The sequence below is a fragment of the Ruminiclostridium cellobioparum subsp. termitidis CT1112 genome, assembly GCF_000350485.1.
GTDB lineage: Bacteria > Bacillota > Clostridia > Acetivibrionales > DSM-1351 > Ruminiclostridium > Ruminiclostridium termitidis.
In genome coordinates this window covers 57,672-115,342 of the sequence record NZ_AORV01000066.1, presented here as the reverse complement: position 1 = coordinate 115,342, position 57,671 = coordinate 57,672, and the positions used below count along the sequence as shown (strand labels likewise).

The window sequence follows — 57,671 nt, the reverse complement described above, 5'->3', positions numbered from 1 at the left end:
CGAGCGGTATTCCTCGGCAATGGTAGGTAAAAAACGGAACATGACCGAAAGTGGAATGGTAAGCTTCTGTGTCAAATGTATCCGTTCCATAGCCGCCAGAAATTCGCCGACCCGTGTGGTGCTCAGCATATAATAGCCTAACGTCATGCCGGGTACAAAGCGCAGCATCAGTTCAATAAGCATGCGGATTATAATATCGGCGACACCGGTGGTTTGATTATATAGAAAGATCCTCCCGCATTGGGCGGCAAGATAAAAAATTGCAAAGCATACAGCTCCGTTTCTTCTTCGGCTCGTAAGCAGCAGAAGAAACGGGATAACGGCAAGCAGGGCTTTAATGTAAGCGGATGTGCCCACGGTATTGCTGTTTAGCATAATGACATTGACTGCCAGCAGCAAATAGAGTTTTGTGCGCGGATCGAGCCTTATTTGTGTATGTACCGAGGCGGATTGAAAAAGTTGTGCCTTCATTATACGATGCCCGCCCTTTTAAAGTGCTTTTTAAGGATGCCCCTTCCAAGGAATGCGCCGGCAACCGCACAAAGCACAGTCAGGACAATGATGCCTAAAAGCACCCGACTGTTGATATACGCCAGCAAGGCGTCAGTAAATTCAGCACCCTGGCCAGCCCGAACTCCGGCAAAAAATGCATCCTTCATAACCCACATCGGGAGCATGGAGCCGATTACCCACAGGCTGAATATGCAATAGCTGGATAGGATATGTTTCCAGCTCGCATACTTACCGGCTTTATATATCCAATCGGCAAACAGTCCGCAAACAAAACCTGTGATAATTGCGATCCAGCTCTGTCCCATAAGGAACGTTAGGATTCCCATCAAAATACCCATGATGGTGATCATGCCGAATTTCCTTGTTTTTGTCAAAAACAGCATAAAGGGAATCCCTCCCAGAATGGACAGAATAGCGGGAAATATCACCGCAAAAATCGGAACGAAGCCGGTCATTCCACTGATAAAAAACATTACGAAGTAGATTGCAGAAAAAATACCAACATTAATCAGGTCCTTGACATTGAGTTTATTATTCATATTAAAATCCTCCGCTTCCTTAGTTAGTGGTCGCTAACTATATGGTATAAATGATTTGTTGCCTTTTATACTTTTTGTGCTTTCAGCTTCCAGCCGATTGCCTTCCGGCGCACACCGATAAAATCCGAATAAATGCCGCGCTGCCGTATCAAGTCATTGTGTGTCCCGCGCTGTACGATCTTCCCGGAGTCGACCACCAGGATCTGGTCGGCGTGACGCACGGTTTTCAGCCGGTGGGCGATCATAACGACGGTCTTGTTTTTGGTAAGCTGGGCCACAGCCTCCTGAAGCTTGCTCTCGTTTTCGGGGTCCACATTTGCGGTTGCCTCGTCCAGAATAACAATGGGTGCGTCCTTGAGCATGGCCCGGGCGATGGAAATGCGCTGCTTTTCACCGCCGGACAGGGTGGCTCCACCCTCGCCGATTACGGTGTCGTAACCGTCGGAGAGGGCCGTAATAAATTCATGACAGCATGCTTTTTTCGCTGCCGCAACGACCTCCTCCATATCAGCATTGGGTTTTCCAAAGCGGATGTTGTTCAAGATGGTATCATTGAACAGGTAGACGTGCTGGAACACCATGCTGATGTTTTCCAGCAGGCTGTCCAGTTTATATTCCCTCACGTCTTTTCCGCCCAGTGTAACGGCGCCTTCGTCCACATCCCAGAATCGTGCCATCAGATTGCACAGTGTTGTCTTGCCTCCTCCCGAGGGGCCTACGATAGCCGTCGTGGTACCCTGTGGGATGGTGAAGCTGACATTGTCGATGATCTTCCGATTTTCATAGGAGAAGCTGACGTTTCGGAAGGCGATATCCAGACTTTGGGGCTGTTGAACGTGGCCGTTGATGTCCATGACGGGTGTTTGATGGATTTCCTCCACGCGGTCAATGGAAGCGTCAATCAGACGGATGAAGGAGGACATGAGTCCTGCAGCCTCCAGTTCGGTATAGACGAAGAAACCGCAGACAATCATCAGCAGGCACATGAACAGCTCCATAGTGCCATTGAGATAGAATGTGACGGAAGCGAGCACCATCGTCACGCTGGTCAGACGCAGCACCAGCTGCTGGAGCGCCACATAGGGAATGAAACCGATCTCCATTCTGAAATTGCGTTTTTCGACCTCCCGGATGGCGGTGTCAATGTTTTTATTGGCTGCTTTATCCAGGTGAAATGTCTTGACCACACTCATGCCCTGTATGTATTCCAATACCGCTTCCACAAGTTTGGCCTGTGCCGACTGACGCATGGGGGAAAGAAGGTGGGATTTGCGCTGCAGCAATGCATTAACCGCAAGGAAAAGCAGTACGCCGGCGAAGGAAATCAGCCCCATGCGCCAGTCAAAAATCGTCAAGCCGACCACCATGATGAAGGTTCGGATCAGGCCGTGGATGGTTCGGACCATTGCGGGCGGCGCAATCTTCTCGATTTCCTCCATGGTGGTGGTGGCCGCGGCAGTGATATTGCCCAGGCTGTGACTATTGAAGTAGCCCATGGGCATGTATTTCATACGGTCGCCGATACCGATGCGTTTTTCCTCACACATGGCATAGCTGCCGGTAATCTCGCTTTTATGGGAGATATGGCGGGTAACAATAGTGCCGGATACACTGAACACCATTATGCCCAGTGTCAGCCATACTGTGCCGGTATCCATGGTGTTTTCAACCATAGCCTTCAAAACCACGGCAATTGCCAGCATTTGGAACGCCTCGCACAGGGAATGCAGAACGGCGAAGATGATGCCTTTTTTCCATTTGTTTTTCTGGTCCCCGGCAAAAACGAAGAATTTGCGAAAGATGCGAAACATTTTAATTCCTCCTCATTGATCATCTCTGGCGTCCATGTGGGCCTGCCACATGCTGCGGTACAGATTGCATTTTTTCAGCAGTTCATCGTGCCCGCCTTCGGCCAGGATACGGCCCCGATCCACAACGACAATATTGTCGGAGTCGGTGATGGTGGAAAGCCTATGGGCAATGACTATGAGCGTCTTTCCATCCACAAGCTTTGCCACGGCCTCCTGAATGACGGCTTCGTTTTCCGGATCGGTGTAAGCCGTGGCTTCGTCCAGAATGACGACGGGAGCATTTTTCAGCATAGCCCGTGCAATGGCGATTCGTTGACGCTCGCCGCCCGACAGGTGCCCGCCTGCGCCTCCTGCCACGGTTTCGTAGCCATGTTCCAGCTTCATGATGAATTCATGGCAGCCGGAGGCTTTCGCTGTGGCCTCCACCTCGGCGTCTGTCGCGTCATGCCTTCCCATGCGGATGTTGTTCCGCACCGTTTCATTAAACAGGTAGTTATCCTGCGACACATAGGCGATGCTGTCCATGAGCTGCTCAGCCGGTATATCCCTGACGTCTGTTCCGCCAAGTGTGATGTTGCCGCCATCCACGTCCCACAGGGAGGCAATCAGTTTGGCAATCGTGGATTTCCCTCCGCCGGACGGCCCGACAATAGCGGTCACACTGGCTGCGTTAATTTTCAGGCTTACGCCTTTAAGTATCTGCTCATCCTTGTAGGCGAAAGTGACGTCTTTGAGCTCAAGGTCCGAACCGTTCAGCAGCTTCTTTTCGACAGGTCTTTTCAGATCCGGCGTATCCAGGATTGCCCCGATATCACCCACAATGGTTCCGATTTTTGCGATATCGTCGGTAAACATCATAGCGGCTATGATGGGACCAACAATACCCAGCGATAAAATGGTAATCGTAATAAAATTTGGTGCAGACAGAGAGCCATTCAGATAAAACAGACATCCGGCAGGAAGGACACCGATGAGCACGGCTGGCCAGATACTTTGAGCCACTGCGGAATATACCTGTGTGGCGTGCATCCACTCAAATACGAGCTGAGTGTTTTTCCTGACGGCATCGGTAAACTTGGCATAAGATTTGGCCGATTGATTGAATGCCTTGATGACTTCAATGCCGTTTATGTATTCCACCACAGTGCCGCTCATGTGCTTTCCGGCATTGGCAACAGCCGTATACTTTACTGCGTAATCCTTCATCATGGCCATATAAGCGAGAAAGCCAATGGGAAGGGTAATCAGGGATACCAGTGACATTCGCCAGTCAAGGGTAAATAAATATATAATAATACCCAGTGGCACCAGCAGATTGGAGGTCATTTCGGGCAGTACGTGTGCCAGCGGCGTTTCAATGCTGTCCGTCCGTTCTACGATGGTAGTTTTGAACTTGCCCGAGGGAGTATCCAGCAGATATCCCATCGGGACTCTTGTCAGCTTGGAGGTCAGGCGTAAACGAACTTCCGAAATGACCGCAAAGGTCGCCTTATGTGAAAAGGTGGTGGAAACGTTCATGCAAAGAAGCTTCAGTGTAAACCCGAATGCCGCGATCCCACACCATATAACATAATAGGACAGTTGTGCACCGCCTTCGATCAGCCGGATGAGCATTTGTGACACGGCGAAGTACGGCACCATTCCTGATGCTACGCCCAGCACCGCCAATATGACGGAGGCAATATACCCTCCTTTGTGCGGCCTTGCGAAATCTACCAGCCGCGTGAAAGGGCTTTGCAGCTGTGAATTTTCCATATAAATCCCTTCTTTCGGTTAGCAAGGGCTAACTCTGTAACAAATTTTTTTGAGATAAAAATCTCATGAATCGTGTTTTTACCATTGTTATGGGTTGAGGATGGTATCCCAACCAGCCTGAAAAAACCGTCTGAGCCGGCTGATATACTGTTCGGCTGCCTGTCTGGTCATATCGTGTACTACGATTTCAAAAACACCGGAGAAGACCGCACTTGAAATGATATGCAGAAACTCAGGAGTGGCCCTGCCCGAGGTCAGCGCGTCGCTTCCGATGGCTTCTATGAATTTTTTTGTATATTCCACGTCAAGCTCTACCAGGCTGTGTACAAAATTGGCAAAAGTTGTTCCCTCAGAACAGGTGATGAGCAATTTTGCCTCGTCAAAATGATGGTAGATATAGGAAATGAAGTCCTGAAATTTGTCAGTGGAATAATCAAATACGGTTTCACGCTGTTCACCGCCCGGAAGCCTGCTGAAATCCACCTGTGCGGACAGGTATATTTCCTTCAATCCTTCTGCGAAGGACGACACCAGCGCTTCGAACAAACCATTTTTGTCTACAAAGCGGGTGTAGATCGATCCGGTGCTGGTACCGGCATTTTGAGCGATGGTGCGCAGGGAAGCGTCTTTGAAGCCTTTCTCCAAAAACTCAATCTTTGCGCATTCAAGGACTTTTTCATATACGCCTTCAATTTGCTTAGCCATTCAACTACACCTTTCCATTAATGTTCTATCCATAACAGTGTTATGAAACACTGTTATGATTATAGCGAAATCAAGGACACTTGTCAATGTCATTCTAAAGAGCCTGTTTAAACAGCTCTTACAATCCGGAAAGCCAAAAAGAGAAAATAATTAAACGAGGAATTACGGCCTATAATAAAAAAAATAATACTAACATTTAAAAAATGCTATATAATAGAGATATGCTTTTTTAGCGTGAGAGAAGCAGATTTTCTTGCGGTATATGTTTTAAAACTATATGGAGGAGCAAATGATTACAAATGAGCAATTGATTGCATATGCCAGAAAGGCTATGGAAAATGCATATGTGCCGTATTCCAAATTCCATGTGGGAGCCGCGCTTCTGACCAAATCAGGCCAGGTTTATACAGGCTGTAATGTAGAGATAGCCTCATTCGGAGCTACCAACTGCGCCGAGAGGACTGCCGTATGGAAGGCTGTCTCAGAGGCTGGCGGGCTTGAAATTGCCAAGATAGCAATAACAAGTGACGAACCGGATTACATATATCCCTGTGGTATATGCAGACAGGTTCTGGCGGAATTCGCCGATGACGAAATGGAAATCATAGTGACAAAGAGGAACGGGGAATATAAGACAGTACGCTTTGGGGATGTACTGCCCAATGCATTCAGACGTTTTTAAACATTAAGTACAATCAAATTAACCAGCACAATGGGTTAAATTATTTATGGAGGATATATGTCGTTTAAATCGGGTTTTGTATCGGTAATCGGAAGGCCAAATGTGGGAAAATCAACATTGTTGAATGCCCTGACAGGACAAAAAATAGCTATAATGTCCGACAAGCCTCAAACCACAAGGAACACCATAAGAGGAGTTATTACAAATGATGAATGCCAGCTTGTATTTATAGATACGCCTGGTATTCACAAACCCAGGACCAAGCTGGGTGAATACATGGTAAATGTAGCGTCGGAAACCATGAAAGAGGTGGATTTGATCCTTTTTCTTACTGAGGCTGCAGCTCTTCCGGGAAACCTGGACATCAGCATAATTGAACAGCTGAAAAAGGTCAACACTCCTGTTTTCCTTATTTTGAACAAGGTTGATATCACCGGAAAGGACAAGCTTTTCTCAGTAATAGACGGTTACAGCAAGTTGATGGATTTTAAGGCGGTTATTCCAATTTCAGCCCTGAAAAATGACGGAACTGATATAATAGTAAGAGAGGCATTAAAATATTTGCCCGAAGGGCCCAGGTTTTTCTCTGAGGATACCCTGACAGACCAGCCTGAAAAGGTTATCGCCGCTGAAATGATAAGGGAAAAGGTGCTTTTGAACCTGGAGGATGAGGTGCCCCACGGTGTGGGTGTGGAGGTTATGTCCTTTAAAGAGAGAGAGGACGGTCTTGTCAATATACAGGCAACAATTTATTGTGAAAAGAGCACCCACAAGGGAATAATAATAGGCAAACAGGGGCAAATGCTCAAAAAGATCGGAAGCGCCGCAAGGTTCGAAATTGAGAGGCTGCTGGATACTAAAATCTTTCTTGAACTCTGGGTAAAGGTCAAGCCCGATTGGCGCAACAACGACAACATGTTGAAAAATCTGGGTTACCAAAATAAAAAGAAATAAGAGTCAAATAGCCTATCCAGGTATACTCTTTGGTCCATTGAGGGAAAATAACAGTTGCAGACCTCCGGCCAAAGGGGAGTTCCCGGTATGGTTTAAAGCTCGGAGGCCGCAAAGGTAAATGGGTTGTGTAAATTATAAGGGAATAGTTATAAAAGAAGTGAATACCGGTGAGGCCGACAAGATAGTAACCGTGTTGACTGCTGAGGAGGGAAAGATTTCAGTTGCCGCAAAAAATGCGCGGAGGACAAAAAATTCTTTAAGCAGCGGCACTCAGCTGCTGTGCTTCAGCGATTACATGCTCTTTAAGGGCAAGGAGCTGTACAATATGTCCTGCTGCGAGGTCATCGAGCCAAACTACGAGATAAGAAACGATATTTACAAGCTCACTTACAGCTCGCATATACTGGATTTGATCTATGACAATGTGCAGGAGGGAGAGCCCTCGGAGAGTATTCTCAGGCTCCTTTTGAACACTCTTTATGTAATTGCCAAGACCGAACGCCCGCTGGAGCTGGTTACAAGGGTTTTCGAACTCCGACTCATGGCGCTGCTGGGCTATGAACCCCAGGTGTCAGGCTGCATCAACTGTAATAAAACAGACGATGAAAATATGTATTTTGATCTGGATAACTCGGGTATTGTCTGCGGGGAATGTGTAAACCCCAAGGGCAGGGTAATACCTCTTCTGCCGGGGACGGTGAAAGCTTTAAAATATATTATGAGAATAAATCCGCAAAAATTATTCAGCTTTTCGCTGTCGGAACAGTCAATAAAAGAGCTGGGAATAATATCAAGGAAATATATAAAGGAGCATCTGGGAAAGGAATATAACAAGCTCGATTACTTGAAACAGTTAATATAAAATAAATCATTAAAAATCCGGAGTGGTATATGAACAATATAGGCTCTACCATCACTATAATAGTTATTGCTATAAATATTGTATTCATTATCACAGCTGTTTTCTTTGAACGTAAAAAACCGGTCCAGGCCTTAAGCTGGGTTATTACCCTGTCTTTGCTGCCTCTGATAGGTTTTTTTCTATATTTGCTTTTAGGGAGAAAATCCTATAAGCAGTACAGTCATAAAGTATTCAAGAATTCAAACAAAATCCCTTATGGCAGGGAGATCAGAGTGCCGGAATATTCCGGTGAGCAGATGAAACAGCTGATGAGACTGAATGCAGCCACTTCACAAAGTCCCTATACGGATAATAATGAAGTGGTGATCTTCACAAGTGCACAGGATAAATACAGTCAACTGTTCAAAGACCTGGAGGAAGCCAGGGAATCCATACATCTGCTGTATTTCATACTCCAGAACGACAATATAGGCAGGAAACTGATTGAGTTGCTTGCCAAAAAGGCAAAGGAAGGGCTTGAGGTCCGGGTGCTGTTTGACCATGGCTCAAACCTGTTAATGCCGTTTAAGGCGTACTCACCCATTGTGGAAAACGGGGGTGAAGTATATACTTATTTCTCTAATACTATCAGCAATTATTTGAAGGTGAATTTCAGAAACCACCGCAAAATTGTGGTAATAGACAGCAGGATCGGCTACACCGGAGGAATAAACATAGGGGACGAATACCTGGGTTATCACAGGAAAATAAAGCCCTGGAGGGATACTCACCTGAAGATGACGGGGAGCAGCGTATTGGATCTACAGCTCAGATTTATCGAAGATTGGCTTTATGCGTCAAAACAGCCTTCCGAAAAGTTTGATACCAGCAGGTACTTTCCGGAAACGGTCAACGAAAAAGGGAAAACCGGAATACAGATAGTTTCCAGCGGACCTGATACGGGGGGAGAAGAAATAAAAAGGGGTCTGCTGAAAATGATCAGTTCTGCAAAGCAGAGCATATTTATACAGACACCTTATTTCGTACCTGATGCAACCTTTCTGGAAGCACTTCAGGATGCGGCCCTGTCAGGTGTGGAAGTGGTAATTCAGATACCCGGAGTTCCCGACAAAAACTATGTTTACAAGGCTACTATGTCATATGTGGCAGATGTTATGGATTATGGGATAAAAGTTTATTTATACCCCGGCTTTTTACATGCAAAAATGATGGTAGTGGATGATTTCTGTTCTGCCATAGGGACGGCAAATATTGATATGAGAAGTTTTTCTCTCAATTTTGAAATTGATGCTTTTATGTACGGCGAAGAAATATCCCGCAGGTGTATAAAGATTTTCAAAGATGATTTAAAGATTTGCAGGCTGCTGACCAAGGAGGAATTCCAGGAAAGAAGTGTTTTCTCAAGAATTCAGGAAAGTGTATTCAGATTGTTTTCACCAATTCTTTAAAATATCCCGATGTTCCTTCCATATTATTTAAAAAAGAATATTTTATAATATTTTTTATAGTTTATTGTTTTACCATCTCTAATAAACTATAATTGATAGAAAATGGAGGTTGGCTTGTGGCCGCTATGCGGCTCAAAGCCATAATATGGCTTGGGAGGTTAATATGACAGAAGAAATTATCAAGGAAATGATATTATATTTCAATAATGATGTAAGACGGATAAATCACGCTCTGAAGGTGTACGCTTTCTGCGCCGCCATTGCAGACCTTGAAAAGCTTGATGATAAAAACAGGCTGATAGTAAAGCTTTCAGGCATACTGCATGATATTGGCATAAAGGAAGCCGAGAGGAAGTACAATTCTTCTGCGGGGCCATACCAGGAAAAGGAAGGTCCGGCTATAGCAAGACAGATCATGGAGAAATACCCAATCAATACTGAAATAATAGAAAGGGTTTGCCATATAGTGGGGCATCATCATAACTACGGTAAAATTGACGGACCTGATTTTCAGATACTGGTGGAAGCGGATTTCCTCGTCAACATCTATGAGGATGAAATGGATGGGCAGGCCGTAGCTTCAATAAGAAGCAAGTATTTTAAGACTAAAGCCGCTGTGGAATTACTGGATACAATGTATCTTTAGTCATATGTATATAAATTTAAGCAATATATGCAGTTAAATCAACACAACAGAAGGAGTTTTAATTTTGTTCAGACTGGTTAAATACTTGAAACCATATATCAAACAGGTCACGCTGGGACCGGCTTTCAAGCTGCTGGAGGCCATCCTGGAACTGTTGATTCCCTTATTAATGGCCAAGCTGATAGATAATGGTGTTAAAGCAAATAATTCTTCATACATTTACATGATGGGCGGTCTAATGCTGCTCACTGCCGTTATCGGGGCAGGATCGGCATTTATTTGCCAGTATTATGCGTCAATAGCTTCACAGGGTTTTGGCACAACAATGAGAAATCTGTTATTCAAAAAAATACAGAGCTTCTCCTTCAATGAAATCGATAAAATAGGGACTCCGTCGCTAATAAACAGAATTACAAGTGATGTGAACCAATTGCAATTTGCTGTTGCAATGCTTATAAGGCTTGTTATCCGGGTACCCTTCCTGTGCATAGGCGGGGTGGTTATGGCAATGATAATCAATGTAAAACTGTCTCTGGTACTGTTGATTGTAATGCCTCTTTTTGCAGCATTTCTCTACATAGTCATGTCCAGAAGTATCCCAATGTACAAATCAGTACAGAAAAAACTGGATACCCTTTCAACGGTTATACGGGAAAACCTGTCGGGGGCAAGGGTGGTCCGAGCTTTTGCCAGATTGGACAAGGAGAGGGAACGTTTTATTAAAAGCAACAAGGAATATGCCGATAATTCCGTCAGGGTAGGACGGATTTCGGCACTGCTCAACCCGGCGACAACAGTCATTATTAACCTTGGAGTTGCTGCAATACTCTGGTTCGGAGGCTATCAGGTCTATGAGGGCAGTATGTCCCAGGGGGAAATAATAGCTTATATAAACTATGTAAACATGATCTTATCGGCGCTTATAGTTCTGGCAAATCTCGTGATCACCTTCACAAAGGCAGCTGCATCGGCAGCCAGGGTCAATGAACTGCTTGATCTGGAACCGTCAATCTCCGATCCCACCGAAGAACAACTAAAATCAATAGACCAACTCACTGATTTATCGGGAGAGAGTAACTCAACTGAAAAAGCAGAGGAACCGGTAATAGAATTCAAAAACGTCAGCTTCTCTTATGACGGGTCGGCGGAAAATGTGCTGCAGGATATTTCCTTTAGGATATACAAAGGTCAGGTTACCGGGATAATCGGTTCCACGGGGGCAGGTAAAACAACTCTTATCAGCCTGATAGCACGTTTTTATGATACCACGGGAGGCGCTGTCTGCATAAACGGAACAGATGTTAAAAAGCTGAAGCAAAATGAGCTAAGAAATAAGATCGGGATGGTTCCCCAGAAGTCTGTACTTTTTTCCGGAACCATGGAGGAAAATCTCAAATGGGGAAAACACGATGCTGCCCCGGACGACATGGTTAAGGCTGCAAAGGTGGCTCAGGCCTATGAATTTATTGAAAAGAAGCCGGAAGGGTTTAGTACCCAAATAGTGCAGGGAGGAAGAAATTTATCCGGAGGTCAGAAGCAGAGGCTCGCCATAGCCAGGGCTTTGATAAAAAAGCCTGAAATATTGATACTTGATGACAGTTCCAGTGCACTTGACTACGCCACAGATGCCTCCTTAAGAAGGGAACTGAAGGAAAACCTGACTGACACGACGGTAATAATAGTGACCCAGCGTGTTGCAGCCATACGCAATGCCGAGCTCATAGTAGTAATGGATGAGGGTGAAATAGTGGGAATGGGGAGAAATGAGGAGCTGCTGGAAAGCTGTGCGGTGTACAGGGAAATTGTGAATTCTCAGGATGAAAGCGGGGTGGCGCCGGATGAAAAGTAATGTTGTAAAGCGTCTGCTGAAATACATTGGAAAACACAGGAGGTTTGTTCTGGGCGCCCTGTTGTGTGCCGTGTTCAGCAATATACTCATGATAGCGGGACCTTTTATAATTGGTAAGGGTGTTGATAATATCGTTGGAAAGGGACGGGTGGATTTCAAGCAAATATTAAATATAGTTGTTATAATAATAATACTTTACCTGGTCAGTGCGGTTTTTCAATGGAGCCTGCAGGTGCTTACCAGCAAGCTGGCCAACAGAACGGTTGAAGGGCTGAGGAACGATGTATTCACACACGTAACCCAAATGCCCCTGGAGTATTATGACAGGAATGCCCACGGTGATATAATGGCCCGGCTTACAAGTGATATGGAATATATATCGGAGGGTATTTTCCAGTCGGTCACCCAATTTGTGACAGGTATTATTTCAATAGTCGGGTCACTTGTTTTTATGTTTATTCTCAATCCTTTTATAACACTGGTTGTTATAGTTATGACTCCGATTACATTCTTTATAGCATCATTTATTACAAAGCGTTCGTCAAGTCTCTTCAAGGAGCAATCCAGGCTCAACGGTGAGCTGAATGGCTTTGTGGAGGAGATGGTGGGCAATCAGAAGGTGGTTAAAGCCTTTAATTACGAAGACCGTGCCCGGGAAAAATTCGAGGAAATCAACGGCAGGCTGTACAAGGCGGGCAGGTGGGCACAGTTTTATTCATCACTTGTAAATCCTTCAACACGTCTCGTGAACAATATAACGTATGTATTGCTGGGACTTACAGGAGGGATAGCAGCTATTGCGGGAAGACTGAGTGTAGGATATATTTCAAGTTTTTTAACCTATTCAACCTACTTCTCCCAGCCGATAAATAATATAACAAGTGTTACAACCCAGCTGCAAACTGCCGCTGCTTCGGCGCAAAGAGTATTTGCAGTGCTGGACAGTGAACCCGAGAAGCCGGAAGCACAGGGGCTTGTTGAATTTACAAGTTCTGAAGGAAAGGTGAGCTTTGACAGAGTGGATTTCTCATATAATCCTGAAACCCGGCTTATAAAAGATTTCAGTCTTAATGTAAAGCCCGGCACCAGAATTGCTATTGTAGGGCCTACAGGAGCGGGCAAAACTACTTTGGTAAATTTATTGATGAGGTTTTACGAGGTAGATAGTGGGAATATATATATAGATGACATTAACAGCAGGGAGATGACAAAGGACAGCCTCAGAAAATCCTTTGGGATGGTATTGCAGGAAACCTGGCTGTTTAGCGGAACCATCAGGGAAAATATTGCATATGGCAAACCGGACGCCACCGATGAAGAAATAATTGCCGCTGCAAAATCGTCAAACGCCCACAGCTTTATAAAAAGGCTTCCGGCGGGCTACAATACCATGGTTGCCGAGGGTGGGGGGAATTTGTCCCAGGGACAGCGGCAGCTATTGACAATTGCACGGGTAATGCTTATAATTCCACCAATGCTGATTCTTGATGAAGCAACCAGCAGTGTGGATACCAGAACTGAAATAAAGATTCAGAATGCCTTTAATAAATTGATGGAGGGCAGGACAAGTTTCATAATAGCACACAGGCTTTCCACCATCAGGGAAGCCGACCTGATACTGGTATTGAATAACGGGCAGATAGTAGAACAGGGAAATCATGAACAGTTATTGGAAAAGGGCGGTTTTTACAGTAAACTGTATTACAGCCAATACGAAAATGAGGATTGACATTTTTATTCAACTGCCCATATAATGACAGGTGTTTTAATTAGTTTTAACTGCTTTATATGCAAATGCCTTATTATTTATACTTTTGTACATGGGGGACAGGACAAATTTCATAACTGTTTTGTGGCTGCTGTGCGGCGCAAAGCCATAATACGGCTTAGGAGGTCAAATATGGAAAACGTATATGAAGATTATAGAGCTCAGAAAAGATTATTGATGGAAGCCCTTGTGGAAAGGGATTATATGGAAATATATGAATCGAATATATTAAAAAATGATTTTATTCTTAAGCTGGGAGAACCCAGATATGAGCTTCACAGGCTTGAGCTTACCATTGCCAGGACCAAGCTGAAGCTTGAAATGATGCAGACCTGCATACATTTTCAGATACCCATCGATCCGGGACACATTGACAGGACCCTTGAAAAGGAATTTGAAAAGCATTTTAACATGCTTAAAATAATGAAGAGAGAAATCGACAACGTCCATAACATGGACGGAGAAAATGAGTCTCTTGCCGCTGCTGCCAGGGAATTGAAGGATTTGTATCTTTCAATAGCAGACAGAGTGCATCCGGAGCTGATTGTTTCTTCGGACAAAAAAACCAACAGGATATGGAAGGCGGCAAAAGCCGCATATGAAAAAAAAGACACGGCTAAACTTAAAAGGCTGCAGAAGAGAGTTTTAACCGAGATTCAAAGTATACCCGAACCTCAGGAGGAGCCGCCCAGGAATATGAAAAAAGTTGTCAGACAGATGAAAACCAGGACAAAGAGCGTACTTGCCGAAATTGACAATCTTAAGAAGCAGTTTCCTTTTAACGAGGCTAAATTGCTTGGGGATGACGATGCGGTGGAGAAGTTCAGAAAAGATATATCCATCGATATACAAATTGCAAAAGAACTTCTGGATAAACTGGAAAAGCAGATACTTGAGAAATTGCCTCCCATAAGTGATTTGTTGAATTAAATATCAGAAATATTATAAACCGGACCCCAAAGAGGTTCGGTTTAAATTTACACCTTATTTGGTCCTGATTTTGCCCGGTGAAATGCCGTACTTCTCTTTAAACAGATGATAGAAATGGCTGAGATTTTCAAAGCCTGATTCCAGAGCTATGTCCAATATGTCAATATTGGTTGTTACAAGCAGATTCTTTGCATGGTTGAGCTTCAGATTATTGATATATGTCGTGGGAGTGGTACCGAGATATTGCTTGAATACGCGATTCAAATGACCTGTACTCCTGCCCGAAATCATATATAGTTTATCCAGTCCGGTGGTAAAATTATCCTTCTTCTGCAGTTGGAAAAGCACAGAGTCCAACCAGTCCGGAATTGATTTTTTATTTTCGTTTTTATAGTTTGCAAAAAGAAATGTGAGTGCGTCAACCAGAAAGCTTTTTGCAAATATCCGGGCTTTGTATTTATCAATTGATGCAAATAAATGTATTTGTTCAGCCTTGCCGACCAGGGAATACATTTCTCCGGAAGGCAGCACTGCACTGGCGGGTAATTGCATTGTTTCCAGCATTGATGAAAAATTACGGTCACCAAAAAAATCAAATGCAGCCTCAATAAATCCGGTATAAAAGTTTATGTTTATAAACTGACAATCCATATTGTTATAAATATCATAGCTGTGCCTGTCCTGTGGCCGCACAAATACAAGCGTTCCTGTGCCCATTACCTGCTCCTGTCCGTTGACCCTGTGAATGCATTTCCCGGAGGTAATGAGAAAAATTTCATAATAATCATGATAGTGTAACGGAGTAGTCTGTGTTATAGAAGCTTCAATATGAAAGTTTGCCTGTATCTGCGGGTCTATGAGAGCTTCTGCCGTAAGCATGGGTACGTGCATTATGCCACCTCGGTTTAAATAAAATGATTCCTTATATATATGTTATTATACCACAATAAAATGCGAGAAGGTTACAAGACAAATTGATTTCAATGGTGGTAATATCTTGTTAAAGCCGATTTCGATACCTTTTTTACGGGTGTTGATATTGTGTAAATAGTACAATGCATATAAACAAGGAGGCATATTATGATTTTAATAGACCTTAATGGAAAATGGCAGATGAAAAGAACGGATGAAGAGCAGTGGATAGACGCTGTAGTCCCCGGCTCGGTGTACAATGATCTGCTCAGGGCGGGAAAAATGAAGGATCCGTTTTTCAGGGATAATGAGTATGAAATCCGTGACCTGTGCAAATTTGACTATGAATATAAAAGGACATTCCAGGTTGAGGCAGAGGACTTGAATAATGACAGGATTGTTTTGCTCTGTGAAGGACTTGATACCTTATGCCAGGTGTTCATAAACGGTAAAAGCGTACTGAAGGCTGAGAACATGCACAGGACATATGAGGTGGATATTAAGAACAGTATTGCAGCCGGAGAAAATGATATCCATGTAGTAATCAGTTCACCTATAGAATATGCTCTTGAGAAGGACAAGGAGCAGTATCTCTGCAGTTGTGCCGACGCGGTGCCAGGAATTTCCCATATCAGAAAGGCTCACTGCATGTTCGGCTGGGATTGGGGCCCGCAGCTGCCTGACATGGGCATATGGAGAAATATATCCATACAGTGCCATAATACTGCCAGGATAGATGATATCTATATCTCGCAGATACTCTCTCAAGACAGAGTGGAGCTTGACATAAGGTTAAGGACCCATAACTGGAGCAATTCCGGAACAGATATATTGATTACAATTGAAGCCCCCGATGGCGAAATAATACAAGAGAAAGCACCTGTTGAAGCAGCTGAACAGCATATAACAATGGGTATCTCCAATCCCAGGCTCTGGTGGCCGAACAACTATGGTGAGCAGCCCCTGTACAGGCTGAAGGTTTCTTTAATGAATTGCGGGGAGATCATTGATGAAAAGCTTATGCGGATTGGTATTAGAACTATTTCATTAAAACGACAGGAGGATAAATGGGGAGAATCCTTTGAGTTCGTTGTAAACGGAAAGAGCATATTCTCCATGGGCGGCGATTATATACCCGAGGATAACCTTCTGGCAAGGTGCAGCCGCGAGAGATCGGAGAAGCTTATTAAAAGCTGTGTTGAGGCTAACTTCAATACAATACGGGTATGGGGCGGCGGGTATTATCCCGATGACTATTTTTATGACCTGTGTGATGAATACGGCATCATAATATGGCAGGATCACCTGTATGCATGCGGGGTATATGATTTCAGTGAGGAATTCAGGGAAAATATAACCCATGAAACCAGAGACAACATGAAAAGACTTCGCCATCATGCCTCCATGGGGCTGTGGTGCGGGAATAACGAGCTGGAGTACGCCTGGGCTTATTGGGGCTGGGGTGAACGGTTCGGACAAAAGCTTCAAAATGACTATTTAAAACAATTTGAGGAATACCTGCCGGAACTGGCAAAGGAGATGGATCCAAACACATCGTATTTGATAGCCTCACCTACCTCCAAAGGCGGTTTCGATGATCCCAACAATGAAAATTTCGGAGATATACACTATTGGGATGTATGGCATGGCAGGAAGCCAATAACCGAATACAGGACTCTTTACCCCAGGTTTATGTCGGAATTCGGACTTCAGTCCTTCCCATGCCTGAAAACAGTAGAAACCTTTACATTACCCGAGGACAGAAATATTTTTTCCTATGTTATGGAATCACACCAGAAGAATGGTACTGGGAATGAAAAGATCCTATATTATATAAGTGAACATTTCAAATATCCAAAAGACTTTGATTCATTGCTTTACACCTCCCAGCTCATACAGGCTGAAGGCCTGCGCTACGGAGTGGAACACTGGAGGAGAAACCGCGGACGGTGCATGGGTGCTATTTACTGGCAGCTTAACGACTGTTGGCCTGTGGCCTCCTGGGCAAGCCTTGACTATTTCGGCAGATGGAAGGCGGCACATTATGCAGCCAGAAGATTTTTCGCTCCCGTAATGGTTTCGGCGCTGGAAGAGGACACAAAGGTTTCACTGCACGTATCCAATGAAACCTTGAATAAATTCGAAGGCAAACTGATTTGGGGACTCAGGGACAAAACCTCGTCGGTCATCAAGCATGGAGAGCTGGCTGTGGAAATGGACGCTCTTTCTACCGGGGAGGTTGTTGACCTGGAATTTGGCGAGGTATTGACTTCTCAGCAAAAGAAAAGGGAAACTTATCTGGAGTTTGGTCTGATTGCCGATGGAAAGGAAATAAGCCGGGGAACGGTACTCTTTGTCAAGTCCAAGCATTTTGCTCTGTTAAAGCCTGAAATTTCAACAGAAGTATATGAAGAAGCCGGTAAATTTATTATAGATGTATCAAGCAAAGCCTTTGCAAGATTCGTGGAACTTGACCTTACAGATGCCGATGGAATTTTCAGCGATAATATATTTGATATATCAGGGACCGACATAAAGAAAGTTGAACTGAATAAGGAAAACCTCTCAAGGGAGCTGACCCTGGAAGAAGTACGGAATAAGCTGCGTGTACGCAGTTTATATGACACCTTTGAGTAAGCAAATAGAGTGAATAACACGGGAACTGTCTTAAAATGAGACAAATGAAAGTAAATGCGTTACCAGCCATAGTGCGCGAGTACAACTTCAAAAAATGAGAGCTCTATAAAAGTACGTGCTTGAAATTGTAGGTGAAGAACAAATATTTTTGCTGACAAATCGGCAGGAAGCCGATTTGAGCAGAACCCCGAAACAGGATGTTGAGTGTTCTGCGGCAGTAAAAATACTTGTGAGGAGCCGTACAAATTTCAGGCACGTACTTTGTGAGCTTTCCATTTTTTGAAATTGATACGGGAGCACTATTAAATGCTCCACATGCTTTAAAGTATATTAATTTTTGTGACAACCCTTTGACTCCTGGCTTTGTCAATATATATCATCTGTTAGCTTTGCCGGAATCCGTATTTCAACGGTAGTACCCCTGCCATATTCGCTTTTGTAGCTTAAGCCATATTTATCGCCGTAAAACAGTTTCAAGCGTTCATTAATGTTTTTGATGCCATAACTGCTTCCCGACGAGCTCCTGAGTTTTCCGCGGGTTATCATATCCAGCCGGTCCTCCGGAATGCCTACTCCGTCATCATTGACCAGTAAGAGAATCTCGTCATTGTCAAGGCTGCCGCTTATGACAATGGTGCCTTCCTTGCTTTCTTTTCCCTGTATTCCGTGCACAATGGCATTTTCTACTATGGGCTGCAGCGTTATCTTAAGAATTTCGAAGTCCTTGATATACTCATCCATATCTATAATGAAGTTAATTTTGTTGTTAAACCGGATATTTTGAATATCCACAAAGAATGAAACGTGATAGAGCTCATCCTCTATTCTGACAAGTTCCTTCCCTTTGCTCAAGCTCAATTTGTAAAATTTGGCCAGAGCCTTAACCGAGGATTCGATTTCATTGTATTTGTTTTCCTGGGACAGGCATATTACCATATCCAGAGTATTATAAAGAAAATGGGGGTTGATCTGAGCCTGAAGAACTTTCAATTCGAAGTTTTTAACTTCCTTACCCAGTGCATACTGTTCCTCCAGAAGTAATTTGATGCGGGATATCATGTAGTTGTAATTTTCAATCAATTCCCCAATTTCATCCTTATCAACGGTTTTAGTTATTTGAGAAAGGTTTCCTGACTGTACGCTTCTCATTTTTCCTATCAGCTGGGAAATTCGTCCCGTAATGCTGGTAGACAGCAGAAAGGCCAGAAGATAAGCTATTGAAGCAATGAAGAATACCTGGATAAGCGTCTGGTTCCTGATTTTGGCCGTTTCGGAAAAAATCTCCCTGTAAGGTATTACTGTAACCATATACCAGGTAGTTCCGCTTATGAGCTTGCTGTGGAAAAAGCTATTCTTATTGTTAATTCTGGCGGTATTCCAGGTTTCGGAGTTTGATTGGCCGATTACCAGTGAATTATCGACTTTAAAATCAGCTGCCGGCCTGTTGTCGGAAGCCAGGACAATATCTCCCTCCGAGTTCTGAATATAGGTTATGGAGTTTTCAACCGTGTTGGCATTTGAAATAATCTCAAAAAGCTTGCTTTTTGCTATGTCCACTCTGAAAAGTGCGATTATTTTGGAATAATCGGTGCTGCTTCTTAAAAAAGTAACGGCAGATACGGTATTCTCGGCAATTTCTTCATTATCGCTGAAGTAGGCGGGAGGACACCAGAGAATCCTGTTACCGCTTTGTTTTAATTTTTCATACCATATTTTATCCTCTATATCATTTATATTGAATAAGGGTGATGTTTTCACGTCGCTTTTATTTGCGTAGATCAGACCATCCTTTACATACAAACGGATTTTGTCGACTACCGACTTATCTTCCAGGTTGTGCAGAAAGGCTGTCATATGGTTCATATCACTCATCTGCTGAAAAATATCGGTGTTTTCAGTGCTGACATTTGCAATTTGATTTATAATATCGTCCTGCACAACAACATCCATTGTTTTTACCACTTTCAGCAGCTTGTCGGATATGAAGGAATAGGCCTGGCTATAGCTCTTATCGGCAGAGAACAGGGCCTTTTCCTTCAGTATGTCAGAGAAACTGCTGTATGTTATAAATGAATAGATAAACAGGGGTATGACTATCAGGACTATATATGAAATCAGGAGCTTCTGCCTTAACTTGAGATTTTTTATATACTGGCTGATATTTCCAATAAGCTTATTTTTCATTTATGACACATCTCCTTAAACTCTGTGGGAGTAAGTCCTGTTTTTTTCTTAAATATTTTTGCAAAGTACTGACTGTCATTAAAACCAACGCTTTCGGCTACATGTGAGATGTTATGGTTTCTGTTTTTTAACATTTCCTTGGCCTTTTCTATCCTGTAATCAGTAATGTGCTGATTTATGGTATCACCGGTTTCCTGTTTAAAAATTGAACACATATACGCAAGACTCAGATAAGTGTGTTCACTTATCATTTTAATAGACAGGTCGCTGTTCATGTAGTTGTTCTCAATGAACCGCTTGATCTGCAGGATCTTGCTTTTACTATCCCGCTTTTCTCTTCTGCACTGAAAAAAGAATTCTATTTTCCGGCAGCAGTACTCTTCAACCTCATTGAGAGTGTAGAAATTGCTCAGGTCCTGCCATAGCCGGCTCCGGTCGCTATTCCCTGAAAACGTCTCCAGGCCCAGCTCCGAGGACAGGTCATAAAGCAAAAGTATGATTCTGTAAAAAAATTCTTTTATATTATTCGGCAATGTGTTACTGTATTGTTTTAAATCCAGAGCCAGGGCCCTGATAAGAGAAACGGCCTGCCCGGCTTCCTCGGCAAGAATCATTTCATTTATGTCCTTTATGATATCTTCATTGAAGGTGAAGGGTATCTCAGTATTCTCAGAATAAAAAAGAGTAGTCCTGTAGTCATTAAAAAAACCTTTTTTCAAGGTGAGAACAGCGGAATTATACGATTGGGGCACATTCCGGATTCCACTGACCTGCTTTCCCACAGCAATGAAAAAATCAATGTTCATCAGAATATTTTCCACATCCTTCAAATACTCCTTAATACATCCGCTTTCCAGAAGATGTTTTTTATCAGGCGGACACGCTATGTGAATAAGTATATATTCATTGTCCTTTATAGTTGAAATTCCAACCAGACCTTTTGATTTCAATATATTGTCAATATTATTTATGGTGTTTTCCATTGCGGAATAAAATCCAAAAGGTGTCAGACTGTTTTTATTTATAATCTGAATAAGGCTAGTTACAAAATCCCATTGGGGCTGGATTCCAAGCAAAGTATAATCAAACTGCTCGTTTATGAGCTTGTACGGGTTTGTTAATTTAATTGCCAGTTCATTCCTCAGCAAGGGAAAGTTTTTTGAAAGTCTTTCGCTTATAACGGCATTTTCACGGTTTTTATGCTCCAGGATTAAAAGGTTGATAGCCTCACCTAATATATCTTTGAGTTCATTATAATCAATGGGTTTTTCAATATAGCTCAGAGCTCTTAACTGTATCGCCGATTTCAGATATTCCTTGTCGGAATATCCGCTCATAAAGATAATTTTTGTGTCAGGAAAGGATTCCTTGAGTTTAAAAGACATTTCTATTCCGTCCATCCGCGGCATTCTGACATCAGTCAGCACTATATCGGGACAATACCATGCTGCGATTTCAAGGGCTCTTATTCCATCATCGGCCTGTTCAATAAATGAGATATCAAAATCCATCTTCATGATATTTCGAATAAGACTATCTCTGGAGGTTATTTCGTCATCTACTACCAATAATTTTACCAATTAAATCCCTCCGAAACTGTATAGATGAGTAATTTCCTTCATTATATGAAATGTCGTAATCCCAGTCAATAGAATTTGGGTCTCCAAAATAAGGACAGAAAGATTTTACACAAAAACAAAAAGATCCTCCATTATGCCTGAAATGACATGATGCTATAATTCACGTAGCAAGTGAACAGAGACATGGAAAACATTTAATTAATACAACAAGGTGGAATGATAATGAAAAGCAGCAATGGAACTTTCTTTCTCAAGCTAAAGAAATATAAGACGTTATTACTTATGTTGACACCTGCAATTATTTTCTTTATAGTATTTAGTTATTTACCGATGTTCGGAGTGGTCATAGCCTTTCAAAGATATACCTTTGACGGCGGAATATTCCACAGTCCATGGATCGGACTTGAAAATTTCAAATTTCTGTTTATGGCCGGAGATATTTTAAGTGTAACAAGAAATACGTTACTGTATAACGTTCTGTTCATAATCGTTAATAATGTACTGGAAATAACCTGTGCAATAGTATTGGCAGAATTGTCAAACAAATATTTTAAACGGATCAGCCAATCCATGATGTTTCTTCCGTATTTTATTTCATGGGTGGTTGTGGGAGCATTTACCTATAATGTTTTGAATTACGAGTCGGGTGCCATTAACACCCTGTTGAAATCAATGAATCTGGAAGCCTTTGATTTTTATAACAAACCAGGTATCTGGATATTAATAATAGTGCTGGTTTGTGCCTGGAAAAGCTTCGGGTACGGTACCATCATATATCTTTCGGCGGTTATGGGAATAGACGGTGAAATGTACGACGCGGCTGAAATAGACGGTGCGAATATATTCCAGCGCATCCGCCGCATAACTCTGCCAAGTCTGGTTCCTACAGTTGTAATACTCGTGCTGCTTTCAATGGGGAATATCTTCCGCGGAGACTTCAGTATGTTCTATCAGGTGACAGGCAACAATCCCATGCTTTATTCCTCAACAGATGTTATAGACACCTACGTGACGCGTTCTCTTATGACATCGCCTGAATTCGGGATGACTGCTGCTGCCGGGTTATATCAGTCGGTTTTATGTTTTGCAATAATAATGGCCTTCAATTACCTGGTAAAAAGATATGATAAAGATTATTCACTGTTCTGAGAAAAGTATTTTTACAATGTAATTAACATGGCTTAGGAGGTTACTTATGGCTACAAAGAGCACAAGCAACAGAATATTTAATTTTACAGGTTATACTTTTATTGCAATACTGTCGGTGTTGTCGGTCATACCTTTTATAATGATAATTTCAAGCTCTGTAACAGCGGAACGTTCCATTTTGCGATACGGATATTCCCTGATACCCAGAGAATTTTCAGGTCAGGCCTATGCTAAAATATTCGGCTTTCCAGACGATGTTTTCAAAGCCTATGGCATCACCATATACAATACTGTGGCAGGAACCATCCTGGGATTGTTTCTGACGGCAATGACGGCCTATGTATTATCCAGAAAGCATTTTGCATGGAGGAACAAATTCTCCTTCTTTTTCTACTTTACTACATTGTTCAGCGGGGGAATAGTACCCTGGTATATACTGTGCGTACGCTTTCTGCATTTTAAGGATATGCCGCTGATTGCACAGGTTGTTCCGTATCTGTTTTCAGTATTCAATATAATAATTGTTAAAAGTTTCATGCAGGCCATTCCCGATGCCATTACCGAATCGGCAAAGATAGATGGAGCGGGGGATTTCAGGATATTCATACAGCTGATCTTTCCGCTGTCGAAACCGGTGCTTGCTTCAATAGCTTTATTTATAGCTATCGGCTACTGGAATGACTGGTATTTAAGCTTTATGTTTGTACAGAAGAGCAGTTACTTTTCACTGCAGTTCTATTTATATAAGATATTAAGTGCCGCTGAGGCATTGAACCGGATACAAAGTCTCTCGGGAAATTATGTGGGTGAAATGCCCAAGGAAAACGTTAAAATGGCCATGGCTGTCATAGCGACGGGGCCCATCATCCTTCTATATCCATTTTTACAGAAATATTTTGTAAAAGGTTTGACAATCGGTGCAGTTAAAGGATAATACCGAAAAAATCGGTTATCAATATATAAAAATAATTGAATGGGGGAATCAGAAGTGACAGGTTTAAAAAGAAAAACAGGTACCGTAGCGGCTCTTTTACTTGCAGGAGCTGTGACGCTTGCGGGTTGTGGAAGTGCGGCAACCTCCGAAGCATCGAATCAGTCTTCGTCACCGTCCACAGCTCAGACATCCGGGGATGCAGCTGCAAATGATCCGGTCAAGACGGAAATCGCAAAAGGTCCGGTAAAACTGGTAGGTTATCAGTTCGGGGATAACACCGTTGACCACGACCTGGTATTGGCCGAGGTCAACAAGAGGCTGGAACAGGACATAAATACAACACTGGATTTACGAGGTATTCCATGGACCGATGCTGAAAAGAAGTACAAGCTTTTATTTGCATCAGGTGAAGATTTCGACTTTTGTTATTCAGGGGCATGGATAGGCTTCAACCAGGTGGCCACAACAAACGGTTATATGCCTATTGACCTGGAGATGGTCAAAAAATATGCTCCCGATACATTTGCAGCTACTTCTGAGGACCGCTGGAAACAGGTAACCATAAAAGGCAAGATATATGGGCTGCCCAATATAAATGCAAAGGTTAAAAACGTATTAACCGTATTCAGAGGAGATATTGTAAATAAATACAATATAACAATTGCCAACAAGTCCGACTTTGTAAATTCTTTGTTTACCATTGCAAAAGGAGAAAAGGATCTTCTGGCATGGAATGTTGGAAATACCGAGCAGAACGGCAGAATGAGAGGTATTTTATACGGACAGTCCAAGAATCTGAGAGATGTCATACAGGGTATTCCGGTTCTCTGTGTAAGCCTTGACGATCCGGAACTGAAAGTTTTCAAGACATATGAAGATCCTGATTACCTGGAATATCTCAAAACCACAAAGCAGCTGGCCGATGCCGGCGTATGGTCAAAGAGTGCACTCTCCAGCAAAGATTCGGATGAAGCTAATTTTAATGCAGAGAAATCCGCTGTTTATATTGCTGATGCATTCGAAACTTTTAATAACAATGATGCCAAGACAAAGGCCATCAACCCTGCATATGAAAATAAATACTTCGACGTAAACAAAGGTTACAAGAAGATTCCTGAAGGCGGCAATATGTCAATGATATCCATTCATGCCACTTCAAAGCACCCTGAAAGAGTTATGATGATGTTTAACCTGTTTGAAACAAATAAGCAGTACTTTGACCTGGTAACTTACGGTATCGAGGGTGTTCACTACAAAGCCGAAGGAGAAAAGAAATTTACTGCAATACAGCCCAAGTTTAATGATTTCAACGGCTTTACAATGGCATGGGGAACTAATAATTCAGAATTGATACGTCAGAATTCCATAGTGCCGCAGGAGCAAATAGACGAATATAACAGATCCCTGTCTGAAGACTCCGTTGTGACTCCTTTAGCCACATTTACCTTTGATGACAGCAAGTTTAAAAATGAGGAAGCTGCTATCACCAATATAATTGAGACTTATATGATTCCTATAGAAATGGGCCTTACCGATCAGCAAAAAGGCTTGGATATGATGAAACAGAAGCTTACGGCCGCAGGTATTGACAAGCTGCAGGCTGAAGTCCAAGCTCAGATCGATGCTTATGTGAAAGAATACAACGGCACTAAGTAAATTACAAATATCAATTGAATATTGCAGATACAGACTACAGGTTACAGTCTGTAGTCTGTAAATTACAGCTTACAGTTTGCGGATGAGAGGGCGGTTAACTCTCATCCGTTTATTTTTATCTGGTTTTACAGTAGATTTGCGTTGGAAATAAGGTAAAAAACAATAAAAAAAGAAAAGGCACTATCAGATCAAGCCTTTTCCGGATGGGTATACTTTGAGCAGCTTTAGCATTTGTAGAAGTTCGTCAATAAATACAAAGTATCAGTGAAGGGGTTGAAAAAATTATTAATTTATGATCAAAGTATAACCTTAATCTGATTTTACATCTTTAGTATTAAAAACATATTTGAATTATGTTAAATAAAAATTAATATATCGGCTGGATATCAATTGAGTTAAAAATTTGCCGGAATGAGGGCAGAAAGCTGCTAGTCCGAAATTGATAGTTGACTATGTAATATTCCAGATATAGTATTATTTGTATTGAGGTTAAATAATGAAATTGTAATTCAACGGTAATTGAATAATTTTAACTAAACGGGGATGGATTTTTGGATAAAGGAATGGAAAACATTGGAGGTCTATATAGCAATGAAAATTTCTTTTGAAGTACAAAACTTTAAGGCAGTGAGATTTATAGGTAAAGAGGTTATTGCTGGCAGGAAAAATCATGTTCCGGAACTATGGAAAAAGATATTAAATGATGGCTCAAATGAGTTTCTTCAAAGTATGCCTGAGCGAGTATCTCCCATAGGGGACACTATCGGATGGATGGGCGAATACAATCCGCAGTCCAAAGAGTTTACCTATATAGCAGGGATATTTACCAAGCCGGATACTATTGTTCCAAATGGGTTCTCCTACCGTGATATTCCTGACTGCCTAATGGGTATTGGCTGGATACAAGGAAATACTTCTCATTTGGAGAAAGGGGCACATGCTAAAACAGAGAAAATAATGAGAGAAAACGGGCATGTGCCTGATTATTCAATTGTTGGGATATCATTGGAATATTATTCATTCGATAAATATGCAAATATAAAAGAAGATGGTAACAACACCTTTACTTTCGGGTATTTTTTGCCTTGTAAAAAAATTGTTTAAACTTCAACTAATGGGCATTATGTCTATATATCAAGAATCATTCTAATACCGCTATTCAGAAATGAAAAGCGGTATTTTTGTGTCCACAAAATGAACGAATTTGAATAGAAAGCGGCAGAAATGCAGGAAAGACTGGGCTTTGAAAATTGAATTTGATATTGCAACTTATTGTCTATTTTATTCGTTAAATAAATTAATTCATTTAATACTTTATGAAGTTTTAATAATACTCCATACATAAAATTAAAGCAAACTGCAAAAAATATAGTTTAGAAACAAAATAAGGAGTTTATTATGAGGAACCAAATTATTCTGTGGTGTATATTCATTCTTCCTTGGTTTACATTATTTTTTATGAAAAAAGAGGATATTAAGCGGTATATGCCTGTTGGTTTATTTGCCATTTTTACAAGTGCAATTATACTTGAGATTGGTCACACTTTGAGATGGTGGATATACAATGAAACTGCTTATCCACTAAGAAATATTTCCTATCTTTATGGGGCGATACCAGTAGCTACCATGTGGCTTTTTAAATTTACTTATGGAAGGTTTTGGTTATATGTTGGTGCTGATTTATTATTAAATTTAATTTATACATTATTGTTTGAATATTATTTCTTGGGCAGGAGAGGTATTATTGAGTTTGAAAGAGTTAGTCCCATGCTTGATGTCTTTGCTACAAGTGCACTTGGAATTATAATTTATGGTTTTCATATGTGGCAAGAGGGCATTTTCGTGAAAAAGGGTACCTGAAGAAACTTGTGGATTTCTATAGAACTTTACCTATGTGAAAAAACTATTTAGGAAGTTGCTTTTTTATATTTATGCAACTATAACAACCCCATATTTCATTTGATATCAGTAATTCGTATTCTGAATAAAAAACGTTGAATAGTGAGGTAAGGGGTGAAACTTGACATGGAAATCTTCCAGATGTAGTATTATTTCTATGATTTACTTTTAAATCAGTATTGTTTTATAGTACGTTGTAAAGACATTTGATAATTGGAGCAATATTACGATGGTTATTTTGATTGGTGGAGTTAGTTGCACGGGAAAAACAGTCATGGCTCAAAAATTACTTGAAAAATATAAGATTCCATATTTGTCTATAGACCATATAAAAATGGGGTTGATTCATGGAAGTAAATATTGTGATTTTTCTGCAACTGACGGTGATAATGAACTTACATATAAACTATGGCCAATAGTAAAGGGGATAATAATGACCAATATTGAGAATGGACAACACATTATTATTGAAGGGTGCTATTTACCTCCTGAGCAAATTGGTGATTTTGAATCTAATTATTTAAAACAAATAATTGCTCTATATATAGGCTTTTCAAAGAATTATCTTGAGAAACATTTTGATTCAGGAATTATTGAGCATAGAAGTGAGATAGAACAAAAGGAAATTGATAATTATTATATGAACAAAGATAATTATATTAAACTCCATTCTCAAGTTAAAGAACTTTGCGAGAAGAATAATGCTCAATTTTTTGAAATTAATGATAATTACACAGAAGAAATAAACAATGTATACAAATGGATAGATGAACAAGTAGAAGCAAAGATGCAATCATAATAACCTAATTTGAAACTTAATAAAATTCAATTATATAATTTACAATATTTATATCAAGAATTATTCTACTACCGCACATTCAGTTAATGAATTGCGGTATTTTTATGGCAGCAATTCAGCCGCAAAATATGAAGAAAGTGACGGAATACATGCTCTTTGACAAATGAATAGTGCGGTAAGGGGTGAAACTTGACATGGAAATCTTCCAGATGTAGTATTATTTGTAATGAATTACTTTTAAATCGGTATTGTTTGAAATTACGAACTAACGATTATGAATATAATCTTACTGAAAAACAGGAATTTATAGAATTAGGAGGGGCAAATTTTATGCGGCGTTTTAGAAAAATCATAGTGGACAAGATAGAATATAAATGGCTTTTCCGATATGATGATTATGATTATATAAATTATCCATACCTGCTAATTGTTATGAACTCAAGACAAAAAGCCACACTGAATATAAACTTTCCTATTAAAGAACACTTTATGCTCAATAATGGCTTACCAGCAACTATTCAAGGTAATAAAGTTTCAATCAATTTAAACCAACCTGCATATATTTCTCAAATAATACATCAATGTAGAGAAAATGGAGAGAGCTTTGAACAGGATGGATACAAGTATCTAAATGGATTAGAGGTTTTGAAGGAAATGGGATATGAAATAGATCCGATATATTTGAAAATCTAATTTATAGCTAAGTTATATCGCATTCTTTATACATCAAGAATCATTCTATTACCGCACATTCAGAAAAAATGATGTGCGTTTTTTATGCTTATTTCTGACGCAAGGTAGGAATAGTATAGAAGGCAGCTTGATAAATCTGAGAGAAGATAAGAGAATAAAAATAGAAATTTTATAAGAAACGGCGGTTGTCTTCGGATGACCGTTTTTCTTTCTGTTTTGCGGCATTATCCCATATGGATGAACTTGAGAGAATTAAAGGAGAGTGATTAAATGAGTTAGAAAAAGAAGTACATAATAACGCAAAGACTCACGGTTGGTGGTAAGTAGAACGGAGTTCGGAGATATTATTTCTCTCTGCCACAGCGAGCTATCGGAAGCATTGGAAGAGGCGGAACTTTGATAGCTAGTTGCGAGGTGTAAATTGCACCAAACGGACAACATGCTACCCACATGTTAGGAGAACATATAATAGAAGTTAATCGTAGAATAGGTGATTTTCTCAATCCATATATGTACTTAGTATATCTACTGTCTAAATTACCAAGCTTGAAAGAATTGACGTAAGAATCCATGACACCTTTTCCGCCATGGTAGCCCGAATTGCCTTCCTGGTGCCGCAATGATTCATACAAGGCGCCCCGAGATTAAGCACTTGCAAGCATTTAAGGAGCAAGTAGTATTAAGAGTTTTATCCGGCGAAACAACCATCAGCAAAATGGCTGAGGAACTTAACGTTCATTATACTACAGTTTTATCTTTGAACATCGCTTGGTATTTCGGATTGCAAAGATGTGTAAGGCCTTAGAAGTATCAAGAAGCGGCTATTATGCTTATGCCTCCAGGGGTGTGAGTATTCGAACCGAAGAGAACCGTAAGTTCTAAAAACAATCAAAGAAATCCATGAGAAGAGTAATAGAATCTATGGTGCACCGCTCCTGTATCGTCTATACGGTGAGTATACTTGACTTGTGGGCTGTAATAATATACCATAGGATTATTAAGTTCAATCCATACTTGTATTATTATGGAAAATTTACGAATATTCACGGGGGTTTGTTAAGTGAAAAAATTAGTATCATTAATAAAACTGAATTAATTACTACATCTTACGCAGAGAATGGAACAAAAACAATATATTTGAATCAACTTTCCAATGATGGGTTAGATACCTTTAAATTTTTGAATTTTGCCGCCCTGGACATGGATGGAGATGAAATTCCTGAAATATTTATACAATATTGCTTAACCGGTTACTATCCATACCCTGATTAAGAAATTAAGATATTCCTACAAATTTCAATTTGTAGTTGAGATTATTTATATATTAAGTATCATCCTATTACCGCACATTCTATAACTGAACAGCGGTATTTTTGACTCCAATAACTTCTAAATATATCATTGATGAACAGTAAGTGATGACAAATGATTTAACTGTGTGAACAAAAAGAATGTCTATATTGGGTTAAAAGTACTGGCTTTAAGATGAAAAAGGAGTATCCTGATCTATGGGAAAGTGGTGCAATAAAAATAAGAAGATTTTAGTAGTTTAATTAATTGAGGGGGAAAAGCATATGGACGAAATATTAAAGGTTAGGTTTCAGGATGTTCCTTTAAAACATAAAAACGAGCATCCTGGGTATGAATATTATAAGCGTGAACTAGTACCAAAAGAGAATGCCCAACAATGTTCCATATCTGTTTATGAGATACCTCCTGGCAAATCGGCATATCCGTATCATTACCATACAAGAAACGAAGAAGCATTTTATATTATTAGTGGTAATGGCATCCTTAAAACTCCTTCGGGCGATAGGGAAGTATCTGCGGGTGAATTTTTGTTTTTCCCGTCCAATAAAAAAGGTGCTCACAAATTAACAAATACATCTGAGACAGAAATACTTATATATTTAGATTTTGACACACATAATGAAATAGATGTAGCATTTTATCCTGATTCAGGGAAAATAGGAGTCTGGGGTATGGACATCAACAAGCTATTTAAAATAAACCAGCAAGTCGAATATTATGATGATTAATAGATATATATTAATCAGCTTATTTTGAACAGGGGTATTCATGAAATATACAGATAATACTAATTATAGCAAATATGAAAATATTTTATCCGGCGATAATCCAAGTTATTCAGGAATCTTGGCAGGTGAATGTAAAGGAGATCATTTACATGTATGATGTAATCATCATTGGTGCAGGCCCGTCAGGTTGTACTGCTGCCCGGGAATTGGCCTGCAGCGGTCATAAGGTATTGCTGATCGAAAAGTTCAGGCTGCCAAGAAACAAATCCTGTTCAGGTATTCTTATCAGGAAATCCATGGATCTGATCCGGCAATACTTTGGGGAGGATGTGCCGGAATCAGCCATGTGCAAGCCCTTTGACAACCGGGGTATGATTCTTACAAATGACAGGGGTCAGGAGTACCGTTTTGAACAGGAAGGATTAAATATATGGCGAAATTCCTTTGATTATTGGCTTGCAGCAAAGGCTGCCCGGGCCGGCGCAGAGATACGGGACGAAACTGCCGCCATATCCTGTGAGGAACAAGAAAAGTATGTACTTGTAAATCTCAGAGGTACTTCTACATATTCCGAAAAAGCAAAAGCAGTCATTGTATGTGACGGGGTGGTGGGCTCTGTTAAGCGTAAACTGCTTCCGGCACGCCAAAACTATGTAACCACTTACCAGACCTTTAACAAAGGCCGTATAGATTTGGACCGGCACTATTTTTATGCCTGGTTGCAGCCCTGTCTTTCAGAGTACGATGCATGGTTCAACGTAAAAGATGATTATTTGATTTTAGGTGTGGCAGTTAAGGATATATGCAAGCTTGAATATTATTATTCAAAATTTATTTCCTATATGAAAAAACATCATAATGCAATAATTGAAAAGCAGGAAAAAGCAGAAAAATGGCTAATGCCCCACATTATGCCAAAATGTCCCATTGATTACGGAAAAGGGAGAGTGCTGTTTGCAGGTGAAACGGCAGGATTCCTGAATCCGATGGGTGAGGGTATTTCTGCCGGAATGGAAAGCGGGCATGCTGCCGCAAAGGCCATAGAACAAGCCGGTTTAGACAGTGTTTCGGATCTGAAGGCATTACACCAGGCATATATAAGCAGCACTGCAGTACTTAGAAATTATATGGAAAGACAATGGAATTTCGTTGCAAATATATCGGATAGTTTCGGTTATATGAAATTGTGAGGAATTAAATATATTTATAAAATAAAAGCTTTAATATAAAACTCCTTCCTGATACTTAGAGCGTAGGTTACTTTTATCAGGAAGGAGTTTATATTTTTTATACCACCGGAATTATTAAATTCTTTCTCTAAAGTCTTTTAGATGCACAGCTTATTATGGATAATTACTCCCATGTGGTTCAAATCCAGTTCCAGAGCTTTATGGAATTGTTCCCGGGCATTATGGGCAGCTTCCAGTCCCAGATAGCTAAGACCCAGCTTACCCAAACCCATGAGATATCTGCAGTGTATAACGTTCCTTTTGTCCAGGTCTTCGTCAAATATTAGAAAATCGGGAAGTGATACTGCAAAGTAATCTATGGTAACATGATCATTTATATGGGTTTCACCATAAATTATCAATTTATCGAAAATTGCTTTTGCCTTGTCAGCATTGCCCAGCTTGATATGAGCCAAACCTTGATAAAAAATCATTTCGGGGGGCTGATCGTTGTAGTACATTGCACTTGTTGGCTCATCAAGTCCGACCGATGCCCTAAGAAAGTATTCTTTTGCCTTGTCGGCATCCTTCAGGCCTTCATATGCACAACCCAGATAATAATTCAGATTGTTTTCCTGTGTACCGAACAGCTTACCTTCTCCTAAATTGTGAGGGTAAGTCAGGGCTTCGCTTAATACGGCTATGGCAGCTTCATACTTATTCCCGGATATGAGCTCTTTTCCAAGCTCTATATTGCAGTTGACATACTGCTTTGTAATTTTTCCTTCTCCGCCTTCCCATGGATGGAATTTTCTCTTTGAAATCAACTCTTTGGCTTTCCGGAAATCACCGCTGATATTGATTAATGTAATATATTCAACATACAGGTCATCCCGGATTTCAACCAGATCAATATACTTTTCAAAGTTCCTGAGCCGTTCCTCAGGTGCGACACCGAGTTTTTTATACAGCTGATCCAATTCAAGGAAAACTCTTGAATCCTCCTGATTAAGCCGGAAGGCTTTCTCAAGGGACTCCCTGGCCCTGACCTCATCGTGGAGCTTGTTGTAGTAGGCCAAAGACAGATTTCTGTGAACCGTAGGATAGGTATCGTCCAGCTCTCTTGATTTTTCCCAGCAGGCCACAGCTTCTTCATACTGTTTTTTGTCATACCAGAGGTTGCCCAAATAGTAAAACGCTTTGGAATCGGCGGGATTGACCCTTTGAACCGTTTGCAGGAGAAGTATGTCTTCGAGGCGGTTTGGGAAGCAGTAATCCGGTTTTGCTGACGCACCCTTAGTGAAGTAATCCCTTGCGGCTTCATCCTGTCCCAGGGACAAAAGATTCCAGCCTGTATAGTAATAGAGCATTGGGCTGACATCCCCGGCCGCACTGTTGGAAATAAGTCTCTCAAGTATTTCGGCAGCTTCCTTGTACATACCGCAGTCGGAATAATCCAGGGACAATTCTATATAGTTTTTCAGGTCATTTCTCATGAGAGTGACAAGTTCCTCGAGAAGCCGACCGGCTGACTCAAGATTTCCGGCCTCCCTGGCTATAAGGTATAACTCGTTTCTGGCACCGAAATCCATAATATCTATTTCAATTGTTTCTTTTGCAAAGCTTTCGGCTTTATTAAAGTTTCCGGATTTGCGCAGCAAAGCTGTTTTCAGGTTTCTGGCCTTGAAGTTGTGATAATTCCTGACTATCGATTTTTCTACATGCATAAGTGCCAGTTCAAACTCCTGCCTCATGCAATTTATTTTGGAAAGCGAGAAGTAACCGCAGTCCTGCATTGCCACATTCCAGCATGCCTTATAAAAAGCATCATAGGCCTCATCCAGCTTACCCTGCATTTTCAGGGAGAGCCCAAGATTGTAGTAAGGTTCGCCGTCGTAGGGATTGGGGTTATGGCGGGTTGAGGTCTTAACAGCAGTTCTGAAATATTGCTCGCTCTTAGCAAACAGGCCTCTTCTGAACAACAAGGTTCCGTAGGCGTTATTTATGCGGATATCTTCAGGGTCTCTGCGCAAACCTTCCTCATAATAATTCTCCGGTTCATAGGTGGCATGCCTGTATTGTTCCAGGTGGATGCCCGCAAGATACAGGGCCTCGGTATTGGTCAGCTCCGAAGGCTGGGAAATGGCCTTTGCGGCATTTGGGACTAAATCCTGTTCAACAATTTTAGGAGTATATGACACAAGCACTCTGCCATCCTTAGCAGTCACCGTAAGTGTCAGGTCGGTTTCAATATCACCCTGTACAAGTCCGCATTCAAAACTGCAGGTACTTACAGGTGATATTTCAGTTGTGATTTTGTGATAAACCGAATTTTTACCTTTCAACTCAACTGTTGCATCTTTAAACACAGAAGTGGCGTATACCGATACCCTGATGATCCCTTTTTCTACCTCTAGGTTTACTGCTGCATCAGTCGATGCGTTTTTTACCATACCTATGTTTTTATAGGGCATGAAGTATTGTGTGAAGGTCTTTTCCTCGTATGGGTTGAGCCAGGTAAAGTCAGGCTGGTTATCGGTATAAACTCCGGTCATAAGCTCAATATAAGGTCCGTCTTCATCGGTAAGATTTCTGTCCCATGCCTGGCCAAAATCACCATTGCCCCAGGTCCACTGTTTCTTGCCGGGAGAGATGTGATGGTCTGCAACATGCAGCAGGCCAGCTTCTTTTTGATGATCGTAGCCCCCGACAAAATTGTAGTCGGATTTGTAAGCCATATAGGAGGTTGGAACAGGGATGTTTTTATATTTTGATATATCCACTCCCGCCGAATAGTCTACTTTATAGTAGGTACCTGTTGCTATGGGGAAGGAGGAAACATCTCTTTTGCCATGGTCAAATACTGCCGTAACATCAGGCGGGAAAACCGACTGAGTGTGATCGTTTACTGCAACGGCAGGGTTTGCCCACCACAGGAAAGTCTGCGGTTCGCAGGTCCTGTTGTACAGCTGTGCCTTTATTTCCAGGTAAGCTTTATCAGGATATATGGTAAAACCTGCGGTTACCTTTGTTCCATACATCTGATCAATTTCGCCCACCCAGCAGGTTTTACTGCCGTCTTCATTCTCCTTGAGGGTATACTCAACCGGAGAGTAGGTGCTTGGTCTGTGGTGCTGCGGCCAGTTGAATTCGATGCCGCCGGATATCCAGGGACCGGCAAGTCCTACCAGGGCAGGTTTTATAACCTGATTGTAATAAACGAAATCGTAGTTGTTTGTTTTGTCAAATGCTCTCTGGATCCTGCCTCCCAATTCGGGTATTATCCATATCTGGATATAGTCGTTTTCCAAAAATACCACACGGTATTTCTGAGTTACTTTACTGTCATATATTTTGTCGATTACAGGCAGGGGATAAACTTTTCCGGAGCTGCCCTGGTAGACCCTTTTCTCCAAAAACATGGGGTTTTTATCGGGTTTTCCTGCAGGATAGGTCGGGAGCTCGATGTCTTCTTCCCACATTAATGCTTTTCCTTTTGAATCTGCCATTAATAATACCTCCTTATTCATAAAAACTGATTCTTTCATAGTTGGATATGAAGCTAAATCAAATTATATTTCTATATTAACATCATAATATACCTGATAGAATGGAATAAAAAACGAAAGAGATGGACTATATTACTATGAGAATTTGATTTTTCAAACATGGTATAATAAAATAAAGCATATTGGAAACTTTTTAAAATACAATAACTGTTATTGCAGGAGAGTGGGGCGGAAATGGGGCAAATAAGAAAAATTCAGGGCTTTAAAGATGAAAAGGCAATTGTGTTTCCAAGGCTCTTTCTTGAGTCGGCTAAAAGTGATCCGCTGGTGGCTACCATATATCCAACCGATATTGGATTTTATCCACATGCACAATTTCACTATAGGGAGCGTTTGCGGGGCTGCGAGCAGAACATACTGATTTATTGTACGGGCGGAGAAGGTTTTATATTGCTGGACGGCATAAGGCACAGCATTGAAAAAGACACTCTTTTGATAATACCTCAGGGAATTCCGCATACTTATGGTGCAGGTAAATCAGATCCCTGGAGCATATATTGGCTCCATTTCCTTGGGAGCAACGCACAAAATTTTCTTAGAAATTTAGACATTGAAAACCCGGCACTTCATTATTCGGCAGATAAAACCTCAAAGGTCAGACTTTTGTTTGAGGATATTTTCAGGGTTCTGGAAAAAGGGTTTACCCAGGAGGCAATGATCTATTCGGCACAGGTGGTTGCTAATATTCTAGGAGCCTTATTATTCCAGACCCCCAATCTGGTTAGTGTTCCAAAAGAAACGGCACTCCAGGTGGAGGAGTCCATTCTTTTTATGACAATAAATTTGAAGAGGAATCTTACTCTCGGGGAATTATCCGACCAGGCAAATCTATCGCCCACCCATTACAGTTTTTTATTTAAGAAGAGGACAGGGTATTCTCCCATAGATTATTTTTTAAGATTGAAAATAAAAAGCGCATGCCAATACCTGGATACCACGCAATTGAGAGTTAATGAGATTTGCCAGCTGCTGGGCTTTAACGACCCGTATTACTTCTCACGCGCATTTTATAAGATAATGCAGATGTCTCCCACTGCATACAGGGCTGTAATGAAAGGGTAAATGCTATTGGACAAGGAGGTTAGTTTTCATTACATTTTGTGGCCACAAATGTGGCTCATGGAGGTTAATATGATATACGAGAGTATTTTTAAAGGAACGAAATCAATAGTAATTGAAAGTGAGAAGCTGAAGGTAATAGTTCTGCCTGAGCTTGGCGGAAAGCTTGCATCTATTTTCAACAAACCAAAGGAATTTGAACTGTTATTTCAAAATAAGGCCGATACATATAAAAAGGCCGGCATATATGAAGATTTTGGCAATTACGATGCATCAGGCTTTGACGACGCCTTTCCGTCAATAAACGAAGGTATGGTACCGGTAGGGGGAGAAGTGATAAAATACCCCGATCATGGTGAAATATGGACTATGGCCTTCAGCCGTGAAATTGCTGGTGAGAAGCTGGTCCTGCATGGAGTTAGCTCGATTTTATCATATGAGTATAAAAAGATACTAAGTGTACAGGGGGATCAGCTTTTGATCCAATATATCATTAATAACACCGGTACCGCAGATATTCCCTGTTTATGGGCAATGCACTGTCTTATCCGGTGTGAAGAGGATATGGAGCTGATATTTCCCGAAGGAACAAAAGAGATAAGAAATGTCTATAAAAGCAAGTACTTGGGAGAGGTAGACCGGATTCATCCCTATCCGTCGGTTCTTATGGAGGATGGGAGCGAATTCAGACTGGACAGGATTTTCCCGGAGAATGCCGGAAAGTGTGAGAAATATTATGTGAATGGCAAGGTTGATACGGGAATGTGCGGAGCCTATTATCCCGGCAGGGATGTAGCCTATAGGGTATATTTCCATAAGGAGAGACTGCCCTATTTGGGATTCTGGCTCACCGAGGGAGGCTTCAGGGGGGACTATAATTGTGCCATGGAGCCGGCTAATGGCTTTTATGATTCAATAGCAACCGCACTGAAAAATAATGCGGTGTACAATTTAAAAGCCGGAGAAGCCTTGACCTTTGACTTAAAAATTGAATTAAAGTGATGCAGACAATGTTGAAAATCATAAATAAATTCTATGTAACCCGAAAATGTAACACGAAAAAATATTTTCAAAAAGTTATTGACTCCGACCCTGGATCAGACCTTATAGTAACATCTGGGAGATGAAACGCATGTCGTATACGGTGAATGAAGTAGCAAAAATATCCGGCGTAACAATTAAAACACTTTATCATTATCAGAAGATCGGATTGCTTATGCCGGAAAGAGTTGCTGAAAACGGATACAGGTATTACGGTGACAAAGAGCTTGAAAAGCTCCAGCAAATCCTGTTTTTCCGTGAACTTGATTTTTCACTGGAGAAAATAAAACTTGTCATGCAGAACGAACCCTCCCGGCTGCGGTGCCTATGCGAACAAAAAACTCTGTTGATGGCGCGCCGGCAGAGGCTGGGCAGCATATTGCACACGCTTGAAGAAGTTATTATTCATGCGGAGAAAGGAGTTACTATGAGCAAAGAAAAAATGTTTACGGGACTGAACAGGCAGGAGTGGGAGGAAACGCTGTCGGGGCAAAACGAATACCTGAAAAAAGAATATGGATACGATATGCTGTCCGAAAACGATATCAAACCGGACGAACTCAATGAGCACTCCTAACAGGCTGCAAAGTTTATGATGTTCATGGCTGATGCACTGAAAAATGGAGTTCGGCCTGATGATGCCGGCATTAAGGAGGCTATTGGGAAGCACATCTCCTATGTTAACGAAAAGATTCATCCCACAGATGCCAGAGCCTTTTTGGGAGACGTACCACACATTCATTAAAAAGATGTGTGGTTTTTTTTAGTTATATGTTATAGGGCTGTATTCAAATGCCATATTGAGGTTGGGTTTATGCATTTACTGGAAGATGTTTACAAAACAAGTCATTATAATTATACATATTTTATAAAAATGGAATATTGTGGAAGATGCATTTGACATGATAAAATCGTAACAAATAAACGGAAAAGTATTAATAAAATACAATTTGGAACAAAGAGTCATGAAATTTATAAAAAAGGAGGGTGCACATATGCTTGCAGAAAAAGATCAGGTTTTTTTAAAAAATGAATCCAACGAGATAAGAAAATTAATCATCAGATTTTCAAATCCGGAATTGTCGAATCATTTCGGAGGTCCCTTCTCTTCTGTGGAAATAATGACATATTTATATATGTTTGTTATGAAAGATATGGATTTATCACAAAAGGAGAGGGATAAACTTATACTTTCAAAAGGCCATTGCTGTCCGACCTTTTACGCACTTCTGGGACGGCGGGGATACCTTTCGGAAGAGGAACTCCATACTTATAAAAAATTAAACAGCCCCTTACAGGTTCAGCCCGACATGAAAAGGCTTCCGTTTGTAGATTTTTCTTCCGGTTCGTTGGGACAGGGCTTATCGGTTGCAGTGGGGATGGCAATAGCAAACAAAATGAAGAACTCAAAAAATAATATATATGTCATTCTGGGGGATGGAGAAATCCAGGAAGGACAGATATGGGAAGCAGCAATGGCAGCTTCCAAGTACAGGCTTGACAATATTATATGTTTTCTTGACAAAAATAATCTGCAATCTGACGGAAATGTATGTGATGTAATGCCTATAGAACCGGTAGCAAAGAAATGGGAAGCTTTTGGCTGGTTTGTAACTGAAGCTGACGGACATGATTTTTGCCAGATCGATCAAAAGTTTAAAGAATGCTCACAAGCGTCCGGTGTTCCCAAAATGATTGTCTGCAATACGGTAAAGGGCAAAGGCGTATCGTTTATGGAAAATAAGTATGAATGGCACAGCAAAATCCTCAGCAATGACATGAAGCTGCTGGCGCTGAAAGAACTGGAGGGGATGGTATGTTAAAATACGAAACCATGCAGGAATATTCCGAGGCCTTGCTGTATCAAGGCGAAACAAATCAAAGGATTGTTGTGGTGGATTGTGATCTTGGGGAGCCCTCAGGAACAAAAAGTTTCAGGGAAAGGTTTCCCCACCGTTACATAAATGTGGGCATAGCCGAGCAAAATGCCGTGGGAGTTGCGGCAGGTCTGGCCAGCGAGGGATTTATACCCCTGGTGCATTCCTTTTCCATGTTTGCATCCTTAAGAACCTGTGAACAGATAAGGAACAGTCTCTGCTATACAAATATGAATGTCAAGGTTGTGGGAACAAGAGCCGGAATTTCCAACAGCTACCTGGGAGCAACACATCATGCAATTGAGGACATTGCAGTAATGTCATCCATACCAAACATGGTTGTTGTTTCGCCCTGTGACGGGAAGGAAGTCAGAAATGCTTTAAAAGCTTCCATAGAATATGACGGTCCTGTTTACTTGAGAATAAACAAAACCAATACCGAAAATATCTCAAAAAATGATTTTATGCTGGGTAAAGCAAGTGTGATAAGGGAAGGCAGGGATTTGACGCTTATAGGAACGGGGGATCAGGTAATAAACTGTGTTAAGGCAGCAGATACATTAATGGGATATGGCCTGAGCGTCAGAGTCGTAAATATGTCAACCATAAAACCTGTGGATGAGCAGATAATTGTTGAAAGTGCAAAAAGAACCGGGGCTGTGGTCGTTGCCGAAACCGGTAATATGTTAAACGGCCTGGGGGCTCAGGTTTGCAGGGTGGTATGCAGGGAAAGACCTGTGCCTGTGAGAATTGTCGGAATAAATGACAGCTTTACCGAGACGGGGAGTTATTACGAATTGATGCACAAATACCGTATAGACGAGAACAGTATTGTAAAAGCTGCGCTGGAAAGCGTGAATTTTAAAGTTCCGATTACTGCCGGGCTGCTGGATGAATTCAAGGATGATATTGCCTGATTGAGTAACTTTAGCAGCATTTGATTTATGAATTTAATACATGAATATGATTTATGAATTTAATGCATGAATTTGATTTATAGATAGTATTTATGAATGGGATTCATGGAAATGTGAAGGCTCATTTGCATATTTGTGGAGGGTAAGAAAATGATAAAAGCAGTTATTTTTGATTTTGACGGAGTACTTTTTAACTCCAGAGAAGTACAGAGAAAAGCTTTAAATGAAAGTTACCGCCTGGTTGTTAAAAATGGACAGCCATCATTTGAAGAATTTTTAAGTCATAGCGGGGATTCAATATTTAATATACTTAAAAAAATGGGTTTGCCTGAAGAAATGGCAGGTTACTACTTAGGCCTGATAAAAGAGAATGCTGGCGGCGTAAAGATATATGATGGGATAAATGAGCTTTTGGATCAACTGCGCAGAGACGGTTTTCGGCTTGCAATATGCACTGGCAGGGATAAAAAAAGCACCATGCAGCTAATTGATATGAACAGCTTGAATGATTACTTTGATGTAATAGTTTGCGCTGATGATGTTTTGTATCCTAAACCGAATCCGCAGATTTTAAATCAGGCTGTCGGCCAGCTGGACATGGTCAAAGAATCCTGCGTAATGATAGGAGACAGCTGCAATGATTTGATTTGTGCAAAAAATGCAGGTGTTAAAAGCATTGCGGTGGGGTGGGGAGATACCTCGGAGGAGGTTTTAAAACAGCAAAAGCCTGATTTTTTTGTCAGATCCCCGGAGGAATTGTACGAGTGTATCAAAGGAAGAGAGCTTCTATTGAGTGTTAACTATTAAGGGGGTGTCATCACATATGGATATAATTAGAGAAGCAAAAAAGGTTTTTGATATTGAAATTGAGACCCTGGAAAGTGTGAAAAACAATTTGGGAACGGAATTTGAAAAGGTTGTTAGAAGCATAGCCGATTGTGAAGGAAGAGTTATTTTTATCGGAATGGGAAAATCCGCGCACATAGCAGGTAAGATTTCAGCTACCATGTCAAGTTTGGGCGTTCCGTCATTTTTTCTGAATGCTGGGGAATGTGCCCACGGCGATCTGGGATTGATACAGGAAAAGGATGTAGTTGTGCTGATAAGCAACAGCGGTGAAACTGAAGAAATAATTCAAATAATACCGTCTTTAAAAAAAATCCAGGCTAAAATCATCAGCATAACCGGGAATAGAAAATCAACACTGGAAAGGAATTCCGGTATCACTTTGAAGCTGAACATCATTCAGGAGGCATGTTCCTTAAATCTTGCCCCCACCTCCAGCACCACGGCTGTTCTGGTACTGGGTGATGCTCTTGCGGTTGTACTGTCCAGGTTAATTAACTTTACATCGGACAGGTTTGCCGTGTACCATCCCAAAGGTGCTTTGGGCAAAAGGCTGCTGACATATGTCAGGGACCTGATGTACTCGGGAGCCGAGAATCCCGTCATAAATGAAGAGGCAGCAATAAAAGACGTTATAATTAAGATGAACAGGGACCAAATGGGAATTGTCAATGTTGTTGATGAGAATAACAAATTAACAGGGATAATTACAAATAAGGAGTTGCTTGACTGTGTGGACAAAAACGGTTTGCATACCGAGCTTAAAGCTTCCGCAATAATGAACCGTTCTCCAAAGGTTGTTAAACCAGACATGAAGGCATCTGAAATAATGGAAATGGTAAATTCAGATTCTGAAATATGGTTTTTGACAGTTATAAATGATTACTTTGAACCTATTGGTGTTGTTAAAGTTAAAGACTTTATCAGGATGGGTCTTTCGGCATAAAAAGATACGATATAAAAACTATAAGACAGAGAGGAGTGGCAACATTAAATGTTAAATGAAACAGCGGCATTCATTATGCCACACTATGCCTCTGACCGGGACCACAGGAATATATTATTCCTGAAAGCTGCCATAGACGGAGTTTTCGGCCAGACCGATGAAAACTGGCATTTGATTATTGTAGATGACGCTTCTGCCAGCATTGCTGCAAAGGACTTTTTAAAAGATCTTTGCCAAAAGCATCCCCGGAGGATAAGTGTAATATTTGAAGATAAAAACAGGGGACAGGGGGCTTGCAGAAATATTGGAATAGAATACGCTTATAAAAATAATTTTCCTATAATTCTATTTAATGATGCGGATGATATCTCACATGAAAAAAGGCTGGAAACAGTAAGAAAAATATTTGCGGAGGACGGGGAGGCAGATGTGGTCTATACTACGTTCGAGGTTATTGACGAGCACAATAGGCCTGTAGCAGCTGAAAAGATTGCACCTTCAATACAGGAAATTATTACATCTCACAAAACAAATCCTCCCCAGGGCCATGACTGCTGGATCAGGATAGGAACCGATACGGGATACGTCAATCTGACTTCTGCGACAGCTGTTAAAACCTGCCTTGCATATAAATGCCCTTTCCCTGAAGAAAGAGTGTCTGAGGATGCGGTAACCTGGATGAAATATTCGGCTTTGGGCGGGAAATTTGTATATACCGGTGAAATCCCATCCCTGTATAGAAATCCACAGAATACTGAAGGTTCTTCATCCCGTACCAGGGAAGGTGGAAGGGAAAAGTTCTTTGAAAAAGTTGTGAAGGTCAATACCGAGGGATTTTTAGAATGTATTGATATGGGCCTGAAAAACGGCAGACTGCAAAACGAACAAATAAAAGAGCTCATGGTGAAGTTTTACATAAAGCAGGCCAAAACCGTCTATTATGAAAAAATATATGATCTGGCCTATAAGGAGATATCAAAAGCATTAAATCTGTCAATAGACCTGGCTTTTAAAAATTTATCCCAACAAGGTCTTGAGGATGTCCTGGAAAAATGCCTGTAAAAATGCCGGTAAATACATGTAAGAGTAACAGGAGGCATTAATATAAATTGTATTCAGGAGGAAGTATATGGTGACTGTAAAGGAAATTGCAAAAATGATCGACCATTCCCTGTTGAGGCCTGAATTGACCGAAGCACAGGTGAGAGAGGGGTGCAGACTGGCAAGGGAGTATGATACCGCTTCAGTTTGCGTAAAGCCCTGTGATGTAAAAATTGCAAAAGAAGAACTTCAAGGCAGCGATGTACTGGTAACCACTGTAATCGGTTTTCCCCACGGCTCAAATAAAACATCCGTCAAAGTGGCCGAAGCTGTGGAGGCCATTGACGAAGGGGCAGCGGAGCTTGACATGGTGCTGAATATCGGAAGGCTGCTTTCAAGGCAGTTTGACTATGTCGAAGCCGATATAAAAGCTGTTGTGGATGCGGCCCACAGCCAGGGTGTGCTTGTAAAGGTGATTCTGGAAAACTGCTATTTAACAGATGAACTGAAGGAAATTGCCTGCAGGATCTGTGAAAAGGTCAATGCGGATTTTGTAAAAACCTCAACAGGCTTTGGCACGGGAGGAGCTACGCTTCAGGACCTTGAACTCATGCGCAGAACATGCAGTGAAAAAGTAAGGGTTAAAGCGGCAGGCGGTGTCAGAACACTGGATGGAGCCCTGGAAGTCAGAAGCAAAGGAGCGGTCAGGTTTGGCGCCACCGCTACCAAAGCTATCATTGATGAGGCTGAACAGAGGGAGAAGGCAGGAATATTACACGAAGCAGAAATATAAAAAGCTGTTAATCAGCGGTTAAGGAATAGCAAAAGTATGAAAAAATACAACTTAGGAGGAAAGAACAATGAAGATAGGAATTATCGGATGCGGGTATATTGCAAACTATTATGCAACAACAATGCCAAACCATCCTGAACTGGAGCTGGCGGGAGTAACGGATATCAATGCCGACCGTGCGGGAAAATTCTCGGAATATTATGGTGTGAAGCATTTCAATACTCTGGAGGACCTGCTGGGAGACAGGGAAATATCCATTGTACTAATCTGCACATATCCCCATACCCATTATGAGCTTGCAAAGGCTATTTTACTTGCAAATAAGCATGTTTATACAGAAAAGCCCATGGGAATGAATTTTGAAGAGGCATCGGAATTGGTTGAACTGGCCAAATCCAGAAAGCTGTACATAGCATCCTCACCTAATATTCTTCTGGGAGAATACGCCCAGGGCATTATGAAAGCCCTGAGAGACAACGAAATCGGCCGGCCGCTCCTGGCATATGCCCACCTTGACGACGGTGCGGTACATCATATGCGCTACTGGACCTGGCACAGCAGAACGGGAACCGAGTGGCCCTACAAAAACGAGTTTGCGGTGGGAAGCCTTTTGGAGCATGCGGGCTACTGCATCTCCTTATTAACCGCGTTTTTCGGGCCGGCCAGAGAAGTGCAGGCCTATACCCGCTGCCTGATACCCGACAAACTGTGCAGGAATGTCAATGACACTACCGGCCCTGACTACAGTGAAATAGTTATTGAATTCAGGTCAGGCATGGTGGGGCGGATAACCATCGGTACGGTGGCACCCCGCAATCATTCCCTTATGATAGTGGGTGAGGAGGGTGTTCTTTCCACCGACGCTCTATACTGGGATGTACAACAGAAGGTGTATATCCAGAGGAGGAAGGATTTAAGATCCACCGATCAGGGGGATGCCAAAGCATATTTAACTGATAAGGAAGAATATACATTCACAAGACCTACAGACTTTGAATTCAGGAGCGGTGACGAAGTAAATGTGGATTGGGCCAAGGGTGTGGCAGAGCTGGCCGAAGCAATATCGCAAAAAAGAAGATGCCGTCTGGACATGGATCATGCACTTCATATTATGGAAATTATTGATGCTGTGAATACCGACAGGAGCTTCAGCGGACCCCAAAAAATAAGAACAAGCTTTGAACCGGTACAGCCTGTGGATTGGATAAGGCAAAGTATTGCATAAGCCGTATGGCTGAGAAGGACTGCTATGGAAAAGAATTCATTTATTAAACCCAGACTTTCGGTATTGATGTTCCTGCAATTTTTCTGCTCGGGTATAATCGGCCCCATTATGAGCTTATACCTTATGAAATACCTGAACTTTTCAGGTGACGGGGCGGGAATTATACTGTCAATGGCAGGAATTACCGCAATCCTGTCCTCCATTATGGGTGTACTGGTTTCGGGGAAGCTCATGACAGTGAACAGGCTGCTGGGTATCTGCCACCTGCTGGCTGCAGTATTTATTATTATACTGACCTTTCAGACGCATTTTGGAAGTGTATTATTTTTATATCTGTTGTATACGCTGTTCTTCGGGTGTACAAACGGGTGTGTATCAGCCATAGTTTTCCAGAATCAAAAGGATGCCGGGAAGAATTATGGCGGCATACAGATGTGGGGTTCCATAGGCTGGATATCGGCAGGCTGGCTGTTTAGTTTTTTCTGGCTGAGAAATCTTGACGGTGCCGAAGCAATGAGCAGGCTGGTGGATTCTCTGAAAATTTCGGGAGGAATATCGCTGTTGCTGTTTGTCTACACATTTTTTCTCCCTCATAAAATGGAATCATATGCACGAAAGTCCTTACTGCCCAGGGAGGCCATAGCTGTTTTTGAAAAACCCCGGAATCTTTTTCTTGCAGCTGTTATATTCATTACATTTTGTTCATTTCAATACTACCTTTTTGCCATATCACCTTTTCTGCTGCAAAGCCGTTATGATGAGGCGGCTATTATGCCGTTGTCAGGCGTGGCCCAGATATCCGAGGCCATTTCGCTTGGAATATTAGGCTACTTCATCACCTGGAAGGGTTATAAAAAGGTATTGTGCTTTGGGCTTGCGTGCAATGTGCTGCGGTATGCAGCGTTACTGGCAAGCCCTGCACTCCCCGTTGTTTCAGGGGCATTGGTCTGCCATGGACTGGCTTCGGCTTTCTTCTTTACGGCTGCCTGCATATATCTGGACAGCCAGTGCCGGGACAGTTCTGTACGTGCAAGCGTCCAGCAGATAGTAAGTATATTGGCCTATGGATTTGGTGTCTCCTTTGGGAATTTATTTGCAGGCAGGGCCTCCACCCTGTTCGGGACAGAGGCGGCGGGGTTTGTCAATTATGCTGCGTTCTGGGGTATCCCTTTGGCCGTTAGTCTGGTCATGCTGATTTTATTCCTGTTTTTTTTCAAAGCTCATCCCCAAAAGCAGGGTACCGGAGCAGTGGGCTTTGATATTTGATGAATTTTGTACAAAGGAGGCAGCTTTATGATTGGAATTGGAATTATTGGATGCGGGGCCATCACAATATACCGCCATGCCCCTGAATTTTCAAGTAATCCGCATTCGAAAATTACCGGTTATTATAATCCCGACCGCCAAAAAGCTGAAATACTCGCAGGCGGGTATGGAGGGAAGGTGTACGCCTGCTGTCAGGAAATGCTGGAAGATCCTCTGGTGGATGCCGTTTGCATATGTACACCCAATAAATACCATGCTGCCCTGAGTATTGCTGCCATGGAGGCGGGAAAGCATGTTCTGTGTGAAAAGCCCATTGCAACGACCATAGAAGAAGGAAAAAGTATGATTGAAGCTTCAGAACGGACAGGAAAAATACTCATGATTGCCCACGATCTGAAGTTTGAATATGCCCATAAAAAAGCGAAGGAAATCCTTTTAAGCGGTGAAATGGGCAGAATTCTCAGTTTTCGTACAGCCTTCGGCCACGGTGGTCCTGAAAATTGGAGCACTGATAAAAGTATGAATTCCTGGTTTTTCAAAAAAGAAAATACCGGTTCGGGGGTTATGGGCGACCTTGGTATACATAAGGCGCATTTGATTGAATGGCTCATTGAGGATCCTGTTGAGGAGGTTAAAGCTTTTTCTTCCTCCAGGGATAAAAAGCTGGAAAACGGAGATTTAGTTGAAGTCTATGATAACAGCATATGCCTGCTTCGGACCAAAACCGGAATCATCGGGACTTTGACGGCAAGCTGGACCTATTATGGCGGGTTGGACAAGAGCACGGTGATATATTGTTCCAATGGTACGGTCGAAATCTATAATCATCCTGAAATCCCATTAATTTTGACTAAAAATACAAAGGAAAAAATCTGCTATAACTTTGATACACAGAGTAGATCGGGTATAGCAGATTCTTTCATTAACAGTATAATTAATGGCACTCCTCCCGATATACCCGGAGAAGAGGGGCTGAGGGCCCTTAAAGTGGTTATAGCCTGTACCAGGGCATATGAGGAGAATAAAACGGCAGGGGTGGGCAGCTGATTCGGGCCAATCACTGGGTTTGCACCGGAATACCGGCCGGAATGCGGATTATAACCGTCGTACCCTTGCCTGGAACACTATTGTATTCCAGACCATACTGTTCTCCGTAAAACAATTTGATCCGTTCATTTATATTTCTGACACCATATCCATGTGTGCCGCTGGTATTGGACTCATGTGTCAAAATAGTCTTGAGCTTTTCAGGTTTTATACCGATGCCGTTATCCTGGACTTTAAGTGTTATGACACCCTCGGAGACATGACCGGTTATCAGTATGAGCCCGCTCCTGTCGTCCTTCTGCAGGATGCCGTGCAGCACCGAGTTCTCTACAATGGGCTGCAGTATTATTTTAATGGTTGTATATTGATAAACCTCTTCATCAATATGTACCTGAAAGTCAAAAATATTTTCAAACCGCATATTTTGTATTTCCATGTACATTTTCACATGCTCGATTTCATTTCTGATGGGAATTATATTGCTGCCCTTGCTCAGGCTCAGCTTGTAAAACCTGGACAGCGTCTGAACCGTGTCCGATATTTCAGGCACATTGTTATTTATGGCCGACCAGTTGATCATATCCAGCGTATTGTATAAAAAATGGGGATTGATCTGAGCCTGGAGGGCCAGCAGTTCGGCATTCTTTGCTTCCAGTCCGATCCGGTACTGTTCATCTACCAGAAATTTAAGCCTGGCCGACATGCTGTTGAAGTTTTCAATAAGCTCTCCTATTTCATCGTTGCTCTTGGTGGTGATTTCTATATTAAAGTCGCCTTTTTTCAGGAGCCTTATATTTTTAAGCAAAAGTGAAATGTTTTTTGTAATTGAGGAGGAAATCACATATGCCAGAATATATGCTGCGGTACTGATGAGTAAAAACATCAGCAGCATCTGATTTTGCAGCTCTTTCCCCACGGCGGTGATTTCACTGAACGGTGTGATGGAAACCAGGGTCCAGTCGGAGTTGGGAAGCTTCTGACAGGCAAGGATCACATGTTCCTTTCCCAAATCCCGGGTCCCGTAATACATTCCGTTTTTACTATAATTCTCAAGCTCATTACTGTCAAATATCCAGTTATTGTTGATTTTTTCGGAGGAAGAGGATATTATTTCATTTTTGGAGTTTTGTATATAGGTGACCGAGTTCTTGGTAGAGGATGCTTTCTTCAGTATGTCGCTCAAATTCTTTTCCAGTATATCTATTCTGACAAAACCTAAAAAATTGAGATAATTGGATTTGTCCAATATGGCACTGACGGCTGACACACGCTTTATTTCCGAGTCGTCGGGTTTTGTTGTGTAGTCCTGCTCGGTTGTTTTCACCCAGATAACCTTTTTATGGTATTTTACAAAATCCTCATACCAGTCTGAATTTTTTGCATCCTGAAAACTCAGAAAGTTTACCTTTTCCGAGGAATACAGGAAATCATCCTTAACATACAGCTTGACATTGAACACCTCATCCTGGTTCTGGAAAGACCTCAGATAGCGGGAAAGATCCTGCATGTCCAGCATCTGGGAAGGGATGTCAAGCTTGTCCGGTTCCTGGCTGATGGTGCTGTTGATCTTTTTATCTACCAGAAGAACATCTATCGTATTGATTATTTTATCTATTTTATATGATACGAACAGGCCGGATTGTTCAAAGGAATGCTTTGCCGAATAGCTGACCAGTGTCTCTATGGCATTGTATACCCTGAAGTTGGACATTATGGCGAAAATTCCGAAAGGCATAATGATCAAAAGCAGATAGGAGATCAGCAGCTTGTTTTTCAGTTTTATACCCGACAATTTCTTTAGAAAGTGCCGGATTTGAAAAAAATTTTTCATATTCGCATCTCCCTGTATTCGGATGGAGTCATATTTGTATGTTTTTTAAAAATTTTTGTAAAATAATTCTGATCGGAGTAGCCCACCCTGGCAGCCACGTAGTACAGCTTTACGGTACTGTCCTCCAGAAGTTCCCTGGCTTTCTCCATTCTGAATTCGGTAATATACTGGTTCAATGTCTTTCCGGTTTCCTTTTTAAAAAGCACGCATAGATGGGAATGGCTTATATAAAGCTTATCGGATATGAATTTTATTGACAGCTCGGGATTCCCATAGTTATTTTCAATAATTTCATATATATCCGATATACACCTGCTGACACCCTCCAGCATGGCAACTTCTGAAAAATAAGCCGCAGTGAAGTTCAAAACAAAGGTTTCAACTTCATCCATTGTTGTAAATTCCGATAGAGTTTCCCAGAGAATACTTTCGGAGCTTGCCGCCGAAAAAACGATTTTTTGCCTGGCAGCGTGATTCAAAAGGGAAAGGAGTATTTTAAAATACAAACTTTTTATATTTGGAATCAAGGTGTTTGCATGGGCTCTGATGGATCTCGACAGATCTTTCAGAAAAGCCAGGGCCCTGTCATTATCCCTGCTGACCAGCAAATTTTTAAATTCCGTCAATATTGAATCATTTATCTCAAAAGTTAATGAGGTATTAACCTCTGATCTCGAAAATTTTCCATACCCTGCGAAAAACAGCTGCTGAGCTGCAATAACCGCCGTCTGGTAGGAGAGGGATATCATTTGCAGTGTTTCTGCGACACTTCCGATTCCTATGAATACAGGATAGTTATCTTTTAATTTATTTATTATTTGGGCAGATAAACCATTTAAAATATTTTCGCTTAAAAGTCCCGCGTCCTCCAAAATAAACAGGATCATTGTATTGGTATCCTTAAAACCGGAGAAGGCCTTGAGCCCGTTTTCCAGGAAGAAGTCATGGACCAGGTCCTGGAGGCAGGTTTTTCCAAATCCCTTTATGGACAGCGAATTCCAGTCCCTTACGCCAAAGCTGAATATGAGAACGGCAAATTTCGTCCGGGGTGTTACCTGGATATCAGATACATTCAGCCATTTTTCCAACTGTGATATATCTGTGTTTTTCTGAATCATTTCTATGGGGAGATTGAACTTAAGGATGTCCAGGCTTTCCTTTATGGTCGTGTCCCTTTTTAAATCCAGAGCCTGTTTTTCCTTTTCACGGGAACACATGGAGACAGCCTCTGAAATAACTTGAGAAATCTCTTTGAGATTAATGGGTTTTTCAATATAGCTTACGGCCTTGAGATGCAGGGCCGACTTAAGGTATTCCTTGTCGGAATAGCCGCTCATGAAAATAATCTTACAGCCTGGAAGAACTTCACGCAGTTTGGTAGCAAGTTCTATTCCGTCCATTTTAGGCATGCGCACATCTGTCAGCAGAATATCAGGTTTGAGCTCCAAAGCTTTTTCGTAGGCGGCTGCTCCGTCGGCAGCCTGTTCAACCAGATCCACACCCAAACTTTGCCAATTGAGATTTTTAATAAGACCGTTCCTTACAAATCCTTCATCATCAGCGATTAGCAGACTGATCATTGAGTACCCTCCATTAGAACGTATTTACAGAAACGCATTGCAGTTCGCCTTCGGCTGTCTTCAGCAGGTATTACAGGCTATTAGTATAGCATTTTTCTTTTTGGTTGAGAAGGAGAGCAGGGGGTGATTTGGATTTTTACAAACAATTTTACTAAAAATAAAACATTTATCATGTATTACTGGCATCCATTGTCATGTTAAATTAAATGTATAAAGCGAATAACGAATTATACAATGCATTGATCTTAGACACAACAGGAGGAATAATTAATGAAACTTATTCGTGATGTATTCCAGGATTTCAAAAAAAATAAAGTGATTTTATTTATGTTGATTCCTGCGGTACTGTACTATTTTATATTTATGTATGTTCCCATGGCGGGAATAGTCATAGCCTTTAAACGTCTGGATTATGCCGCAGGGATATTCGGCAGTGACTGGGTGGGCCTTGACAATTTCAAGTTCTTTTTTATGTCGGGTCAGGCTTTCAACGTTACAAAAAATACATTTTTATATAATTTAGTATTTATTGTTGTCAACACATCATTACAAATAACGGTTTCTATTTTTTTATCGGAAATGAGAAACAAATATGTCAAAAAGACAACACAGACCCTGATGCTGATGCCTTACTTTATTTCCTGGGTGGTAGTCGGAGCTTTTATCTATAATATTTTCAACTATGAATTCGGAGCCCTGAATACTGTTTTGAAGTCACTTGGACTTCAATCCGTGGACGTTATGGGAACAGTGGGTGCATGGAAGTATATCCTGGTGTTTTTTAATGCATGGAATGGTGTAGGATACGGAAGTATTGTGTATATGGCCGCCATAACCGGAATAGACAAGGAGCTGTATGAGGCCTCCGAACTGGACGGTGCAAACATATTCCAGCAGATTTGGAGAATTACCATACCCAGCATCAAGCCTACCATTATCATAATGATCCTTTTAAATGTGGGATCGATTTTCAGGGGCAATTTCTCAATGTTTTATCAGATAATCGGGAATAACGGACTTTTGTTCAATTCTACCGATGTTATAGATACCTTTGTCTTCAGATCGCTCATGAAAACGCAGGAGGTCGGAATGGCGTCCGCTGCCGGCTTGTATCAGTCGGTACTGTGTTTTGCCATCATTATGATTACCAATGGGATAATCAAACGTGTGGACAGTGAGTATGCATTGTTTTAAAAGGCTTCGCAGCCCGAACAGAATATCTATTGATTACATGGAGGCTTAAATGAGAATAAAAAGAGGCAAGGAACAACTGGTTTTTAATTTAATAAGTTATACAACTGTTATCATATTCACCCTTTTGTGTGTTATTCCCTTCCTGCTTGTCATATCAGGATCATTTACCGATGAGGGTTCAATACATGTGGACGGCTATAGATTTATTCCCAAGAAATTTTCTCTCAATGCCTATAGAGTGGCTTTCGCCATGCCTACCAACATAATCAGGGCCTACGGAGTAACCGGTACGGTTACTGTCGTGGGAACACTGGTGGGACTGTTTATAATCTGCATGACGGCATATGCGCTCCAGAGGCCCCAGTTCAAATACAGGAATGCCTTTGCACTGTATTTCTATTTCACAACTTTGTTCAGCGGGGGCCTTGTTCCCTGGTATATTCTAATGGTAAGATATCTTCACTTGAAAAATAATTATCTGGCACTGCTTTTTCCGGCTATGCTGACGGTATTTGACATCATTATCATGAGAAGCTTTATGAAGTCCATACCCGAAGCGCTGGCCGAATCTGCAAAGATAGACGGAGCGGGGGAATTCAGGATATTTGCGCAGATATTCCTGCCTTTGTCCAAGCCCGCCCTTGCCACAGTGGGGCTTTTCATAGCACTGAGATACTGGAATGACTGGTACGCATCCATGCTGTTCATTACACAGAAAGAAAAATACAGCTTGCAGTTCTATCTTTACAGTATGCTGACCCAAATGGAATTTGCGGCAAATGACGCAAAATCGGCAGGAATAGTTATGGAGCAATACCCTGCCGAATCCTTTAAACTGGCTATGACAATAGTTGCCACAGGTCCTATCCTGCTGTTATATCCCTTTGTGCAGAAATATTTCATTCAGGGTATGACTGTAGGTGCTGTAAAAGGATAAAGCCGGATTTTCCGGTTTATCATAAATCATATGGGTCTTTTCAGGATTATATTTTACCGCCTTGCTAGCGTAGCGTTAAATTTGTATTACTGAATTAACCGGCCCAGTGAAGAAAAATTAATAAGGGGGAATTATATGACTAAATATTTAAAGCAAATCAGTCTGATGCTGGTAATAGTAATGCTGGTTACAGCATTGGCTGGCTGCGGAAGCCCGGCAGCAGGTGAAAATACCGCATCAACCTCAACGGTATCACAAACCTCGGCTTCAGCAGAAAACACAGCTCCTGACATATCAAAGAAAGTGGAACTTAATATATACTGTGTAGGAGATGCTTCACCGGGTGAAGGCTCAAACATGGTAAGAGATGCCGTTAATAAAATTATAGAACCTAAAATAAATGCAACTATCAGCACTGAATACCTGCCATGGTCCGACTGGACCAATAAATACCAGCTGGTATTTGCTTCGGGTGAAGAGTTTGATGGCATATATACGGCCAATTGGGCATACTATCAGGCTCAGGCCACCAAAAACGGGTTTAAGGAAATTACAAAAGAGGATTTACAAAAATATGCTCCGGGGCTGTTGACCGATTTGCCTGAAATGGCGTGGGATCAGGCTAAAGTCAACGGAAAAATATATATGATCCCAACCACCTTCAATGAATTCCCGACAGTTCACTTTGCAGTCAGGGAGGATTTAAAGAAAAAATATAATGTTCCTGATATTACCGACCTTGATACCTTTGGAGCCTATCTGGATGCAATAGTCAAGAATGAAAAGGGTATGGTGCCGCTGGATATTTCGGTAATGAACAACTACAGCGATCTCCAGCAGATATTTAATACCGAAAATGAATATGCGGTTGTAGGTAATGTTTCCGAGAGAAACTTTGTTTACAAAATAACCGATCCGGGAGCAGCCATAGTAAATGTATACGAAACACCTGAATTCATGGATTTTGCCAAGAAGATGTACCAGTGGAAGCAGGCGGGCTATTGGTCCAAAAATGCCATTTCCAATAAGACTCCCAATGCAACGGCCTTTGAAAACGGAAAATCGGCAGCGCTGCTGACAAATGCCCTTCAGGCAACAAATTATTCCGAACAATGGCCGGTACAGCATCCGGGCTGGGAGATCCAGGTATATGACTCATCCCTGGGCAAAAAGCAGATCGGTACTCCGTATATAGGTTCAGGCCTGGGTATACACGCCACTTCACGGAATGCGGACAGATTGCTGATGTTTGCCGAACTGGCCAGAACAGATAAAGAGTTGAACCAATTGTTATGCTACGGTATAAAGGATACCCATTGGGAACAGGTTGGGGAAGACCAGGTCAGATATATCAGAGGAAACACCAAGGTTGACTATACCGACGGATTGTCATGGTTCTTCAGAAATGAAAAGTTCCAGTTGAATCCCACAGGTGTTTACTCAAACTATGACCCAATCTTTGAAACGGCCAGGAAAAACCAGGTATTCCATACGCTGCAGGCTTTCAATTTTGATGATTCCAAGCTGAAAAACGAAGTTGCGGCAGTTTCAAGTGTAGTTACACAGTACGCTGTACCTATAATTACAGGCTTTATGGACCCTGAGACCGGAATCCCGACTTTGAATGAAAAGATGAAGGCTGCAGGTGCAGACAAGATAATGGCGGCAATCAAAGAACAGGCCGATAAATTTATAGCTGATAACAAATAAAATTATCCGAACAATACAAAATCTTTAAAAGCCTATTGATATAAAGCAATATATGTGCTAGAGTTGATTGTATTAAATTCTTCAATGTTAAAAAGTTTTCTTCAAAATTATATTTGATATTAGACATTAGACAATGGAGTCTGGGTTAAAAATACCAGGCTCCTTTTTGTTGCCTTTTCTCTGTCTGACCGGGGCTTGTGTTAACATATTTGAATTGCTGTTGCCCTGTCAAACAAAATGTATTTTGAGATTTTATTATGTCTTAGTGAAAGGATAGTGAACTTTATGAATATTATTTGGAGTAAAACGATTAATCCCGGGGACAGATGGTCAGGAAACGTCTGCAGGGGAAGACTTGTAAAATTTACAGCATTGGAAGCAGGAGCGAACATTGCCGTGCTTATGTACAATTTCAGAAATCTGTCCGAGCATTATAATATGCCTGATACATTGAAAGCACAGCACACATTCTATCTGAAAAGAGGCTATGCCCTTATGAGCGATTGCGGACGCGCAATGGCCAGTATTGTTGAAGATGAGCTTGGTTGGCATGATTCAATATCCGGCTATACTACCAGAAAAATTACCGATGAGAAATATGGTTTAACAAACTATCAGAAAGACAGCAATAACTATTTGAAGTCAGGTCAGGAGAATTTTATCAATGAATTGACTAAAAACGGAATGAGTAAAAGAGACTTAATGCCTCCGATAAATTTTTTTTCCAAGGTAGAAGCCGATCCGGCGGGAAATCTGGTTTACCATAAAAATCACTGCCCGAAGGAAGCTTCGGTTACAATCAGAACTGAAATGGATATCTATCTGGTGCTTTCCAATACTCCAAACCCATTAGATCCGAAAATCTTTTATCCTTCAGTGCCTGTACGTGTTGAAATACTGCCTGCCGCACCTGTTGACGGGCTTGATTTCTGTGTTAATTTCATGCCTCAGACACGAAGGGCTTTTGAAAATACCTGGGAATATAATCTGTTATTGGGAATTTAAATTGAGGAGGATTTGGTTATGATAAAGTTTGATAAAGCAGAGAGTATGAAAAGCCTGGATGATATTGTTTATGACGAAATGATACCGGCAGGTGAAGGCTGGATGCATCCTCTCCTTAAGGGACAGGTGCTGAGAATTATTGATCTGGAAGGCAATCAGGGACTCGATTTCCTCTGTTATGATTTACATAATCCTGAAGACCACTATAGTGCGACTCAAACAATTATTAATCAGAAAAAGCTTTACATCAATACAGGTACGGTTCTTTTAACCGAATCGGGAAAACCGCTTCTGAAAATGGTTGCAGATACCTGCACCTGCCATGATACTATCGGAGGTGCCTGCGCAACAGAAAGCAATACGGTCAGATACGGACACCATACGCTTCATATGAAAACCTGCAGGGACAGTTTTATCATGATGATAGCTGAACATGCCGACAAATATTCGAAAGCAGATTTGGTTCCCAATGTCAATTTATTCGCACAGATCCTGGCTCTGCCCGACGGAAGCTTTGAATTCCTGGATGGGATATCGGAACCAGGTTCTTATGTAGAATTTGAAGCAATGAACGATACCATGATACTAATTAGTAACTGTCCACAAATAAATAATCCCTGCAGTGGCTATGCACCAACAACAAACAGGGTGGTTATCTGGGATAAATAAATGCAATAAAGATCTAAATAACGGTACAGGTATATCTCAGGGCTGTTATTTAGATTTTTTTACAGAGTTCAATTTGTAGTCGAACTACAATTACCAATAAAAATATTGTTGTTCATTTATAATGAAAACACAATAAAGGTCAGTTATAATAGGTATATCAATTAAAGAAGCAAAGGCGCTTGGTGATTTCAAATCATTAAGCGCCTTTTTGCATATAATTGACTGCTGATACAAGAGCTGTTGAATATAACTGAGCAACAAACCGGAATTTTATACTTTTCGAAATAAGGTGATTGAATGGAGAACAATGTATTATCTGAGTTTTGTTGTATCAATCTGTTTTCAATTGAAGAACTGAAAGGCATTAAGATACTTGCAGGCAGCAAAAACATAACAAATAGGATCACGAGAGTTAATATTGTCGAGGTTCCCGACATTGATAACTGGGTTCATGAAAATGAGTTTTTAATAACAACCTGCTATCCTTATAAGAATAATTTGGATGAGCTGCTGAGGTTAATCCCAAAACTTGCTGAAAAAAAGGTCGCAGCTCTTGGTATAAAACCTAAAAGATTTATTGATACCATACCAAAAGAGGTTATTGATTGTGCTGAAGCACTGAACTTTCCATTGTTCGAGTTACCGCCTCAAACGACTTTTTCAAATGTAGTCAGAGAGGTAATGGAGCAGATCATATATGGAGAAACAAAATATCTCTCAATATTGCAGGAGAGAATTGAAACCGTATCAAAGAAAATCATTCAGGGGAATTCTCTTCAGGAAATTTTACAATTGATCGAGGAAATGATAAATAACCCGGTTTTTATTGTAAGTGACAGTGAATATTTTATAGTGACAGACACCACCGGTGAATTGGTCGAAACCAATAAGAGCCGGCTGAAGTGGGAAAATTTGAAAAGAATTAAGGACGAGAAACCTTCAATAGTTATGATTAATGGAGCAAATGTACGTATAAGGATATTCGAATTGGAGGATTCCCAGGCC

The 57,671-nt window shown here is 41.3% G+C and carries 48 protein-coding genes (2 of these 48 cut by a window edge); 37 read left to right on the top strand and 11 right to left on the bottom strand.

Annotation, left to right across the window (positions count from 1 at the left end):
• From CTER_RS24785 to CTER_RS24765, 5 genes are all read right to left on the bottom strand, one after another.
• On the bottom strand, positions 1 to 471 hold the 5' portion of the coding sequence (locus tag CTER_RS24785) for an energy-coupling factor transporter transmembrane component T (RefSeq protein ID WP_004630306.1). The gene continues 258 nt to the left of window position 1, outside the view; 471 of the gene's 729 nt are visible here — the first part of the coding sequence; it begins with the start codon at positions 469 to 471; the stop codon falls past the left edge of the window.
• A complete protein-coding gene (locus CTER_RS24780) occupies positions 471 to 1,052 on the bottom strand; it encodes an MptD family putative ECF transporter S component (RefSeq protein WP_004630352.1) in 582 nt (193 codons plus the stop codon). The genes CTER_RS24785 and CTER_RS24780 overlap by 1 nt, the downstream gene beginning before the upstream one ends.
• 65 nt (positions 1,053 to 1,117) lie before the next feature.
• On the bottom strand, positions 1,118 to 2,863 hold the full coding sequence (locus tag CTER_RS24775; protein ID WP_004630322.1) for an ABC transporter ATP-binding protein: 1,746 nt from the start codon (positions 2,861 to 2,863) through the stop codon (positions 1,118 to 1,120).
• 12 nt (positions 2,864 to 2,875) lie between these two features.
• Complete coding sequence (locus CTER_RS24770) at positions 2,876 to 4,618, bottom strand: ABC transporter ATP-binding protein (RefSeq protein WP_004630482.1); 1,743 nt, start codon at positions 4,616 to 4,618, stop codon at positions 2,876 to 2,878.
• 87 nt (positions 4,619 to 4,705) lie between these two features.
• Positions 4,706 to 5,323, bottom strand: coding sequence for a TetR/AcrR family transcriptional regulator (locus tag CTER_RS24765; RefSeq protein ID WP_004630354.1), 618 nt, complete (start codon positions 5,321 to 5,323; stop codon positions 4,706 to 4,708).
• Between the two features lie 289 nt (positions 5,324 to 5,612).
• Between CTER_RS24765 and cdd the strand changes: the two genes are divergently transcribed.
• The 8 genes from cdd (at position 5,613) to CTER_RS24725 (ending at position 14,462) form a co-directional block, all read left to right on the top strand.
• A complete protein-coding gene (cdd, locus tag CTER_RS24760; RefSeq protein WP_004630493.1) occupies positions 5,613 to 6,005 on the top strand; it encodes a cytidine deaminase in 393 nt (130 codons plus the stop codon).
• A gap of 57 nt (positions 6,006 to 6,062) precedes the next feature.
• Complete coding sequence (gene era, locus CTER_RS24755) at positions 6,063 to 6,959, top strand: GTPase Era (RefSeq protein WP_004630489.1); 897 nt, start codon at positions 6,063 to 6,065, stop codon at positions 6,957 to 6,959.
• A 118-nt stretch (positions 6,960 to 7,077) separates the two neighbouring features.
• Complete coding sequence (gene recO, locus CTER_RS24750; protein WP_004630460.1) at positions 7,078 to 7,821, top strand: DNA repair protein RecO; 744 nt, start codon at positions 7,078 to 7,080, stop codon at positions 7,819 to 7,821.
• A gap of 29 nt (positions 7,822 to 7,850) precedes the next feature.
• Positions 7,851 to 9,269, top strand: a complete 1,419-nt coding sequence (gene cls, locus CTER_RS24745) for a cardiolipin synthase (RefSeq protein ID WP_004630327.1) — start codon at positions 7,851 to 7,853, stop codon at positions 9,267 to 9,269.
• Between the two features lie 163 nt (positions 9,270 to 9,432).
• Positions 9,433 to 9,915, top strand: a complete 483-nt coding sequence (locus tag CTER_RS24740; RefSeq protein WP_004630338.1) for an HD domain-containing protein — start codon at positions 9,433 to 9,435, stop codon at positions 9,913 to 9,915.
• A gap of 64 nt (positions 9,916 to 9,979) precedes the next feature.
• Positions 9,980 to 11,764, top strand: a complete 1,785-nt coding sequence (locus CTER_RS24735) for an ABC transporter ATP-binding protein (protein ID WP_004630300.1) — start codon at positions 9,980 to 9,982, stop codon at positions 11,762 to 11,764.
• Positions 11,754 to 13,493, top strand: coding sequence for an ABC transporter ATP-binding protein (locus CTER_RS24730; RefSeq protein ID WP_004630409.1), 1,740 nt, complete (start codon positions 11,754 to 11,756; stop codon positions 13,491 to 13,493). Before CTER_RS24735 ends, CTER_RS24730 begins: the two co-directional genes overlap by 11 nt.
• A gap of 171 nt (positions 13,494 to 13,664) precedes the next feature.
• Positions 13,665 to 14,462 (top strand): hypothetical protein, encoded by a 798-nt coding sequence (locus tag CTER_RS24725; RefSeq protein ID WP_004630488.1) that lies wholly within the window; start codon positions 13,665 to 13,667, stop codon positions 14,460 to 14,462.
• A 54-nt stretch (positions 14,463 to 14,516) separates the two neighbouring features.
• Here CTER_RS24725 and CTER_RS24720 read toward each other — a convergent pair whose 3' ends face one another.
• The gene (locus CTER_RS24720; RefSeq protein ID WP_004630342.1) at positions 14,517 to 15,353 is read right to left on the bottom strand and encodes an AraC family transcriptional regulator; all 837 of its coding nucleotides are present in this window, start codon (positions 15,351 to 15,353) and stop codon (positions 14,517 to 14,519) included.
• A gap of 189 nt (positions 15,354 to 15,542) precedes the next feature.
• Here CTER_RS24720 and CTER_RS24715 point away from each other — a divergent pair, with 189 nt between their 5' ends.
• Positions 15,543 to 18,011 carry a beta-mannosidase gene (locus CTER_RS24715; RefSeq protein ID WP_004630340.1) on the top strand — a complete coding sequence of 823 codons (2,469 nt, stop codon included), beginning with the start codon at positions 15,543 to 15,545 and terminating at the stop codon, positions 18,009 to 18,011.
• Between the two features lie 366 nt (positions 18,012 to 18,377).
• Here CTER_RS24715 and CTER_RS24710 read toward each other — a convergent pair whose 3' ends face one another.
• Together CTER_RS24710 and CTER_RS24705 are read right to left on the bottom strand one after the other, a co-directional pair.
• Entirely contained in the window at positions 18,378 to 20,195 is a 1,818-nt protein-coding gene (locus CTER_RS24710; RefSeq protein WP_004630452.1) for a sensor histidine kinase, read from the bottom strand.
• Positions 20,192 to 21,775 carry a response regulator gene (locus CTER_RS24705; RefSeq protein ID WP_004630308.1) on the bottom strand — a complete coding sequence of 528 codons (1,584 nt, stop codon included), beginning with the start codon at positions 21,773 to 21,775 and terminating at the stop codon, positions 20,192 to 20,194. The genes CTER_RS24710 and CTER_RS24705 overlap by 4 nt, the downstream gene beginning before the upstream one ends.
• A 222-nt stretch (positions 21,776 to 21,997) precedes the next feature.
• Between CTER_RS24705 and CTER_RS24700 the strand changes: the two genes are divergently transcribed.
• The 9 genes from CTER_RS24700 to CTER_RS24655 all read left to right on the top strand — a co-directional run bounded on the left by CTER_RS24700 (position 21,998) and on the right by CTER_RS24655 (position 32,134).
• Positions 21,998 to 22,924, top strand: a complete 927-nt coding sequence (locus tag CTER_RS24700; protein ID WP_004630377.1) for an ABC transporter permease — start codon at positions 21,998 to 22,000, stop codon at positions 22,922 to 22,924.
• Positions 22,925 to 22,970: 46 nt separating this feature from the next.
• Entirely contained in the window at positions 22,971 to 23,858 is an 888-nt protein-coding gene (locus CTER_RS24695) for a carbohydrate ABC transporter permease (RefSeq protein WP_004630475.1), read from the top strand.
• A 54-nt stretch (positions 23,859 to 23,912) separates the two neighbouring features.
• The gene (locus tag CTER_RS24690; RefSeq protein ID WP_004630502.1) at positions 23,913 to 25,514 is read left to right on the top strand and encodes an ABC transporter substrate-binding protein; all 1,602 of its coding nucleotides are present in this window, start codon (positions 23,913 to 23,915) and stop codon (positions 25,512 to 25,514) included.
• Between the two features lie 591 nt (positions 25,515 to 26,105).
• Positions 26,106 to 26,618 (top strand): hypothetical protein, encoded by a 513-nt coding sequence (locus CTER_RS24685; protein WP_004630492.1) that lies wholly within the window; start codon positions 26,106 to 26,108, stop codon positions 26,616 to 26,618.
• A gap of 294 nt (positions 26,619 to 26,912) precedes the next feature.
• Positions 26,913 to 27,374: a hypothetical protein gene (locus tag CTER_RS24680; RefSeq protein WP_004630362.1), complete on the top strand. Its 462-nt coding sequence runs from the start codon at positions 26,913 to 26,915 to the stop codon at positions 27,372 to 27,374.
• Positions 27,375 to 27,642: 268 nt separating this feature from the next.
• Entirely contained in the window at positions 27,643 to 28,212 is a 570-nt protein-coding gene (locus CTER_RS24675) for a hypothetical protein (protein WP_004630420.1), read from the top strand.
• Positions 28,213 to 28,542: 330 nt separating this feature from the next.
• A complete protein-coding gene (locus CTER_RS24670; RefSeq protein WP_004630428.1) occupies positions 28,543 to 28,905 on the top strand; it encodes a hypothetical protein in 363 nt (120 codons plus the stop codon).
• 1,574 nt (positions 28,906 to 30,479) lie between these two features.
• Complete coding sequence (locus CTER_RS24660; protein WP_004630413.1) at positions 30,480 to 30,944, top strand: cupin domain-containing protein; 465 nt, start codon at positions 30,480 to 30,482, stop codon at positions 30,942 to 30,944.
• 149 nt (positions 30,945 to 31,093) lie between these two features.
• Entirely contained in the window at positions 31,094 to 32,134 is a 1,041-nt protein-coding gene (locus CTER_RS24655; protein WP_004630331.1) for an FAD-dependent oxidoreductase, read from the top strand.
• A gap of 137 nt (positions 32,135 to 32,271) precedes the next feature.
• On the opposite strand, the gene CTER_RS24650 is transcribed toward CTER_RS24655, so the two are convergent.
• Complete coding sequence (locus tag CTER_RS24650; protein WP_004630411.1) at positions 32,272 to 35,622, bottom strand: DUF5107 domain-containing protein; 3,351 nt, start codon at positions 35,620 to 35,622, stop codon at positions 32,272 to 32,274.
• 234 nt (positions 35,623 to 35,856) lie between these two features.
• On the opposite strand from CTER_RS24650, the gene CTER_RS24645 reads away from it, so the two are divergent.
• The 13 genes from CTER_RS24645 to CTER_RS24590 all read left to right on the top strand — a co-directional run bounded on the left by CTER_RS24645 (position 35,857) and on the right by CTER_RS24590 (position 47,740).
• Entirely contained in the window at positions 35,857 to 36,744 is an 888-nt protein-coding gene (locus tag CTER_RS24645) for an AraC family transcriptional regulator (RefSeq protein WP_004630391.1), read from the top strand.
• A 69-nt stretch (positions 36,745 to 36,813) separates the two neighbouring features.
• A complete protein-coding gene (locus CTER_RS24640; RefSeq protein WP_004630399.1) occupies positions 36,814 to 37,743 on the top strand; it encodes a DUF5107 domain-containing protein in 930 nt (309 codons plus the stop codon).
• A gap of 130 nt (positions 37,744 to 37,873) precedes the next feature.
• Positions 37,874 to 38,359 carry a MerR family transcriptional regulator gene (locus tag CTER_RS24635; RefSeq protein WP_004630430.1) on the top strand — a complete coding sequence of 162 codons (486 nt, stop codon included), beginning with the start codon at positions 37,874 to 37,876 and terminating at the stop codon, positions 38,357 to 38,359.
• A gap of 15 nt (positions 38,360 to 38,374) precedes the next feature.
• Positions 38,375 to 38,527: a hypothetical protein gene (locus CTER_RS28985; RefSeq protein ID WP_242835080.1), complete on the top strand. Its 153-nt coding sequence runs from the start codon at positions 38,375 to 38,377 to the stop codon at positions 38,525 to 38,527.
• A 250-nt stretch (positions 38,528 to 38,777) separates the two neighbouring features.
• Positions 38,778 to 39,605 (top strand): transketolase, encoded by an 828-nt coding sequence (locus tag CTER_RS24630; protein ID WP_004630433.1) that lies wholly within the window; start codon positions 38,778 to 38,780, stop codon positions 39,603 to 39,605.
• Positions 39,599 to 40,576, top strand: coding sequence for a transketolase family protein (locus CTER_RS24625; protein WP_004630450.1), 978 nt, complete (start codon positions 39,599 to 39,601; stop codon positions 40,574 to 40,576). The genes CTER_RS24630 and CTER_RS24625 overlap by 7 nt, the downstream gene beginning before the upstream one ends.
• Before the next feature lie 150 nt (positions 40,577 to 40,726).
• Entirely contained in the window at positions 40,727 to 41,383 is a 657-nt protein-coding gene (locus tag CTER_RS24620) for an HAD family hydrolase (protein WP_004630467.1), read from the top strand.
• A gap of 16 nt (positions 41,384 to 41,399) precedes the next feature.
• Complete coding sequence (locus CTER_RS24615; RefSeq protein ID WP_004630425.1) at positions 41,400 to 42,368, top strand: KpsF/GutQ family sugar-phosphate isomerase; 969 nt, start codon at positions 41,400 to 41,402, stop codon at positions 42,366 to 42,368.
• A 48-nt stretch (positions 42,369 to 42,416) separates the two neighbouring features.
• Positions 42,417 to 43,430 carry a glycosyltransferase family 2 protein gene (locus CTER_RS24610; protein WP_004630405.1) on the top strand — a complete coding sequence of 338 codons (1,014 nt, stop codon included), beginning with the start codon at positions 42,417 to 42,419 and terminating at the stop codon, positions 43,428 to 43,430.
• A 70-nt stretch (positions 43,431 to 43,500) separates the two neighbouring features.
• Positions 43,501 to 44,202, top strand: a complete 702-nt coding sequence (gene deoC / locus CTER_RS24605; RefSeq protein WP_200859496.1) for a deoxyribose-phosphate aldolase — start codon at positions 43,501 to 43,503, stop codon at positions 44,200 to 44,202.
• Positions 44,203 to 44,269: 67 nt separating this feature from the next.
• Positions 44,270 to 45,427: a Gfo/Idh/MocA family protein gene (locus tag CTER_RS24600; protein ID WP_004630421.1), complete on the top strand. Its 1,158-nt coding sequence runs from the start codon at positions 44,270 to 44,272 to the stop codon at positions 45,425 to 45,427.
• A 24-nt stretch (positions 45,428 to 45,451) separates the two neighbouring features.
• Positions 45,452 to 46,693 (top strand): MFS transporter, encoded by a 1,242-nt coding sequence (locus CTER_RS24595; RefSeq protein WP_004630408.1) that lies wholly within the window; start codon positions 45,452 to 45,454, stop codon positions 46,691 to 46,693.
• Between the two features lie 27 nt (positions 46,694 to 46,720).
• Positions 46,721 to 47,740: a Gfo/Idh/MocA family protein gene (locus tag CTER_RS24590; protein ID WP_004630366.1), complete on the top strand. Its 1,020-nt coding sequence runs from the start codon at positions 46,721 to 46,723 to the stop codon at positions 47,738 to 47,740.
• Between the two features lie 10 nt (positions 47,741 to 47,750).
• On the opposite strand, the gene CTER_RS24585 is transcribed toward CTER_RS24590, so the two are convergent.
• Positions 47,751 to 49,571, bottom strand: coding sequence for a sensor histidine kinase (locus CTER_RS24585; RefSeq protein WP_004630383.1), 1,821 nt, complete (start codon positions 49,569 to 49,571; stop codon positions 47,751 to 47,753).
• Entirely contained in the window at positions 49,568 to 51,151 is a 1,584-nt protein-coding gene (locus CTER_RS24580) for a response regulator transcription factor (RefSeq protein ID WP_004630466.1), read from the bottom strand. Before CTER_RS24580 ends, CTER_RS24585 begins: the two co-directional genes overlap by 4 nt.
• Positions 51,152 to 51,421: 270 nt before the next feature.
• On the opposite strand from CTER_RS24580, the gene CTER_RS24575 reads away from it, so the two are divergent.
• The 6 genes from CTER_RS24575 to CTER_RS27240 form a co-directional block, all read left to right on the top strand.
• A complete protein-coding gene (locus CTER_RS24575; RefSeq protein WP_004630427.1) occupies positions 51,422 to 52,345 on the top strand; it encodes an ABC transporter permease in 924 nt (307 codons plus the stop codon).
• A gap of 49 nt (positions 52,346 to 52,394) precedes the next feature.
• Complete coding sequence (locus tag CTER_RS24570; RefSeq protein WP_004630486.1) at positions 52,395 to 53,282, top strand: carbohydrate ABC transporter permease; 888 nt, start codon at positions 52,395 to 52,397, stop codon at positions 53,280 to 53,282.
• Positions 53,283 to 53,417: 135 nt separating this feature from the next.
• Positions 53,418 to 54,992: an ABC transporter substrate-binding protein gene (locus CTER_RS24565; RefSeq protein WP_004630357.1), complete on the top strand. Its 1,575-nt coding sequence runs from the start codon at positions 53,418 to 53,420 to the stop codon at positions 54,990 to 54,992.
• 285 nt (positions 54,993 to 55,277) lie between these two features.
• Complete coding sequence (locus tag CTER_RS24560) at positions 55,278 to 55,997, top strand: urea amidolyase associated protein UAAP1 (protein WP_004630504.1); 720 nt, start codon at positions 55,278 to 55,280, stop codon at positions 55,995 to 55,997.
• Between the two features lie 18 nt (positions 55,998 to 56,015).
• The gene (locus CTER_RS24555; RefSeq protein ID WP_004630397.1) at positions 56,016 to 56,666 is read left to right on the top strand and encodes a DUF1989 domain-containing protein; all 651 of its coding nucleotides are present in this window, start codon (positions 56,016 to 56,018) and stop codon (positions 56,664 to 56,666) included.
• Positions 56,667 to 56,963: 297 nt separating this feature from the next.
• Positions 56,964 to 57,671, top strand: partial view of a PucR family transcriptional regulator gene (locus CTER_RS27240; protein WP_004630334.1) — the beginning only. The gene runs 933 nt beyond the window's last position; the window shows 708 of its 1,641 coding nt (coding positions 1-708); its start codon is at positions 56,964 to 56,966; its stop codon lies off the right edge, out of view.

Bases quoted from the DNA above. Each gene is read 5' to 3' on its own strand.
- CTER_RS24765 (WP_004630354.1), bottom strand. From the start codon at position 5,323: ATGGCTAAGCAAATTGAAGGCGTATATGAAAAAGTCCTTGAATGCGCA.
- CTER_RS24645 (WP_004630391.1), top strand. From the start codon at position 35,857: ATGGGGCAAATAAGAAAAATTCAGGGCTTTAAAGATGAAAAGGCAATT.
- CTER_RS24780 (WP_004630352.1), bottom strand. From the start codon at position 1,052: ATGAATAATAAACTCAATGTCAAGGACCTGATTAATGTTGGTATTTTT.
- CTER_RS24715 (WP_004630340.1), top strand. From the start codon at position 15,543: ATGATTTTAATAGACCTTAATGGAAAATGGCAGATGAAAAGAACGGAT.
- CTER_RS24710 (WP_004630452.1), bottom strand. From the start codon at position 20,195: ATGAAAAATAAGCTTATTGGAAATATCAGCCAGTATATAAAAAATCTC.
- CTER_RS24570 (WP_004630486.1), top strand. From the start codon at position 52,395: ATGAGAATAAAAAGAGGCAAGGAACAACTGGTTTTTAATTTAATAAGT.
- CTER_RS24560 (WP_004630504.1), top strand. From the start codon at position 55,278: ATGAATATTATTTGGAGTAAAACGATTAATCCCGGGGACAGATGGTCA.
- CTER_RS24770 (WP_004630482.1), bottom strand. From the start codon at position 4,618: ATGGAAAATTCACAGCTGCAAAGCCCTTTCACGCGGCTGGTAGATTTC.
- CTER_RS24625 (WP_004630450.1), top strand. From the start codon at position 39,599: ATGTTAAAATACGAAACCATGCAGGAATATTCCGAGGCCTTGCTGTAT.
- CTER_RS24640 (WP_004630399.1), top strand. From the start codon at position 36,814: ATGATATACGAGAGTATTTTTAAAGGAACGAAATCAATAGTAATTGAA.
- CTER_RS24725 (WP_004630488.1), top strand. From the start codon at position 13,665: ATGGAAAACGTATATGAAGATTATAGAGCTCAGAAAAGATTATTGATG.
- CTER_RS24610 (WP_004630405.1), top strand. From the start codon at position 42,417: ATGTTAAATGAAACAGCGGCATTCATTATGCCACACTATGCCTCTGAC.
- CTER_RS28985 (WP_242835080.1), top strand. From the start codon at position 38,375: ATGATGTTCATGGCTGATGCACTGAAAAATGGAGTTCGGCCTGATGAT.
- CTER_RS24615 (WP_004630425.1), top strand. From the start codon at position 41,400: ATGGATATAATTAGAGAAGCAAAAAAGGTTTTTGATATTGAAATTGAG.
- era (WP_004630489.1), top strand. From the start codon at position 6,063: ATGTCGTTTAAATCGGGTTTTGTATCGGTAATCGGAAGGCCAAATGTG.
- CTER_RS24670 (WP_004630428.1), top strand. From the start codon at position 28,543: ATGCGGCGTTTTAGAAAAATCATAGTGGACAAGATAGAATATAAATGG.
- CTER_RS24740 (WP_004630338.1), top strand. From the start codon at position 9,433: ATGACAGAAGAAATTATCAAGGAAATGATATTATATTTCAATAATGAT.
- CTER_RS24695 (WP_004630475.1), top strand. From the start codon at position 22,971: ATGGCTACAAAGAGCACAAGCAACAGAATATTTAATTTTACAGGTTAT.
- CTER_RS24675 (WP_004630420.1), top strand. From the start codon at position 27,643: ATGGTTATTTTGATTGGTGGAGTTAGTTGCACGGGAAAAACAGTCATG.
- CTER_RS24585 (WP_004630383.1), bottom strand. From the start codon at position 49,571: ATGAAAAATTTTTTTCAAATCCGGCACTTTCTAAAGAAATTGTCGGGT.
- CTER_RS24575 (WP_004630427.1), top strand. From the start codon at position 51,422: ATGAAACTTATTCGTGATGTATTCCAGGATTTCAAAAAAAATAAAGTG.
- CTER_RS24660 (WP_004630413.1), top strand. From the start codon at position 30,480: ATGGACGAAATATTAAAGGTTAGGTTTCAGGATGTTCCTTTAAAACAT.
- recO (WP_004630460.1), top strand. From the start codon at position 7,078: ATGGGTTGTGTAAATTATAAGGGAATAGTTATAAAAGAAGTGAATACC.
- CTER_RS24635 (WP_004630430.1), top strand. From the start codon at position 37,874: ATGTCGTATACGGTGAATGAAGTAGCAAAAATATCCGGCGTAACAATT.
- cls (WP_004630327.1), top strand. From the start codon at position 7,851: ATGAACAATATAGGCTCTACCATCACTATAATAGTTATTGCTATAAAT.
- CTER_RS24650 (WP_004630411.1), bottom strand. From the start codon at position 35,622: ATGGCAGATTCAAAAGGAAAAGCATTAATGTGGGAAGAAGACATCGAG.
- CTER_RS24590 (WP_004630366.1), top strand. From the start codon at position 46,721: ATGATTGGAATTGGAATTATTGGATGCGGGGCCATCACAATATACCGC.
- CTER_RS24680 (WP_004630362.1), top strand. From the start codon at position 26,913: ATGAGGAACCAAATTATTCTGTGGTGTATATTCATTCTTCCTTGGTTT.
- CTER_RS24580 (WP_004630466.1), bottom strand. From the start codon at position 51,151: ATGATCAGTCTGCTAATCGCTGATGATGAAGGATTTGTAAGGAACGGT.
- CTER_RS24555 (WP_004630397.1), top strand. From the start codon at position 56,016: ATGATAAAGTTTGATAAAGCAGAGAGTATGAAAAGCCTGGATGATATT.
- CTER_RS24655 (WP_004630331.1), top strand. From the start codon at position 31,094: ATGTATGATGTAATCATCATTGGTGCAGGCCCGTCAGGTTGTACTGCT.
- CTER_RS24685 (WP_004630492.1), top strand. From the start codon at position 26,106: ATGAAAATTTCTTTTGAAGTACAAAACTTTAAGGCAGTGAGATTTATA.
- CTER_RS24620 (WP_004630467.1), top strand. From the start codon at position 40,727: ATGATAAAAGCAGTTATTTTTGATTTTGACGGAGTACTTTTTAACTCC.
- CTER_RS24630 (WP_004630433.1), top strand. From the start codon at position 38,778: ATGCTTGCAGAAAAAGATCAGGTTTTTTTAAAAAATGAATCCAACGAG.
- cdd (WP_004630493.1), top strand. From the start codon at position 5,613: ATGATTACAAATGAGCAATTGATTGCATATGCCAGAAAGGCTATGGAA.
- CTER_RS24730 (WP_004630409.1), top strand. From the start codon at position 11,754: ATGAAAAGTAATGTTGTAAAGCGTCTGCTGAAATACATTGGAAAACAC.
- CTER_RS24595 (WP_004630408.1), top strand. From the start codon at position 45,452: ATGGAAAAGAATTCATTTATTAAACCCAGACTTTCGGTATTGATGTTC.
- CTER_RS24600 (WP_004630421.1), top strand. From the start codon at position 44,270: ATGAAGATAGGAATTATCGGATGCGGGTATATTGCAAACTATTATGCA.
- CTER_RS24565 (WP_004630357.1), top strand. From the start codon at position 53,418: ATGACTAAATATTTAAAGCAAATCAGTCTGATGCTGGTAATAGTAATG.
- CTER_RS24700 (WP_004630377.1), top strand. From the start codon at position 21,998: ATGAAAAGCAGCAATGGAACTTTCTTTCTCAAGCTAAAGAAATATAAG.
- CTER_RS24720 (WP_004630342.1), bottom strand. From the start codon at position 15,353: ATGCACGTACCCATGCTTACGGCAGAAGCTCTCATAGACCCGCAGATA.
- CTER_RS24775 (WP_004630322.1), bottom strand. From the start codon at position 2,863: ATGTTTCGCATCTTTCGCAAATTCTTCGTTTTTGCCGGGGACCAGAAA.